49 protein-coding genes and 1 pseudogene (1 of these 50 running past the window's edge) are annotated in these 57671 nt (G+C 43.7%); 19 read left to right on the plus strand and 31 right to left on the minus strand.

What is annotated here, in order from left to right; genetic code table 11:
* Positions 1 to 256 precede the first annotated feature (256 nt).
* Positions 257 to 1951, minus strand: a complete 1695-nt coding sequence (locus BJP37_RS11780; RefSeq protein WP_075898969.1) for a beta strand repeat-containing protein — start codon at positions 1949 to 1951, stop codon at positions 257 to 259.
* Between the two features lie 1363 nt (positions 1952 to 3314).
* Here BJP37_RS11780 and BJP37_RS11785 point away from each other — a divergent pair.
* A complete protein-coding gene (locus BJP37_RS11785) occupies positions 3315 to 4325 on the plus strand; it encodes a sulfotransferase family protein (protein WP_075898971.1) in 1011 nt (336 codons plus the stop codon).
* Between the two features lie 10 nt (positions 4326 to 4335).
* Positions 4336 to 5574 (plus strand): chromate efflux transporter, encoded by a 1239-nt coding sequence (gene chrA, locus BJP37_RS11790; protein ID WP_075898973.1) that lies wholly within the window; start codon positions 4336 to 4338, stop codon positions 5572 to 5574.
* Positions 5575 to 5874: 300 nt separating this feature from the next.
* On the opposite strand, the gene BJP37_RS11795 is transcribed toward chrA, so the two are convergent.
* On the minus strand, positions 5875 to 6921 hold the full coding sequence (locus BJP37_RS11795) for a phosphate/phosphite/phosphonate ABC transporter substrate-binding protein (protein WP_075898975.1): 1047 nt from the start codon (positions 6919 to 6921) through the stop codon (positions 5875 to 5877).
* Between the two features lie 485 nt (positions 6922 to 7406).
* Here BJP37_RS11795 and BJP37_RS11800 point away from each other — a divergent pair, with 485 nt between their 5' ends.
* The 4 genes from BJP37_RS11800 to BJP37_RS42415 all read left to right on the plus strand — a co-directional run bounded on the left by BJP37_RS11800 (position 7407) and on the right by BJP37_RS42415 (position 16092).
* On the plus strand, positions 7407 to 10853 hold the full coding sequence (locus BJP37_RS11800; protein ID WP_075898977.1) for a GAF domain-containing protein: 3447 nt from the start codon (positions 7407 to 7409) through the stop codon (positions 10851 to 10853).
* 553 nt (positions 10854 to 11406) lie between these two features.
* A complete protein-coding gene (locus tag BJP37_RS11805; protein WP_075898979.1) occupies positions 11407 to 14952 on the plus strand; it encodes a WD40 domain-containing protein in 3546 nt (1181 codons plus the stop codon).
* Between the two features lie 101 nt (positions 14953 to 15053).
* Positions 15054 to 15461 (plus strand): RpnC/YadD family protein, encoded by a 408-nt coding sequence (locus BJP37_RS42410; protein WP_229415278.1) that lies wholly within the window; start codon positions 15054 to 15056, stop codon positions 15459 to 15461.
* Between the two features lie 61 nt (positions 15462 to 15522).
* Positions 15523 to 16092, plus strand: coding sequence for a hypothetical protein (locus BJP37_RS42415; RefSeq protein ID WP_229415279.1), 570 nt, complete (start codon positions 15523 to 15525; stop codon positions 16090 to 16092).
* 155 nt (positions 16093 to 16247) lie between these two features.
* Here the strand turns inward: BJP37_RS42415 and BJP37_RS11815 are convergent, their stop codons facing one another.
* The 8 genes from BJP37_RS11815 to BJP37_RS11845 form a co-directional block, all read right to left on the minus strand.
* Complete coding sequence (locus BJP37_RS11815; protein WP_075898981.1) at positions 16248 to 16979, minus strand: DUF1822 family protein; 732 nt, start codon at positions 16977 to 16979, stop codon at positions 16248 to 16250.
* A 353-nt stretch (positions 16980 to 17332) separates the two neighbouring features.
* The gene (locus BJP37_RS11820; protein WP_075898983.1) at positions 17333 to 18160 is read right to left on the minus strand and encodes a TlyA family RNA methyltransferase; all 828 of its coding nucleotides are present in this window, start codon (positions 18158 to 18160) and stop codon (positions 17333 to 17335) included.
* Positions 18161 to 18240: 80 nt separating this feature from the next.
* The gene (locus BJP37_RS39025; protein ID WP_158069543.1) at positions 18241 to 18378 is read right to left on the minus strand and encodes a hypothetical protein; all 138 of its coding nucleotides are present in this window, start codon (positions 18376 to 18378) and stop codon (positions 18241 to 18243) included.
* A 402-nt stretch (positions 18379 to 18780) separates the two neighbouring features.
* Positions 18781 to 20295, minus strand: a complete 1515-nt coding sequence (locus BJP37_RS11825) for a YcjF family protein (protein WP_330359426.1) — start codon at positions 20293 to 20295, stop codon at positions 18781 to 18783.
* Positions 20296 to 20380: 85 nt separating this feature from the next.
* Positions 20381 to 22591, minus strand: coding sequence for a beta-propeller domain-containing protein (locus BJP37_RS11830; protein WP_075898987.1), 2211 nt, complete (start codon positions 22589 to 22591; stop codon positions 20381 to 20383).
* Positions 22588 to 23673: a P-loop domain-containing protein gene (locus tag BJP37_RS11835; RefSeq protein WP_075898989.1), complete on the minus strand. Its 1086-nt coding sequence runs from the start codon at positions 23671 to 23673 to the stop codon at positions 22588 to 22590. Before BJP37_RS11835 ends, BJP37_RS11830 begins: the two co-directional genes overlap by 4 nt.
* A gap of 62 nt (positions 23674 to 23735) precedes the next feature.
* Positions 23736 to 24803 carry a metallophosphoesterase family protein gene (locus BJP37_RS11840; RefSeq protein ID WP_081431148.1) on the minus strand — a complete coding sequence of 356 codons (1068 nt, stop codon included), beginning with the start codon at positions 24801 to 24803 and terminating at the stop codon, positions 23736 to 23738.
* The gene (locus BJP37_RS11845; RefSeq protein WP_075898993.1) at positions 24796 to 26490 is read right to left on the minus strand and encodes a DUF4062 domain-containing protein; all 1695 of its coding nucleotides are present in this window, start codon (positions 26488 to 26490) and stop codon (positions 24796 to 24798) included. The genes BJP37_RS11840 and BJP37_RS11845 overlap by 8 nt, the downstream gene beginning before the upstream one ends.
* Positions 26491 to 26550: 60 nt before the next feature.
* Here BJP37_RS11845 and BJP37_RS43495 point away from each other — a divergent pair, with 60 nt between their 5' ends.
* Positions 26551 to 26679: a hypothetical protein gene (locus BJP37_RS43495; RefSeq protein ID WP_269086990.1), complete on the plus strand. Its 129-nt coding sequence runs from the start codon at positions 26551 to 26553 to the stop codon at positions 26677 to 26679.
* Between the two features lie 446 nt (positions 26680 to 27125).
* Here BJP37_RS43495 and BJP37_RS39030 read toward each other — a convergent pair whose 3' ends face one another.
* The 5 genes from BJP37_RS39030 to yqeK form a co-directional block, all read right to left on the minus strand.
* The gene (locus tag BJP37_RS39030; RefSeq protein ID WP_158069544.1) at positions 27126 to 27419 is read right to left on the minus strand and encodes a hypothetical protein; all 294 of its coding nucleotides are present in this window, start codon (positions 27417 to 27419) and stop codon (positions 27126 to 27128) included.
* A gap of 61 nt (positions 27420 to 27480) precedes the next feature.
* Positions 27481 to 28434, minus strand: coding sequence for an asparaginase (locus BJP37_RS11850; RefSeq protein ID WP_075898995.1), 954 nt, complete (start codon positions 28432 to 28434; stop codon positions 27481 to 27483).
* Positions 28435 to 28479: 45 nt separating this feature from the next.
* Positions 28480 to 28989, minus strand: coding sequence for a CGLD27 family protein (locus tag BJP37_RS11855; RefSeq protein WP_070396636.1), 510 nt, complete (start codon positions 28987 to 28989; stop codon positions 28480 to 28482).
* A gap of 22 nt (positions 28990 to 29011) precedes the next feature.
* Positions 29012 to 29419 (minus strand): ribosome silencing factor, encoded by a 408-nt coding sequence (gene rsfS / locus BJP37_RS11860; RefSeq protein WP_070392641.1) that lies wholly within the window; start codon positions 29417 to 29419, stop codon positions 29012 to 29014.
* Positions 29420 to 29587: 168 nt separating this feature from the next.
* Positions 29588 to 30199 (minus strand): bis(5'-nucleosyl)-tetraphosphatase (symmetrical) YqeK, encoded by a 612-nt coding sequence (gene yqeK / locus BJP37_RS11865; RefSeq protein WP_070392642.1) that lies wholly within the window; start codon positions 30197 to 30199, stop codon positions 29588 to 29590.
* A 257-nt stretch (positions 30200 to 30456) separates the two neighbouring features.
* Between yqeK and BJP37_RS36295 the strand changes: the two genes are divergently transcribed.
* Entirely contained in the window at positions 30457 to 30642 is a 186-nt protein-coding gene (locus BJP37_RS36295) for a hypothetical protein (RefSeq protein WP_143727574.1), read from the plus strand.
* Between the two features lie 10 nt (positions 30643 to 30652).
* On the opposite strand, the gene ald is transcribed toward BJP37_RS36295, so the two are convergent.
* Positions 30653 to 31744 (minus strand): alanine dehydrogenase, encoded by a 1092-nt coding sequence (gene ald / locus BJP37_RS11875; RefSeq protein WP_075898999.1) that lies wholly within the window; start codon positions 31742 to 31744, stop codon positions 30653 to 30655.
* Positions 31745 to 31847: 103 nt separating this feature from the next.
* On the opposite strand from ald, the gene BJP37_RS40955 reads away from it, so the two are divergent.
* The 5 genes from BJP37_RS40955 (at position 31848) to BJP37_RS11895 (ending at position 34777) form a co-directional block, all read left to right on the plus strand.
* Positions 31848 to 32018 (plus strand): CAB/ELIP/HLIP family chlorophyll-binding protein, encoded by a 171-nt coding sequence (locus BJP37_RS40955; protein ID WP_168166507.1) that lies wholly within the window; start codon positions 31848 to 31850, stop codon positions 32016 to 32018.
* Between the two features lie 287 nt (positions 32019 to 32305).
* Positions 32306 to 32614, plus strand: a complete 309-nt coding sequence (locus BJP37_RS11880) for a hypothetical protein (protein ID WP_071107779.1) — start codon at positions 32306 to 32308, stop codon at positions 32612 to 32614.
* Between the two features lie 74 nt (positions 32615 to 32688).
* Positions 32689 to 33174 carry a heavy metal-responsive transcriptional regulator gene (locus BJP37_RS11885; protein WP_075899001.1) on the plus strand — a complete coding sequence of 162 codons (486 nt, stop codon included), beginning with the start codon at positions 32689 to 32691 and terminating at the stop codon, positions 33172 to 33174.
* Positions 33171 to 34241, plus strand: a complete 1071-nt coding sequence (locus BJP37_RS11890; protein WP_075899003.1) for a WD40 repeat domain-containing protein — start codon at positions 33171 to 33173, stop codon at positions 34239 to 34241. The genes BJP37_RS11885 and BJP37_RS11890 overlap by 4 nt, the downstream gene beginning before the upstream one ends.
* Before the next feature lie 113 nt (positions 34242 to 34354).
* On the plus strand, positions 34355 to 34777 hold the full coding sequence (locus BJP37_RS11895; protein WP_075899005.1) for a ribonuclease HI family protein: 423 nt from the start codon (positions 34355 to 34357) through the stop codon (positions 34775 to 34777).
* A 169-nt stretch (positions 34778 to 34946) separates the two neighbouring features.
* On the opposite strand, the gene BJP37_RS11905 is transcribed toward BJP37_RS11895, so the two are convergent.
* From BJP37_RS11905 to BJP37_RS36300, 8 genes and pseudogenes are all read right to left on the minus strand, one after another.
* On the minus strand, positions 34947 to 35210 hold the full coding sequence (locus BJP37_RS11905; protein ID WP_075899009.1) for a hypothetical protein: 264 nt from the start codon (positions 35208 to 35210) through the stop codon (positions 34947 to 34949).
* A gap of 89 nt (positions 35211 to 35299) precedes the next feature.
* The gene (locus BJP37_RS11910; RefSeq protein ID WP_075899011.1) at positions 35300 to 35548 is read right to left on the minus strand and encodes a hypothetical protein; all 249 of its coding nucleotides are present in this window, start codon (positions 35546 to 35548) and stop codon (positions 35300 to 35302) included.
* A gap of 331 nt (positions 35549 to 35879) precedes the next feature.
* The gene (locus tag BJP37_RS11915) at positions 35880 to 36620 is read right to left on the minus strand and encodes a sulfite exporter TauE/SafE family protein (protein ID WP_075899013.1); all 741 of its coding nucleotides are present in this window, start codon (positions 36618 to 36620) and stop codon (positions 35880 to 35882) included.
* 514 nt (positions 36621 to 37134) lie between these two features.
* A complete protein-coding gene (locus BJP37_RS11920; protein WP_075899015.1) occupies positions 37135 to 37608 on the minus strand; it encodes a cupin domain-containing protein in 474 nt (157 codons plus the stop codon).
* A gap of 296 nt (positions 37609 to 37904) precedes the next feature.
* The gene (locus BJP37_RS44955; RefSeq protein ID WP_075899017.1) at positions 37905 to 38384 is read right to left on the minus strand and encodes a transposase; all 480 of its coding nucleotides are present in this window, start codon (positions 38382 to 38384) and stop codon (positions 37905 to 37907) included.
* Positions 38344 to 38685, minus strand: coding sequence for an IS5 family transposase (locus BJP37_RS44960; RefSeq protein ID WP_438941497.1), 342 nt, complete (start codon positions 38683 to 38685; stop codon positions 38344 to 38346). Before BJP37_RS44960 ends, BJP37_RS44955 begins: the two co-directional genes overlap by 41 nt.
* Positions 38686 to 38961: 276 nt before the next feature.
* Positions 38962 to 39779: pseudogene (locus BJP37_RS11935) on the minus strand (IS5 family transposase).
* 226 nt (positions 39780 to 40005) lie between these two features.
* A complete protein-coding gene (locus BJP37_RS36300) occupies positions 40006 to 40230 on the minus strand; it encodes a hypothetical protein (RefSeq protein WP_143727575.1) in 225 nt (74 codons plus the stop codon).
* Between the two features lie 194 nt (positions 40231 to 40424).
* Between BJP37_RS36300 and BJP37_RS11940 the strand changes: the two genes are divergently transcribed.
* The 3 genes from BJP37_RS11940 to BJP37_RS11950 all read left to right on the plus strand — a co-directional run bounded on the left by BJP37_RS11940 (position 40425) and on the right by BJP37_RS11950 (position 43731).
* Complete coding sequence (locus tag BJP37_RS11940) at positions 40425 to 41936, plus strand: DUF1800 domain-containing protein (RefSeq protein WP_143727576.1); 1512 nt, start codon at positions 40425 to 40427, stop codon at positions 41934 to 41936.
* Between the two features lie 423 nt (positions 41937 to 42359).
* Positions 42360 to 42533: a hypothetical protein gene (locus BJP37_RS39035; RefSeq protein ID WP_158069545.1), complete on the plus strand. Its 174-nt coding sequence runs from the start codon at positions 42360 to 42362 to the stop codon at positions 42531 to 42533.
* On the plus strand, positions 42502 to 43731 hold the full coding sequence (locus tag BJP37_RS11950) for a DUF1501 domain-containing protein (RefSeq protein WP_075899019.1): 1230 nt from the start codon (positions 42502 to 42504) through the stop codon (positions 43729 to 43731). The genes BJP37_RS39035 and BJP37_RS11950 overlap by 32 nt, the downstream gene beginning before the upstream one ends.
* Here the strand turns inward: BJP37_RS11950 and BJP37_RS34355 are convergent.
* From BJP37_RS34355 to BJP37_RS11960, 4 genes are all read right to left on the minus strand, one after another.
* Positions 43678 to 44031, minus strand: a complete 354-nt coding sequence (locus tag BJP37_RS34355; protein WP_143727578.1) for a hypothetical protein — start codon at positions 44029 to 44031, stop codon at positions 43678 to 43680. The genes BJP37_RS11950 and BJP37_RS34355 overlap by 54 nt on opposite strands.
* Positions 44032 to 44069: 38 nt before the next feature.
* A complete protein-coding gene (locus tag BJP37_RS34360; protein ID WP_081431149.1) occupies positions 44070 to 46724 on the minus strand; it encodes a WD40 repeat domain-containing protein in 2655 nt (884 codons plus the stop codon).
* Positions 46725 to 46871: 147 nt separating this feature from the next.
* Positions 46872 to 48860: an ATP-binding protein gene (locus tag BJP37_RS34365; protein WP_081431150.1), complete on the minus strand. Its 1989-nt coding sequence runs from the start codon at positions 48858 to 48860 to the stop codon at positions 46872 to 46874.
* A 295-nt stretch (positions 48861 to 49155) separates the two neighbouring features.
* Entirely contained in the window at positions 49156 to 50454 is a 1299-nt protein-coding gene (locus BJP37_RS11960; RefSeq protein WP_075899021.1) for a P-loop NTPase fold protein, read from the minus strand.
* A 409-nt stretch (positions 50455 to 50863) separates the two neighbouring features.
* On the opposite strand from BJP37_RS11960, the gene BJP37_RS11965 reads away from it, so the two are divergent.
* Together BJP37_RS11965 and BJP37_RS11970 are read left to right on the plus strand one after the other, a co-directional pair.
* Positions 50864 to 51889, plus strand: a complete 1026-nt coding sequence (locus tag BJP37_RS11965) for a FliH/SctL family protein (RefSeq protein ID WP_075899023.1) — start codon at positions 50864 to 50866, stop codon at positions 51887 to 51889.
* A 165-nt stretch (positions 51890 to 52054) separates the two neighbouring features.
* On the plus strand, positions 52055 to 52282 hold the full coding sequence (locus BJP37_RS11970) for a hypothetical protein (RefSeq protein ID WP_070392656.1): 228 nt from the start codon (positions 52055 to 52057) through the stop codon (positions 52280 to 52282).
* A gap of 64 nt (positions 52283 to 52346) precedes the next feature.
* On the opposite strand, the gene BJP37_RS11975 is transcribed toward BJP37_RS11970, so the two are convergent.
* Positions 52347 to 52985: a restriction endonuclease subunit R gene (locus BJP37_RS11975; RefSeq protein WP_075899025.1), complete on the minus strand. Its 639-nt coding sequence runs from the start codon at positions 52983 to 52985 to the stop codon at positions 52347 to 52349.
* Between the two features lie 179 nt (positions 52986 to 53164).
* Positions 53165 to 54769 (minus strand): GldG family protein, encoded by a 1605-nt coding sequence (locus tag BJP37_RS11980; RefSeq protein WP_198954013.1) that lies wholly within the window; start codon positions 54767 to 54769, stop codon positions 53165 to 53167.
* Between the two features lie 810 nt (positions 54770 to 55579).
* Between BJP37_RS11980 and BJP37_RS11990 the strand changes: the two genes are divergently transcribed.
* On the plus strand, positions 55580 to 57496 hold the full coding sequence (locus BJP37_RS11990) for a serine/threonine-protein kinase (RefSeq protein WP_075899029.1): 1917 nt from the start codon (positions 55580 to 55582) through the stop codon (positions 57494 to 57496).
* On the opposite strand, the gene BJP37_RS11995 is transcribed toward BJP37_RS11990, so the two are convergent.
* A protein-coding gene (locus BJP37_RS11995; protein WP_075899031.1) for a pyridoxamine 5'-phosphate oxidase family protein crosses the window boundary here: on the minus strand, positions 57489 to 57671 show its 3' end. Its footprint extends 738 nt past the window's final position; 183 of the gene's 921 nt are visible here — the last part of the coding sequence; its start codon lies off the right edge, out of view; its stop codon occupies positions 57489 to 57491. The genes BJP37_RS11990 and BJP37_RS11995 overlap by 8 nt on opposite strands.

Here is a 57671-nt window from a genome sequence, read left to right on the forward strand (position 1 = left end):
CCTGCTCCCTGCTCCCGTCTTGATGCAGTCGCTCATGGGGGAAACCCCCAAGACCGCGCTGCATCGCTGCTCCCTGCTCCCTACTCCCTAGGAATTTATACCTCACCCAATTGAAAACTGCTATATGGTTTTTATGTAAGCATTGAGCTTAGAAAAAAAATGCGATCGCTAATCTAACTAGCGATCGCTGACAGTTTTGGGTAAGAACGTTTTAAGTAAGAACTAATCGGAACAGTCTTGGGATTAAACTAATGTGTTACACAAATACATCAAGTGCCTGCTCAGCAGCGTCGAGATTGCCGAATACAGTCAGATTATCCTCGCCGCCAAGGATGGCTACTACGGCTTCTTGACCACTAACTGTTTCGCGACCGAAACTAATATTACCCAAGAACTCATCAGCGAAATCAAAGGCATCACCGGCCTCAAAGTCAGTGATTTGGTCAAAGTCCTGGAGACCGTCTTGGAAGATTTCACTGCCGAAGGCGAAGATGTCTGCACCTGAATTGCCAGTTAACAAGTCATTGCCAACGCCTCCGTTCAACACATCATTAGCGCTACCACCAATCAGAGTATCATTGCCCTCATTACCGAAAACAGTACCGTTAACAGTGCCTGCGATACCATCATAGGTATCATTACCAGCACTGAGTAGAACATCGCCGTTGATAGTACCTTGGTTAACAATAGTTACGTCACCCTCAGCACCCTGAACATCAATACCGACCTGAGGGCTGCCTGCAACAACACCACCGTTGATAGTGCCCCTGTTAATGATGTCGCCGTTGAGTTCGACTCCGTCCTCAATCAGTACTGCCGCATCAGTTTCTGAGGTTAAGGTGCCTTCATTGACAATATCACCATTGAAGACTGAGAGGTCAGTATTAGTACCTTGTCTGAGGCGAACAGCAGTTGCTCGGTTGTTACCCACCGGCACACCACGTCCGATCACCGTACCTCGATTAATCACGCTACCTGTGACATCAGCACCGAGTTGTAGAGAAATGGCATCTCCATCATTGCCTTCACCGACATCGATCAGACCACTACTTTCGTTGACAATCGAGTAGGAAAGCGCACTCTGGTCAGTGTAAACGACACCATCCCGGGGACTGGCAGAGGTGAGAATCTCACCGAAGTTTTGAAGGCTAATATCTTGACCACCGATATTTACGGCACGACTAGCACTAGTGATAGTACCAAAATTCTGCAGCGCCCCAGAAGAGGTACCGCCATTGGCAAAGCTAACGCCGTTGAAAGCACCATCAATCGTACCGTTATTAACGATTGTACCGTTGAGTTCGACTCCCGACTCAATCAGGACACCACTGTCAGTTTCTGAGATCAACGTGCCTTCATTGACAATATCACCATTGAAGACTGAGACATCCGCTCCTCCGATGTCAGTACCCTGTCTGAGGCGAATCGCAGTAGCTTGGTTATTACCCACCGGCACACCACGTCCGATCACCGTACCTTGATTAACCACACTGCCTGTGACATCAGCACCGAGTTGTAGAGAAATGGCATCTCCATCATTGCCCTCACCGACATCAATAACAGCATCAGGACCGTTGAAAATATCATAGGATGTAGCAGTCTGGTCAGCGTAAACGACACCATCCCGAGGACTTGCAGAGGAGATAATCTCGGCTAAGTTATCAACTCTGATGTTCTGACCACCGATGTTGACGGGACGACTATCACTAGTAATCAAGCCTTGGTTGGTTAATGTACCAGAAGAAACACCACCATTAACGAAGTTGACACCGTTGAAGCTACCATCAATTGTCCCTGTTTCTGCGTTAAAGATGCTAGCATTAGTGCCGGTGATATCAACAGCACTACCATCAACATCCAATGTACCGAATACGGTTAAAGAATCCCCTACTCCGGGTAGTACTACGGGCTCGGTTAGAGTTTCTCCAGTGGGAATAAAAGTGTTTGACATCAAAGTTCCTCCGAATGCAAGTGAATTATGTTGAGACTGGAAGTAAACACTGGTCTACCGGCAATAGACCAGTGTAGTGTGTGTAACCTCAGGCAAACATTGACCCTTAGGCAAAAACCATCGGTTTTAACAGGGCATTAGCGCTGTTGTCTAGTCGCTAAGGTGTCTATATTTCTACAATGGCATTCGGATCAGAGCCTAATGTCTCAGTTTTTGTCTCAGTTTTTTAGCTCAGTTATTTTAACTAGGCTTAGTTGTATAATTTTTTTCATACTTAGCCCAGGGTGAGCTTAGATTTTTCTCAGACTAATCTCAGGTTGAACCATCAACCGATGAAATTAATTCTATTGAGAGGCGCTATATAGCATAAGTTGGCATAATAGTTGTCTCAGTTTTTGTCTCAGTTGTCTCAGTTTTGCTTTTTTTCTCAGTTTGGCTTCAGTTTTGTTTCATTGATACAGATTTTTTGAAGTCGGGAGTCGGGAGTCGGGAGTCGGGAGTCGGGAGTCGGGAGATGGGGAGATGAAATTGATGTTTAGCGGTGTGAGCGCTAAGCATTGGTATGACACAGGACTTACCCACTCAGATATATAAAATGTCTGTAACCCTCTGTTCCCTGTTCCCTGTTCCCTGTTCCCTGTTCCCTGTTCCCTGTTCCCTATAGCTAAAACCCTTGATTGTTGGTTTAACTGCCTAAAATGTCAATCATTTAACCTATCTACTTTAGTGATAGTGCTTAATTTTCGGCTGTTATCCCGGATCGGGTAATCAGTTAACGAAGGTGTGATCTGGTTTATAGGGTTTATAAATCAGATGTAAACATAGGAGGTCTTTTTTTATTCTCCAATAAAACTCCGGATATCTTGCCCCTCTTGCCTTTTGCCTCTTAGCTTTTGCTTTTTCCGGCAATAATTTTGTTTACAAACCAGATATAAACGCGCTTATCAGTTGTTAAACAATTTGTAAGCATATGCGCTACGCGCAGGCTACGCCAACAGCCGTCAGCTTATTTTATTCAAAAGCTGTTCAGTGTAGCTTGGCCACAGGCCTTGGCCAAAGGCCACGCTACGCGAATGGCTGAGAGCTCAGAGCTGAGAGCTGAATGCTGAGAGCTGAGAGCTGAATGCTGAGAGCTCTCAGCTGATAGCTGATAGCTGAGAGCTGATAGCTAATAACTGATAGCTTAATGCTTACGGTTAGTTAGCTAAACACCGCTCCACTCACAGCTAGGGAGAGTTGGTTTGGTGAAGACCAAGCTTTTATTGTGCTGCATTGCAACCACAACGTTTTCTGATGGCTGCTTCTACTTAATCGGTGATCAAGGTCAGCAATTGGAATTCAGTGATGAGGATAGCTCAAAGTTATGTCTATTTTTATGATCGGCACCCAACGCTCAGGCTCTAATTTATTGCGCCTGATGTTGAATCAGATCGGTGATCTCGCTGCTCCCCACTCCCCTCACATATTGCAGCGGATGATGCCATTACTACCTACCTATGGGGATTTGAGTCAAACGGACACCTTTACCCTATTAGTCAATGATGTGTGTCGTTTAGTGGAACTCAATCCCGTCCCTTGGGAGGGTGTGCATTTAGATACAAAGGACGTTATTTCCCTTTGCCGAGAGCGGTCTTTGGTGGCGATATTTGCCTCTGTTTACGATATTATGGCACAAACTTGGGGAGCACAGCAATGGTGTTGCAAAAGTTTAGCCAACGTTTACTACCTGCCAGAGATTACCGCCTACTTGGAAAACGCTAAATTTATCTATTTGTACCGGGATGGTCGAGATGTAGCGCTTTCTTTTAAGAAGGCAGTGGTTGGGGAAAAGCACTTCTACCATATTGCTCAAGAATGGGCAAAAGCCCAGCGTTTAGCACTCCAGATGCGCTCTCGCCTAAGTCCGGAGAGGTTTTTCAGTATCAGTTATGAAACCCTAATCAGCTCTCCTGAGACGACTCTGCAGGATCTGTGTAATTTCCTAGGGGTGCAGTATACTCCTGAGATGCTAGATTTCCATCAATCCCAGGAAGCCTCGAATGCTGCAACGTCTAGCTCCCTATGGAGTAATGTCACCCAACCTGTAATTAAACAAAACACTAAGAAGTTTCTCCAGGAAGCTACGGATGAGGAAATCCTGATTTTTGAATTGGTGGCCGGAGATGTACTTGATGCTCTTGGTTACGAACGGGTTGGGATTCTTAAAGGTAAAGAAATCAAATTCAGCAGCACTGCGATCGCTAAATTTAATGCGATTAACCAAAGCTTAAAAGCAGAGGCACGCCAAAAAATGGATCCTGAGGACTTAAAGCGACGAGATCGCCAAGCCACTCTGCTCAAAGAGATTAAAGCACGTCAGACCGTAGTGGCTTAAAGAACTGACTATGTTAAAAAAACTGCATGTAAACTCGGAAAATTCCGAGTCGGTATCCCTTTGGTTTCTCTTCTGGAACTTTTTCAAGATCGGTAGTACAGCCTTTGGCGGTTTCATGGCTCTGATTTCCGTGGTGGAGAATCGGATGGTGCGGCGGCACAAGCTCCTCACCCATGAAGATATGCTAGACGGCATTTCCTTAGCCACTGTTTTACCTGGTCCAGTTGCTGCTAACGTAGTAGCCTATGTGGGCTATCGCTTGGGGAGGACTAATGGCGCTGTAGTCAGTGCCATTGGTGTGTTGCTCCCTTCTTTTATCCTGGTAATTGGTTTAACGATTGCTTATCTCCAGGCCGGGGAAATTCCAGCACTTCAAAAAGCCTTTGCGGGATTTATTCCTGCAGTGGCGGCAATTATCTTGAGTGCCGCCAGACGCATGAGCAAAAAAGCGATCAAAGGCTGGCGGGAACTAGTGATTGCTTTAATAGCGGCAGTCCTACTCAAGGTAGTAGGAGGATTCTACATTACTGTGCTAGTCGTGGTGGGTTCTGGATTGCTAGGATGGCTTTGGTTAGGTGACACTAAGCACTCGGGACAGGAGAATTCCCAAGCTCAACCGATTCAGGAGTCAATTCAGGGGATTTCCTGGCTGAAGCTGTCAGTCACCTTGCTCATCCTGCTGAGTTTTCCCTTGCTTTCTATGATTCCCCTACCCTTTTTGGGGGAAACCAGCCTCGCGAAACTATTCGTGACATTTTCCGGCATGAGCCTAATGCTATTTGGTGGAGGCTACGTGTTCATTCCTCTGATTCAAGAAGTGGTGGTGAATACTTACGGTTGGGTGACTCAGACAGAATTTGCTAATGCGATCGCAATCGGACAAATTACTCCTGGACCAATTCTGATCAGCGCTGCCTTCATCGGTTATGTGGTGAAAGGAATTTCCGGAGCAATAGTAGCAACAGTAGGCATTTTCTTACCACCAGGACTGCTGATGGTAACCTGTTCCCACTTATTGAAACATATCAAAGAATCTACAGTGATTCAGGCGGCGCTCAAAGGAATTCGTCCTGCCGTCATTGGCATGATCATTACCGCTGCTATTGTAGTAGCTAGGAGTGCTGAATTTCATCTTGGCAGCCTGGTGATCTTTGCCGCAGCCTTAGTTGCCCTGTGGCGGTTCCGGGTGAAGGTGCTGTTGATTATCCCGATTGCCGGAATTTTAGGCTTAGTACTTTACTCAATCTAGAATGGGTTGCTATAGCAAAGGGAACAGGGAGCAGGGAGCAGGGACTTCGGAGCAGGGAGTAGGGAGTAGGGAGTAGGGAACAGGGAACAAACATTCTCTCAATTGATTTAGGATTGCTATAATATAGAGTTTTAAAACAAGTTGTAAAGTTATAGATTGTCGAAAAAGGCAAGAGGCAAGAGGGGCAAGAGCTCCAGAGTTTTATAGGAAAATAAAAAAAAGACCTTCTCGGTTTACATCTCAAATACAAATGCTATAGCAATCCGTGTAGGAATGGTGAGAATTTTTGTTCCCTACTCCCTACTCCCTACTCCCTGTTGCCTGTTGCCTGTTCCCAGAATTCCTAAACGGATCCCTATTAGCATCCCAACTTTTTAGCCTCAAGGTTTCAATCAGTTTATCCAGGGAGCCATAATCCTCTGCCGGTAAAAATTTTTCTATCTTAGCTGCTGCCAGGGCTGGATGATTTGCTGGGATATTCAGAAGCGCGTCGGTCACTGCTGCGACTAATTGGGGGTCAGTAGCCTTAACCGCAGCAATCGGCCACTCGGGATAGAGCTCGGTGGTATGAGTATAGAAGAATTCGTCCTTAACCGACTCTAGGATTCTTAGCTGTTCCAGGTTTTCCAGCAAGCCTTGGTTGAGCATCTTTTCTAATTGACCTGTACGGATAAACCCAACATCAATTTTGCCGTTGACTACGTCAAGCACAATCTTGTCTTGTGATTTGTTTTCCACAAAACTGCTGAAGTCCAGGAACGGGTCAATACCATTTTGAAGCAGATGATAGATTTGAAAAGTGCAGCCAGCCGCCGCCGTTTGAAAAGCCACGCAGGCTGCCTTCTTACCCTGCAGATCCTTCAGCTTGTAGATATTGCTATCGCTTCTGACGATGATCAGACCACCAAATTTTGTACCCACCTGAGGTCGAGAGTGGGTAAGTAGAAATTCCGTATCGTAGAGCCGACGGATTTGCACAGCTGCCAGAGGATTGTTGGTGGTAAAGTGCAAATTACCTTGGGCTACTTCAATGAATTGACTTTCTTGGGTAACAGGTACTAAGGAGAAAGGGCGATTAATCACTCCAGAGAGGTAGTTTAGGAGTGGCTGATACCGTTGTTTGACAGAATCCACGCTATCAATGGTAAGCACACCCACCCGGACAGTATTGTCCGAAACTGGTTGATGGGAAGTATAAACGGGTATCACTGATGGGTTTGCAGACTGTTTCTTCTCGCAGGCGGTAAGCCCTAGGATAAGAGCAATCGATACACCAGTCAACAAATGAACTATTAGATGAATTATTTTTTGTTGATAACTTATTGAGTTGACTAGATTTTTAACCATCAAAACCAATTAAAATCTTCAAAAATAATAATCATAAAAATAATTGAAACTAGATCTTATTTTTTCTTTGGCAAGAGTTATTTCAATTGATGGATACTTTGATAAAGTTTCGATGAAGTTTTCGATGAAGTTTTAGACATACCCTAGCCAGCCTTAGTGTTTACTGTGAACAGTTACGAGTATACACAAGACTCCCGAAAAACTATACCTGTAGAGTTAGCCATGACTAGATCACTACTACCCCTAGCATATATTCAGTAAATTGGCGTAACTCTTAAGGCCCAAAATTCAGTTAATTTACTGAGATAACTTCCTAGATAAATATGGTTAGATTAAAAACTGGAGTCAATCTCAAAATTATAAATAGGTTGTGAATGATTACGTGGCCAAGATTCTTGGAATTCCAATAGTTTTGGGTTTCTGGATGTTCACAAATCGTTTATAAACGCTATAGCTATCGTTCTAGGAAAAATAGTCACGGTCATATGCATTTTTCAAAAGACTTACCTTGGGAATTACCTGTTACACCTCAAGAGATAACCCAATATCGACAACGGCAATCCAGTGAACTCACCGATCGCAACAATTCCCAACCACAAAAAAGTAATGATCTGCGCACTCAATTATTGAAGACCATTCTCCCAGCGGTTTTAACCCCTCTAGGTCTGGCTGGACTATTAAGCTATAGTGCTATTTCCCGCAGCTCTCAACAACAAGCTGAGCAACTATTAGAGGGTGACACCCTAGTTGCTGGCAGAGTTTTCTATATATTTTTGGAAGAAGCAAAAAGAATACCTGCTACATTGGCTGCTAGCCCTCTAGTAGTTGAAGCAGCTAGCACTGCCGCCAAAGTTTCTCAAGTTAAAAACCTTTCCAAATTACCCTACTATGAGGTTGAAGATTCTTTCTCCGCTACCCGGTTGCTCCAGCCGAATCAAGCTCTCAATTATTACTTACGTAAAACTACAGCAATTCATGAGTTTACAGAGATATCTTTCACCGAAAAGCATGGGTTTAACGTAGCTTACAACACTCCTACTCCTGACTTTGTTCAACGGGATGAATCCTGGTGGCAAGTGGCCAAAAAATATCCCAGTCAGCAGGTGATTAAGACGAAATTTGATGACACTGACAATAGGTTCGTGATTGAGTTCAGCAAAGCGATCACAGACCCAGCAACTGATGAATTCCTAGGGGTTGTTAGAGGAGTTTTGCCTGCCTCGGTTTTCAGCACCATATTTAAAAACCTGCTGAAGGATTTGGAAATTGGGGATTCTCAATCTATGCAGCTACTAGCCCTGAATAAAGACGACACTGTGGCTGTTGTTGATACCATCTACCAAGGGAAGAGTAAAGACCAGCCACAGAAACTGCTCGGGGCAAAGGATCAAGTAGTTGTACAGAACGTAAAAATTTTGCTCGAAGCTGTTAAAACTGGGCAAACAGTGCAGCAGAAGGGACTGACCATAAAGTCAGCTAATTCAGAACTTTTCCCAAACTTAAAGCTGGCCACCTTTGATCATAATAGCAGGCACTATATATTGGTTGCAGTTCCTGATAGCAATTGGACTGTGGCCGTCTCGATCAAACTTAGTGAACTCAGAGCAGCGGGTAGAAAAGCGGCAATAGGCTTTGCTAGTGTGTTCGTGCTACTGGGCATTATTATTACCTTGGTAGTGAGAGCTTTATCCGATCAGTTAGCAAAACCCTTGGGTCAGTTGGCTAATACTGCTAAGGCGGTGATTGCAGGCAACCTGAACGTTCAGGCGGAGCTTGTTGGTGCTACCGAGACGCAGCTATTGGCTCAAGTCTTTAATAACCTGGTGACACGGGTCAAAGGTCGATTACAGGAGCAAGAACAAGAAACTGAACAGGCGCGGACACTAGCGCTAGTCAGCAACCAGCTTCAGCAATCCTTAAACTTCGACAATATCCTACAAACTTCCGTTTATGGGGTACACCTTGCCCTCAAGACAGACCGTGTGTTTATCTATCGCTTTAATCCTGACTTCAAAAGCGGGATAATTGCAGCGGAGGTCGTAGATTCTGGTATGGTTGAAGCCCTAGGGCAAACTATTTATGAACCAATCACGACCGGGGAAATTAGACAGTTTAAGTTGGAGAAGCTTGTGAGTGTCGAGAACCTTCAACAAGCTACTCTAACTGGTGCTCCTGGCCAGTTCCTTGAACGCCTTGGTGTCGTAGCCAGCCTAGTTGCCCCAATTATAGTTGGGGGTGAACTTTTCGGCTTGTTGTATGCGAATGATTGCTCAAAACCCCACCCTTGGCAGGAGTCAGAACGTCAGTTAATGCAGCAGTTAACTAGACAAATCGGTGATGCCCTCACCCAAGCCCTGCTCCTGGAACAGCAGCAAGCCACGGTGGACATTTCCCAAACGTTAAATGAGATTACCGCTAGCATGCTTAAATCCCTAGAACGGGAAAAGATTTTCCCAGCTACGGTGGTGGGAATTAAAAGAGCGCTCTCGTGCGATCGCACAATCATTTACCTCCTCGAACAGAATCATAAAGGCTCAATGGTTGGCCTTTCAGTAACTCTGGATGGCTCTGTTACCCCAGAAACACAGAAGGAAGAGTTGGATTTTGCCCTAGAGGATCTTGATCACTACCAGTCACGTCAGGTTCTAGCCATTGATAATCTTGAGGGTGAGTTGACCCACTACCAGCAGTCCCAAGTCGAGAGGCTTGGCCAAACCTCTCTATTGCGTGGAGCTAAAGCCAGTTTAGTAGCACCGATTTTGGTGGCAGGTAACTTGATTGGCTTTCTGGCTGCCCATCAATGTTCACAGCCAAGAGCTTGGCAGGAAACGGAGATTAACCTTTTGACTCAGGTGGCGATTCAATTCAGCTTTGCTCTAAAGCAGGCTAATCTGCTCGAAAAGACGGAAAGAATTTCTCAAGAGCAAAGACAGGAAAAAGAAGCACTCCAGAAGCAACTGCTGGTACTGCTTGAAAATTTGCAAGGGGCAGCACAAGGAGATCTGACAGTGCGCTCTGACGTGACTTTGGATGAAATTGGGAAAGTTGCTGATGGTTTTAACACCATTATTGAGAGTTTGCAAACTATCGTAACCCAGGTCAACAACTCAGCGGTTGAAGTCAATACCTTACTGGAAAACAAGGAGGTGGTAGTCGGTCAACTAGCAGAAGATGCTCTTAAGCAAGCTTCAGAAACCACTCGCACCCTGCATTCAGTGGAGCAAATCACCGATTCGATTCAAGCAGTGGCTGAGCATGCTGATCAGGCGGCGAGGGTAGTTGATGGAGTTACAACCACTGTTGAAGCTAGCAGCACTGCTATTAACCTAACTCAGGAGAGTATCCTGGAATTGCGAGACACGATTGGGGAAACCACGTCAAGAGTGAAGCAGCTAGGTAAATTTTCCGAAAAGATTGCTAAGGTGGTTGCCTTGAGCAACATGCTCAAAGTCCAAACCAATGTTTTGACTATTAACACTGAGATTGAGGCTGCGCGGTCTGGTGGGATTCAGGGTTTTGTCGTGATTGCCAAAGAAGTGAATCAGCTTACCAACCAATTGATCAAAGCTACCCAGGAAATTCACAAGATAGTAGATGATATCGAGCTAGAAACGTCTCAATTAGTCAAGGTAATGGAACAGAGCACTGCTGTGGTGGAGAAGGGGACAAGTCGAGTTGAGGAAGCTAAGCAGAATATGAAACAGCTGAGGTCGGCTTCGTGCCAGATCGAGCAGCTAGTGACAGCCATTTCCCAAGGGAGTCTTTCCCAAACCGAAACCACTCAGAGCGTCGCTATGTTGATCAAAGAGATGGCCCAATTCTCCGAACGTACCGTTGATTCCTCTAGACAAATTTCAAGTTCCTTAACCTCAACTGTAGCCGTAGCTCAGGAATTGCAGGAGTCAGTTAGTGGTTTTAAATATTTTTCATAACACCAGCTGTCAGCCGTCAGCTGTCAGCCGTCAGCTGTCAGCGGTTGGCCGTAGGCCACGCTACTGATCGTGCCGTGAGCTTCTTTTACTCACAAGCACGATGAGTAGCCTAAGCTATGGGCATAAACTATTCCCTTAGCGTGGCCTCAGACCTTGAGCACTTCAAGTAGCGTGGGCGTAGCTTGTTAGCTGATAGCTGATAACTGATAGCTGACGGCTGAATGCTTACACGCAAACAGCTTTGTGGCACAGCCTTTGACGCTGTGACTTAACTCAAATTAAACTAATACTTACCTCTTTTATTATTAACGCTTTCCTCCTTAACCGTGCCCATAAGCTGATAGCTGATAGCTGATAGCTGAATAGTCAAATTAAATTATATTAACTGTGTTCAAAAAACTTAAAGTTCTTCAAACCCTTGCTATTCAATGATCCGAAGTTACCTGTGCCCTTGTTTAAGGTTATTATGTCAATTGTCTCAGATTGACTTCATGGTACTCTCAGATTTTGGCATAACAATTGGCGTGGATAGTGAGCAGAACCAGATTTCGCTATGAAGAATTCAGTGCGAGCTTCTGAATTAGGACTAAAATTGGTTGACCGGGCTAGACGCCTGAAAAGATGGAACAAAACCGCAGAAGCTTGGTGTAGCAGTGCCTTAACCTCTAGGGCAACCTTAAACCGATTTTGGGCAAGACAACCGATTCGCTCTGACACCTTTATCGCCATTTGTGATGCTGTAGGGGTTGATTGGGAAAAGGTTGTTGAGCCAGATAAGATTAAGGCAGATCAAATCAATAACGGCAAGAGTCCCACTGTGGCTCAAATTAAACGTGTTGATTGGGGACAAGCACCAAAGCTAAGAGATTTCTACGGTCGTACTGAGGAACTGAACACCCTACAGCAATGGATTCTTAAGGACAAGTGCCGCCTGGTGACACTTCTAGGGATGGGGGGAATTGGTAAAACCTCTGTGGCTGTGACTTTAGCCCATCTTCTGGAAGATAAATTTGAGTTTGTGATTTGGCGCACTCTACGCAATGCCCCTCCCCTAGAAGAACTCCTGGCAGACCTGATTCAATTTCTGTCTGGACAGCAGGAAACCAATTTACCCTGCTCTGTGGATGGCAAAATTCTGCGATTGATTCGCTATTTACAAGGGGGGCGTTGCTTGCTAGTTCTAGATAATGTGGAGTCGATTCTGCAAAGTGGCGATCGCACCGGTAGTTATCGAGAAGGATATGCTGAATACGGTGAGCTGCTCAGAAGTATTGGTGAAACCGCCCACCACAGCTGTCTATTACTGACCTCTCGGGAGCCACCCCAGGAATTGACTATCCTGGAGGGGGAAAACTTACCGATTCGCTGCTTCTCACTCAAAGGGTTATCAGACACCGATGGGCAGGAAATCCTGAAGGAAAAAGGAAATTTTGCTGGGGATGACACCCAGTGGCTGACCGTGATTGAGCACTATGCTGGAAATCCTCTAGCCTTAAAAATGGTGGCTTGTCTGGTCAGAGACTTTTTTTATGGCAATATTGCTCAGTTCCTGAATTTTTTAAAGCAAGGCTCATTCATTTTTGATGATATTCGGGATTTGCTAGACCGGCAGTTTCAGCGCCTGAGTGCTACACAACAAGAGCTGATGTACTGGCTAGCTATTAATCGCGAACCGGTTTTTTTTAAAGAGTTGGAACAGGACGTTTTCTGCCACCGATGCGCTCCTGACATTTTACAGTCTCTAGGGTCTCTACAACGGCGCTCATTGATTGAGAAAACCTCGGCTGGGTTTACCCAACAACCTGTAGTGATGGAATACATGGTTAATCGATTAATTGAGCAGATTCCTGAGGAAGTTACTAGTAAAAATTTTGCTCTGTTGCGCAGTCACGCATTAGTCAAAGCCACTGCCCCTGAGTATATTCGGGATAGTCAAGTCTCTCTGATTCTCGAACCGATTATTGAAAGATTACTCGCTCGTTTTGGTTGCACAAAACAGCTCAGCAATCACTTGCTGGAAATTATATCAATGCTGCGCTCCCCAACTCCCACGGTTAAAAAAATAACTCAAGATACGGCATATATCTGTGGTAATATAATTAATATACTGCGCCAATTACAGGTAGATTTAAGCAGCTATGACTTTTCTAATCTAACAGTTTGGCAAGCTAACCTAGAGGGGATTAAATTACACAATGTCAATTTCGCTGATGCTGACTTAACCAGCTCAGTATTTACGGAAACCTTAGGAAATATTTTATCAGCAGCATTCAGCCCAGATGGTAAACTATTAGCAACCTGTGATACAGATTGGAAGGTTCGCCTGTGGGAAGTACCAAGCGGTAAACTAGTTTTGCTCTGTGAGGGTCATACCAATTTGGTACGGGACCTTGCTTTTAGCCATGATGGTAAAATCTTAGCCAGTTGCAGTGCGGATCACACCGTTAAGTTTTGGGATGTCAGTGATGGTAAGTGCTTAAGGACTTGTACCGGACATAGTAATGAGGTCTGTTCAGTCGCTTTTAGTCCAGATGGTCAGACCCTAGTTACTAGCAGTGGCGACCACACCTTGAAAGTCTGGGATATCAAAACTGCAGAATGTCTCAAAACTTGCACCGGACATAGCAGTTGGGTTAGATCCGTTGCCTTTAGTCCAGATGGTAAGACTATAGCCAGTAGCAGTGACGACCACACGGTGAAATTCTGGGATAGTGGCACTGGTGAATGCCTGAACACTGGCACCGGTCATAGGGATTGCGTGGGGTCAGTGGCATTCAGCTGTGACGGGAAAATCTTAGCCAGTGGCAGTGGTGACCACACTGTAAAGTTTTGGGAGGTAAGCACAGGTCGCTGCTTAAGAACTTACACTGGACATAGTAGTGGTGTCTACTCAGTGGCCTTTAGTCCAGATGGGAAAACCCTGGCTAGTGGCGGTGGCGACCACATCGTTAGGCTGTGGGATACTAGCACCAATGAATGTTTGAAAACCTTGCATGGACACAGCAATCAAGTATTTTCAGTAGCCTTTAGTCCTTATGGAAACACCCTGGTTTGTGTGAGTTTAGACCAAAAGGTGAAGCTATGGGATTATCAAACCGGTCAATGCTTGAAAACTTGGTATGGACATACGGATTGGGCAATGCCGATCGCGTTTAGTAGTGACGGTCACACCCTGGCTAGTGGCAGTAACGACTACACAGTGAGAGTATGGGATTATGGTACTGGTAGCTGCATCAGAACCTTGCCCGGACATACTGACTTTGTCTATTCAGTGGCATTCAGTAGTGACAGGAAAACCTTAGCCAGTGGCAGTACAGACAATACGATTAGGCTGTGGGATGTCAGCACAGGTCGCTGCATGAGAACACTCCATGGCCATACTGATTGGGTATTTTCAGTGGCATTCAGTAGTGACGGGAAAACCTTAGCCAGTGGCAGTGCCGACCACACGGTGAAGCTGTGGGATGTCAGCACAGGTCACTGCATCAGAACGTTTCAAGAACATACTGATAGACTGTGTTCAGTGGCATTCAGTAATGACGGGAAAACCTTAGCCAGTGGCAGTGCCGACCACACGGTAAGGTTATGGAATTGTGAGACCGGAAGCTGTGTAGGAATTTTGCGCGGACATAGTAATCGAGTCCACTCCGTCGCCTTTAGTCCCAATGGTCAGCTTTTGGCTAGTGGGAGTACAGACCACACAGTGAAGCTGTGGGATATTCGTGAGAGTAAGTGCTGCAAAACCTTGATGGGACATACCAATTGGGTATTGTCAGTTGCTTTCAGTCCCGATGGGAAAACCCTAAGCAGTGGCAGTGCTGACAAAACGGTCAGACTTTGGGATGTTTCCACAGGGGAGTGCCGTGACATTTGCACTGGACATAGCCATCTGGTCTCTTCAGTCGCCTTCAGTGTGGATGGTCAAATTATGGCGAGTGGGTCTCAAGACCAAACGGTAAGACTAAAGGATGTAGAAACGGGGGAGTGTTTGAAAATCCTGAGAACTCCTAGACTCTATGAAGCCATGAATATTACTGGAGTTAGAGGGTTAACTGAGGCACAGAAAGCAACTCTGAAAACCTTGGGAGCGATAGGATGAATTTAGAATGTAGAATTTAGAATGTAGAATTTAGAATTGGATTTTTTTTCATTCTTAATTCTTAATTCTTAATTCTTAATTCTTAATTTATTCCATGAATAATGACCAATCAACGTGCAGACTACGATAATCCATGGAAAGAGGCAATTTCCTTATATTTCCAACCCTTTATGGCATTTTTATTCCCCGAAATTGAGGAAAATATTGACTGGGATAAAGGCTATGAATTTCTGGACAAGGAATTCCAACAAATAGCGCGGGATGGGGAAATTAGCACTAGAGAAGCAGACAAATTAGTTAAGGTTTGGCGCAGGGATGGCCAGGAAACCTGGGTATTAATTCATGTGGAAGTCCAAAGTCAATACGAATCCGTGTTTGCTGAGAGGATTTATGTGTACAACTACCGCATTTTTGACAAATATCGGCGTCAAGTAGTCAGTGTATTGATGCAGTCGCTCATGGGGGAAACCCCCAAGACCGCGCTGCATCGCTTTAGCTGTTTTAGCTGATGAAAGCAAATCCTGGCGACCGAATAAATACAGTTACACGATTTGGGGGTGTGAGGTGTTGTTGCGCTTCCCGATTGTTAAACTGCTGGATTATTCGTCCCAGGTGTTGGAGGAAAGTAACAATCCTTTCGCGGTAATTGTGGCAGCTCATCGGGCTAATCAGCAAACTAAACAAGATGTTCAGCAACGATATCAGATTAAATTACAAGTTGCAAAACGTTTGTATCAACGGGGCTATGGCAGGCAAGATATCCTAGAGTTATTCCGGTTAATTGATTGGCTAATTAGTTTACCCGATAGCTGGCAAACCGGCTTTACAGAAGAAATTAGACGTTACGAAGAGGAGAGTAGTATGCGTTACGTTACTAGTTTTGAACGCCTTGCTCGTCAAGAGGGGATTGAAATCGGCCTTTTGGAAAAGGGTCGAGAATGGCTCCTGGAAGTACTTCGGATTCGTTTTGAAGATGTGCCTAGGGAGTTGGTGGAAACAATCAACCAAATTAAGGAGGACTCGATGTTGACAATGTTGCACAGACAGGCAATTACCATTGCTTCTGTAGAGGAGTTTATGGTTGTGGTTAATCAGCAGCTAGCTTCTGGTGAACAAAGTTCTGAGGAAAGTGGGACATGAAAATTTCCTAAATTATTGGGATGGTGAATGAAGAATGAAGAATTAATAATTTAGAATTTAGAATTGGATTTTTTTTCATTTTTCATTTTTCATTCTTCATTCTTCATTCTTCATTCTTCATTCTTCATTCTTCATTCTTCATTCTTTGTAAGCAATCAGATTAAGAAATTTTCTGTAATACTGATATCATTCCAAACCAACTTAATGCTAAAATATTCTCCTGCTTCGCCACTCACTTGCAACTTAAGATTTTCTGTCTCTCTGGCTTGGACTTGAATCACCACAATTCCTTCTTCATCTAGCACCATAATTTGTAAACCTTTGGGGAGAAGGTCTTGACCACCAGCGGGATACAGGTCAATGGATAGATTCATTTTGGGTGATTCTGTCCGATGTAGCTCCACTAATAAAGCTACTTGCTGATCACCCCAGCCGATCTCAGTACCGAGTAGCTTACCTCTTTTAACTCCTGCTGTAGTATGGAATTTGGTACTAGCTTCTTGATGCAGTCGCTCATGGGGGTTTCCCCCAAGACCGCGCTGCATCGCTTGGTGAAAGGAGTCACTTCTAAAACTGAAATTTCGCTCTGGGTATTGCTCTAAGATAGTCTCCACGTTGTCCCAACCCGGATCAAAACAATCCTCTAACCACCGCTTTAGTTGTACCACTCTTTCACTAGATGTTTCACTCGGTTTTAGTCGCTGTGGTGGGCTGGGGTCTAATTTAAAACTGTCTAATCTAAAACTATCCTTAGGAAATAGGGAAGGAGAAATGGGAAATGGGGAATGGGGCGCAGTATACCCTGCATCCCCTTGCCTTCCGGAACCTCTGCGAATAACGGGAACTGCTTGGTGGGTTTGTCCTGCTGGAATAATGGTGTGTAACATTAATAAGTTACTCCAATACACTCTGCAATTGTCATCATAATGGCCAGACAATCGCAAAATATCTCAGTTTTTGTCTCAGTTGTCTCAGTTTTGAATTATAGAAATTCTACGACTTTTGAGGTACAAATGTCTGGGTTTTAGGGAGCAGGGAGCAGGGAGCAGGGAGCAGGGAGCAGATAAGAGTCAATAGGCAATAGGCATGCTAGCAATAGGTGAAAAATATTGTGTACCTGATAGCTATGAGAAACGCTATAAGAATGTAGAATTGGGAATTCTGCTTTAACCCTTAACCATTCTTCATTCTAAATTCTTCATTCTAAATTCTTCATTCTAAATTCTTCATTCTTCATTCTTCATTCTAAATTCTTAATTTTGCTGGTAATCTCTCTAATTGCTGCTAAATCGGGATAGGATAATACACTATCCATGGCTAGCCAAAGTAAGTACTCGATATTTCCGGCGGGGCCAGTAATGGGGGAGGATATTAATCCTTTGTACTGCCAACCTAGCTGTTTGGCGGATTCTAGAACGTTTGCGATCGCATCCGCACGGTGATTGGGGTCCCTGACTACTCCCTTTTTCCCGACACGGTCACGACCAACTTCAAACTGAGGCTTGACTAGCAACACTACCTCACGGGGAGGGGATAGCAGTTGCCACAGAGCAGGAATAATTTTGGTTAAGGAAATAAAGGAGACATCCACTACGCCTAAATCAGCATAGACTTGATTCTGATTCGGGACTGGTGAAACACCGTACAAGTCGGCTGGCTGAAGATAGCGTAAGTTGGTACGTTCTTTCAACACCACTCGCTGGTCATTGCGCAGACTCCAGGCAACTTGTCCATATCCCACATCAACACCATAAACCTGTTTTGCTCCAGCTTTTAGCAAGCAGTCGGTGAACCCACCGGTGGAAATGCCACCATCTAGGCAAATGCGTCCGTTTACTGAAATCCTAAATACCTCCAAGGCTTTGGCAAGTTTTTGCCCTCCTCTGGATACAAAAGGGGGTTTCTCTTTGACCTGAATCTGAGCGGTGGTCTTAATTTCAGTTCCTGGCTTATCTAATATTTGTCCATCTACCATGACTTCACCGGCACGAATCAGCACCTGAGCTCGCTGTCGGGATTCACACAGGTTAAGGTCTACTAATAATTTGTCGAGTCGTTGTTTAACCAATGGGATTGGAAGGTTAGAAGGTTTAAGGTTTAAGGTTGAAGGTTGAAGGTTTGAAGGTTGAAGGTTAGGAGGTTAGGAGGTTAGGAGGTTAGGAGGTTGAAGGTTGTTCGCGTAGCGTGGCCAAAGGCCAAGGTTAGTGCGTAGGGTGCGTTAGGGAGGGGCTCGTCCTGATTTTCCACCTCGTAGTCAGTGTTGAGATAGCCCGTCCCGTAACGCACCGCCAGTTTTGGAATAGTCCGCCTCGTAACGCACCACCCAAGGGCTCGCCCTGATTTTCCAGCTCTTTCTCAGTGTTGAGACAGCCCGTCCCGTAACGCACCACCGGGTCAAACAGCACAAATGAGATGCACCCGAAGGTTGTTTGCTTAGAAGGTTGTTTGGTGGTTTGGTTTAAGGTTGTTTGGTGGTTTGGTTTAAGGTTGTTTGGTGGTTTGGTTTAAGGTTGTTTGGTGGTTTGGTTTAAGGTTGAAGGTTGTTTGGTTGTTTGCTTAGAAGGTTGTTTGGTGGTTTGGTTTAAGGTTTAACTTAGATATTGCACCAGTACAAAAAAACTTAATAACGGAAAGCGCACCTTTAAATTCTCTCATTTGCGTATCGGCGCACGCAACGGAAGGTTTATGTTAAGCTGACAGCTGACCGCTGACGGCTGAAGGCTTACTTAGCAAGGGCTGGGGTTGTGATGATTTTGGGATGAGATGGGCTACTGCTTGCTTGACAAAACCTTGCATGAATGCTGCCCGTTGATTTTGCTGGAATACCTGTTTGAGTTTCTGGGTGAGTTGCTCGGGATTGAACTGTTGCGGGTTAGGACTAGTTTCGGTTTGCTCTTGTTCTTGGAAATACTCAATCAAACTTAGTCCTGCTAATCGGGTTAGATAAGCAGCACTCACGCCCTGTACTGCTCCACCAGCGACATAGGTCAAGGCATGGCTTTTGAGCATATTGCCAATGGCTTGAGTGGAAAGCTCTACTAAGCCTAGTTTTACCATTAAACTACCTAGGGTTTTAGCGGCTTCCTGAGCTTGAGAGAGAGAGAATTTTTGCTGATAAATGTCCCCGAGTTCTGTGACTAATTGGGCGCTAATGGCTGCTGTTGCCAGTAAATCAAGGGCTGGCACTGGGTTAGCAAAAGCGGCAGCTGCTGCAATCCACTGATACTGTTCAATAATTGGTAAAGCGCGATCGCGTCTGAGGTGATTCAATTCTTGCTTGGCTTGAGCTTGTACCCTGGTCATGGCTCTGATGGTACTTGCCCACACTAGCTGTTGCTGTTCTTGGGTCAGGATTTGAGTTAAGCGGTCATTGAGCAAGGTCAGGTCAGGGGTTTGGGGTTCCAACCACTCTTTGACCGAAGCATCTGGCTGATGTTGACGCACTTTCACCGGAGCTGGGTTAGATGCGATCGCTACTACATCTTCTGGGTCTAATCGTCCTACCACTCGCTGCCGTAAGGTTTGCAAAACCGTAGCCCGTTGTGTAGATAAATACTGGTCTTGCTTATTGAGTACTAGGATGGAGCGCTGGTGGGGAGCACTCAATTGCTGCAAGGCTTGTAACTCGCTGTCGGTCAAATCACCAGCGGTGACAAATAAGACTAAATCGGAGCCCAGGGCGATGTCCATAGCGGTGGTTTCTGCTTCCATACCACTATCCTTGACGGTAAACAAGCCTGGTGTTTCTTCGAACTGCACAGACAGGTCAGGCCATGGTTGAGAGTTACTATAGATGGTTTCGAGAGCTTTAATCAAAGCGGTTTTCCCAACACCCTTATCCCCAGTCACTGCTATTGTAATCTCCTTGCGGTCTAGCTCAGTCTTGAGCTGGGCAACTTGCTCTCGCAGTCTAGCACTGGCATCCTGTGCCTCGGGTTCTTGATCGAGCTGAGTAATGATAGTTTCGGTGAATGCGATGGTGTTTTCCACGGCTGCCAGGTCTACTGGGGTTGATGGGGGCAAAGATTCCTGGTTTTGTGACCTCCGCTGCTGCAGAAACCAGAATCCAGTCCCAAATGCGATCGCTCCCCAAAAGGTATACTCACCCAGTTCCATCACTGAGTCGTAGGCACTCTGGGCTAGCCATAAACCAAAAGATAGAACGATTCCCCCAACTAAGATCGGTCGCCGCAACTTAACCACTATTTAATCCTCCACTATCGGAATTTTGCCCATAATTATTGCTATGTATCTACCATATCAAGTTGGTCTTGGGTCATTAGCTAAATTACTCATCTTTAACCCCCTCTAAACGAAGAAAATGCAATCTTCCTGATGCTTCCCCTGCTACAATTGTCACTCCATCAGGTGTAACAGCACAGCAGAGCAAAACACTTTCGCCTATGAAATCAGCAATAACTGCCCCACTTTCCAAATCCCAAACCTTGAGAGTATTATCATTAGAAACAGAGACAGCACGCCGTCCATCTGGAGTTAGTGCTACTGCATTAATCCACTCCCTATGACCAATTAGAGTTTTAAGCTCTTTGCCAGTAGCTAAATCCCACAGCTTAAGTTTGGCATCTTCTCCTCCAGATAATGCCCTTTGCCCATCGGGAGTTACTGCTACTGCCAAAACTCTATCAATATGGCCCTGCTGACTATAAACTTGGTAATTTTTACTTAAATCCCACAGTTTCAGCGAACCGTCTTCACAACCTAAGAAAGACCATTGCCCATCCTTGGTTATGGCAACTGTTTGCACTGAATTAGTCTGAATACTCAGAGCAGGTTGTAAGGTTCCCTGCTCCAAATTCCAAACTTTCAGGATAGACTCAGAAACAGAAACAGAAACAACTTTTTGTCCCCTTTCTGCCACAGCTATCGCTGTTACCGTACTGGTATGACCACTTAAACTAAAACTTACAGTGCGGTCGGTCAAATCCCATAATTTGAGCGTACCATCTCCAAATCCTGAGATAGCCCACTGCCCATCTGCTGTAATTGCTACGGCAGTTACCTCACTGGTATTGCCTGTTAAGGTATGTTCTAAATTACCACTAGCTAAGTCCCACAGTTTGAGGTTAAAGTCTTGGGAGCCGGAAATAACAAAACTTCCATTGGTTGTCACAGCGACGGAATTAACTTGCTTGGTATGACCAGTAAGAGTATTTTGTTCATCACCCTTACTCAAGTCCCACATCTTAATAGTGCCATCTAAGGAACCAGAGATGGCCATCCTGCCACTGGGAAGAGTTGCGATCGCTGTTACCCAATTTGTGCGAGTGTTTATAGTCTTAACTTCTGTAGCACTTTCTAAATCCCATACCTTCAGAGTGCCATCTGCTGAACCAGAGATTGCTTCCTTACCATCTGCGGTTACAGCTACAGCATTAACCCAACTTTGATGACCAGTCAAGGTAAGCAATTCTGCGCCACTTCTTAAATCCCATAATTTGAGAGTGCCATCTGCTGAGCCGGAAATTGCTTCCTTGCCATTTGCGGTTACAGCTACAGCGTTAACCCAACCTTGATGACCTGTTAGAGTATTTAGTTCTTCACCACTTTTTAAGTCCCATAATTTGAGAGTGCCATCTGCTGAGCCAGAGATTGCCTTCTTGCCATCTGGTGTTACTGCCACTGCCTTGACCATATTTTTATGACCAATCAGGGTCAGTAGTTCTATACCAATTTCTAAATCCCATAATTTGAGAGTGCCATCTGCTGAGCCAGAAATGGCACGTTTCCAATCTGGTATTACTGCTACAGCGTTAACTTGCTTACTATGACCATTTAATGTAACTAGTTCAGTACCTCTTCTTAAGTCCCATAATTCGAGCGTACTACCCCGCGAACCAAAGACAGCATATTGCCCATCTGGAGTTACCGCTATGGTATTGACCCAACCTTGATGACTAGTCAGGGTCAGTAGTTCTATACCACTTCCTAAGTCCCATAACTTGACCGTACCATCACTTGAACCACAGAGAGCATGTCGCCCATCTGGAGTTACTGCTATTGCCCAAATTTCGTCTTGATGACCACTTAGAGTCCGCACTAACGAGCCACCTGGTGGTGTTAGGCTAGGTGTTAAGGGTCGCAGCCAAGAAGTAGTATCCTGAGATTTAGCCTGCTTGAGCATTGACTGAATATCTGGTTGAGGGAAGGTCAATAAACGTCCCAATAACTGCCCGGATAGTTGACTTTTGTATTTCTCTAGTACATGTGCTGATAAACGAATTGCGCTTTGAATTAATTTGAGACTTTCAACTTGCGACTCAGGAAGCGATAGGTTTTTATATAGGGCAATATCGTAATCTTTTATCAGTTGCTCTGGTGCTAAATAAAAAATTTTGGCTTCCATGAAATCAAAGTTGGTGAGCAAAAAGTGCAATTTTTCTGCCCTAGCTGCCTTAGCCAGATGAGTTGGTAGACTTCCTAAAGTAGCTCGCCTCTGGTCAGCAGGCATTTCTGCTAATCTTGTGGCTAGATTCCTCATTTATAAACAGCCTCCCCTCTTGCTATCCTAACTTCATCTTTACTGTTAAGAAAATCTCTGAAGCTATTGTGATATATGGTGTAGCATTGTTGCTTGTTGAAGTGCTGTTTCTGTAAAAACTGCTTCCATTCTTTAATAATTTCTAGGACTATCCACACATCCACAGCAGCTAATTGAGCTATTAAGCTGCATGAAACTGGCTGGTTAACACTGGCTAAGATACTGACAATTTGTATTTTGTCTTGTGGTTGTGGCTTGGCATTCAGTCCCATAAGCTCCCAGTGTTTTTCATAGTAATCTTCTAAGCCTTGAGGTAAGCTTTCTAAGCTAAAGTCCTGTCGGTCTCTCTGCTCAATATCCCTTAATACATAACATAAATACATAAAGTTATATTCGCTTTTGAAAGATAACTGCTCAATAAATTCTTCTACTGTTAGCTCCTGAGCAGTAATCCAGTTCCTTATCAGTTTACTTTCAGCAACCCGATTATTAATATAAGTTTTCACATCTTTCAAACTCTGGTCGCGGTATGCCATTAAATCAAAAGACTGCCAAGGAGTCATTGGGTCAAGCTCCAACAGCAGTTTCACCTTACGCCGCCCCAGGATGAAAAAGACTTTTTCAGGCAAATGCTTTGGCAAGTAAAGGATATTATCTCCACTAGCTTGGCTACTTATATCCACTTCGTCTAAAGCATCAACAGCAATAACAACCGGTTCAGAATTTACAGAACGATCACTAGCTTGCTGTAGAAGTGATCTGAGGAAATAATTATTTTGAGTCGCATTGGGGGGCAAACTTTGATTCAGTTCGTAGCGTTGAATCAATTCCAGGCAAATATTTTCTAAGAATTCCTTGGCTTTGTTAACACCACCAGAGCGCAAATTGAAATAGGCAATACATCCGGTATTTTGGGCATACTTAGCGATAATGGCACTCTTCCCAACACCAGGATCTGCTTCAATCGTAAAATATCCCTTGGAATTGTTGGCTAAAAATTCATTAATTGCATAAAAAACATATTCCCTTCCAACAAATCCTTTAGTTTTATCCGTAATTACAGAACCAAAGTACCGTGTCAATTTGAGTGCCTGCTTGCCTTCTTGTTGTTTAGTTTCACCTGATGAAACTAGAGGGAAATTTCCTAGATGGTTTTTTTTTGCAAATTAATCTCATAGTAAGCCTCTCGACTTCTAGAATTTTTTTTATGCCAGACATACCAACCTGTCCAAGCTCCTCCGTCCTTACGTAAACATCGCGTGTGGACTCGGATTTTACTATGGTCTGGCTTTACTTCTAAAAGGTTATAGAAACGAGGTTTTGATTCAGGACGGGCTTTGGTTCGAGCACCAAAGGAACCTGCTCCAGCCACATATATTTTTCGAGTTGGATGTAAATAGCCAATAATGTCTGTGCGCTCTTCATGGATATGTCCGTGGAGGCACAATTGAAAATCAGCTTTTTGCAAACGTTCCAGAAAAGCATCCTTGGCTATTTTTTCGTTTCCAGTTATGGGATGATGCCAAACTGCAATGCGCAAAATGCTGCCTGCTTCCTTAGAAAAATGTTCTTCTCGTTTTGCTTGTTGTATCTGTCGATTAGCTACTTTTAACCCTTGCGTCAATGCTTCTTGGCGAATGTTTGATCGCTCTCGAAAGTATTCATCAATTTCGGAGCAAGAGTTCATGGCTAAGAATTGAATTCTTGTGTCAGGAAACAGAAATGGGAGGCACTGCTGCTTAAATTCCAGGGGATATTCTTTACCTAGAAGTGGTTGATAAAAGCATTCCGAAAAATTCTTAAAACGTTGGGGATATCGCTCTTCAACTCGGAGCAAGAAACCATCGCCTTGCTCCACATAAGTTCCTTCTTGTAATTTGTTTGGCTCGACCAAACGCTTTTTCTTCCATTCATATACCTCTTCATCCCAGCTTAAATCGTGATTACCAGGAACAATAATGCAACGCTCTGCTGTTAAATCAAACCGTTCCATTAAGCCGGAGATTAACTGTCTCGCCTGCTCAAATTCTTGAGGCGTAGCTCGGTTAGTCAAGTCTCCAGAAACAACTAGATAGTCTAGCTGCTCTAACCCCAAACCATCTTCCGAGTCAAGGATATCGGTAATAAGCGGCTCTCTCATTGACTCTGGGTCAGAATCAGACCGCATATGCAAGTCACTCAAATGAAGAATACACACATTTGAATCATTCATCCCCAAACAAACCCTCCCACAGGTGATCGGCAATCATACGATTAATATCCTCAATATCTACGCTAGCCGCTTGCACAATATCTTTACGATGGAGAAAATCCTGGAAACTGGCATGATAAATACTGTAGCAAGTTTGTTTATCTATAGGCTGTTCGTGCAAAAACTGCTCCCATTCATCAATCACATCCTGCACCGTCAATTGCTCCTCGTTAGCATATTCAGAGATAAGGCGGAGGGAAACAGGCTGATGCGTTTCGCCCAGGACGTAAACAATTTTCAGTTTAGTACGAGGTAAAGGCTTAGCAGTCATTCCCATACGTACCCAGTGGTTTTCGTAGTAACCTTGTAAACCTGTAGGCAAACTCTCAAGACTCAAGTCATGGTATAACCCCTTTTCAATTTGTGGCAAGACGTAGCGCAGGTACATGAAATTGTTTTCACTTTTGGCTAGTAGCTGCTCAGTAAATTCCTCAGTTGTTAGCTCTCGTTCCTTAATCCAAAGCAGCAACTTTTTCCGCCTAGTAGCCCTGCGAATATATTCCTCTACATCTTGCAGACTTTCGTCAAAATACTCCATCAGATTAAACAACTTCTGGGGAGTATGAACCACAAAAGGTAAAGTTACTCGTCGCCGCGTTAGAAGGAAATAAACTCCATCAGGTAGATAGGGAGGGAGATAGAGGATATTAGCACCAGCATCTTGACTAGCTAAATCTACTTCATCCAAAGCATCAACAGCAATTACCACTTTCTCCTCTCCCTCAAGCGTACTACTAACTTCGTTGAGCAAATGTCCTAGAAAATTGCCATCTCGTGTCGCATCCGGTGGCAAAGATTTGTAGGAGAGATTGTAGCGTTCAATAAGCTGGGTGCAAATATTTTCCAGGAATTGGGAAGTGCGATTCTTACTTAGGGATCGCACGTTGAAATGGACTAGGCAATCGTTTTGTTGAACATACTTGGCTAAAATAGCACTTTTCCCTACTCCAGGGTCAGCTTCAATCGTGAAATAACCATTAGACTCAGTGGAAAAGAAGTTATCAATAGCCTCAAAAACAAATTCCCTTCCTACAAAATCTTTAACTTTGTCATTAATTATGCTCTGAGTATTGCTCTGGAAAGGATTCAGATTAGTTTTTTTTTGAGTGTCTTCTGTTTTCTCCCACCTACTTAACCACAAGGATAAACCTTGACGAAACCTATTGCGAAAATCTATAGGCTTTTTGTAATCATGAGTCAGCGCCTTACTTTGAACTTTTTTCTTAAAAGCTAGTACCTTCATTCGCTGTTCCAGTTCCGACTCGCTGTTGAGGCTAGCTGCTGCCTCTCGAAAATAAAACCAGATATCAGGCTTACCATCTTGCTCAAAAGCTGCAACTGCTCGTTCGTATTCTTCGACAGTTCCAGACTCGGCACGGGGTGTGGGAGTGCCCAAACGATTCCACATAATGCCCACAAATAGCTCATACCCTTCCATATTGCCAATCTGAGAGTTAAGAGCAGCTTGCCCAGCCTGACCAAAACTCGGATAAGCATTCTTTTCCGAACGTACTACTTCTAACCTAACACCTTTACTCAGAGCAGTAGTACGGTTAATTTCCTCAACTACTTCTTCTAAATACTTCCGCTCCCTACTCACATCGCTAGGGGAAGCGAGGAAGATTTTTAGTAGTTCTACTTGGGGCATTGTTTATTAGTTTAGGGATATAAATACTATGGTAATCGAGCCAGTAGTGAGTAAGATTAGATGGCTAAGCTGGAATGGGCATCTTGCCAGTTAAAATTCCCGGGCGGGCAGGATGCCCACTCTACTGGTATTGATCCGGCAGGCAGGATGCCCACTCTACTGCTATTCATTCTTTTCCCGATTCCCTAAAATCACAAAACCCTGCAAAGACATAACCTTGCAGGGCTTCATGATATTCTATTTGGTGGCGGGAGGCGGATTTGAACCACCGACCTTCGGGTTATGCGTACCAACTACAACTTTCGTTGCCTGGATCTTCCAGTTTGTGGTCTGGACTGTCCCTTCACCCTCGCCTTATACGTTAGGGTGCCTGCCTAACCAGTCTCTACACCTTCTCCTTTTGGGAGCTTGGCTCGGGATTACCTCGCTACAGGCTTCCCCGAATTTGACAGGTAAACACACGGAGATTTATCTTCGTGCCGCCCATGCTCAAGCTCGCTATTAAGCGTCTAGCTAACTTGATTGTTGAGCCCGACGAGCTACCAGGCTGCTCTATCCCGCGTCGTCTTTTTTACTATAACACCTATTTTCGAAAAGTGGCAAGGGGAAATGGGAAATTTCTGAAATTAATTCTATCAGCGCTCTGGGAGTAGGGTGTGGGGTGTGGGGTGTGGGGTGTAGGGAGTCGGGAGTCGGGAATCGGGAATCGGGAATCGGGAATTGGGAATCGGGAATCGGGAGTAGGGTGTGGGGTGTAGGGTGTGGAGTGATTGGAAAACTTTTTTGGAACTAAGGCAATCATTTCTGGATGTATGTATATAGCTACTCCATACTCCCAGTGCCCGAGCTCCACACTCCCTGACAGGGGAATGATAATTTTCAAGGGCAATAATGGTACATGTTCTAATACCCCACACCCCATACCCCACACCCTACACCCTATTCCTATACCCCACACCCTACACCCTATTCCCCACACCCTATTCCCAACTAAGGCATAGATAATTCCCCAACCACTTCTAAACGCTTGTATTTACTGAGGTTAATAAACATCGACTCCAAGGTGTCTGCCACGGAAGGAGTAATCCAAGCCATTTGCTTAAGTAGGGCAATGGCTGCAGCATACTTAGGTGATTTGCCTCCATCGAGGACTTTAATGGCTAGACCCATATTCTGCCCAACGCGACCGATACATTGAACCCCTTGTGCTCCCGATTTACTGACCAGTTCCCCTTCGGATAATCGCATCAGTTCTGTATCAAATCCCCCATCCCCGGACACCATCTGGGGATGACTGATCATGGCGCGGACAATACGCTCCATGGCCAGATTATTACCAGAAGAGAGCAGAGCGTACAATAATGCCATTTGCCGTAGTTGCAAAAAATAAGTCGGAGCGCCACAGTCGTCGTGAGCAAGAATTAACTCTTGCTTCGGCATCTGTAGCAGCTCCGCTACTTGGCTTAAGATTAACATTTGCACGGGATGATTATACTCCAAATAGCTCTTGATTAGCCACTGCCTTTGTTGACAAACAGCCAACATTCCAGCATGTTTACCGGAACAGTTATGTTGCAGTGAACTTTCCTTGCCTGGGGGAATGGGACACTGTAGTGCTGATGGGTCAACATCACAGCGCCAAAGAATATTAAAGACCTGCCTTACCTGCTCCATCGTGCTGTGATGGGAACCACACATAATAGCCAAGTCTCGGTCGGTGAGATTGTAACGCTCAATGGAACCTGTGGTAGTCACCGCTAACGCTTGGAAAGGTTTGAGTGCAGAGCGAATGAATGTTGAGGTTTCTGGGTTACCTGCAACATATAACATCCGCCCCCGGTCATCACACACAACCGCTTGAGCTGAATGAACTGATTCGATAATGCCTTCCCGTAGTAAACGGACTTCTAAGGCTCGTGTTTTAGTACGTTTTCCCCTGGTCATGGATTAGACTTAAAGCTACCCTATAGCTTAGTTGGAGCAATCGAGCTAGGTGGCTGATAACACACGCCAAATGATGTTGCCACCAATCACGACTATAATCAAAAATCCGAACGTCCAGTGTAAACGTCGCAAAATTGGTTGGAGTTCATAAGAAACAATTAAGCGATCGCGAGCCAAAATTTCTGGAGTTTTTGTCCAGGTTTGACCGTCATACCAGCCTGACTCCTCGTAGACTATGGTTTCTCTGATCAAGCGATCGCGTACATAGAACCAACCTAGGTATAGCCGCAGCAAACTTAAAATCAAGAAGATACTTGCTCCTGCCCCGCCACAGAGCAGAAACTTGATTATCGCTTTTTGCGGTGGAAAACTGACTGCTGCTATCGGCCCTGAAACCAGCCAGCTCAACCCCCAAACCCAAGTCAGCTTGATCACATAATTTGGTAGTTTCAGCCTTACCCAGTTAAAAAACCAAGATTCTTTTAGTTCTTGGTATTCATTTATGGGTTGCTGCTCTTCTGGAACAGGACATACATAAACGGGAGATTTCATGATTATTCTTTTGTGAGTGCTGCAATTAGGATGCCTGAAACTCAATCTGCTCCGCATGGCCCCAGAATGCTTCGAGATTATAGAATTTCCGTTCTTCAGGCAGCAAGATATGGACAATCACGTCACCGTAATCTTGAAGTATCCAGATTCCCTCTGCTTTTCCTGCTGTTCGCACAGGTAAACGGTTCCATGCCTCTTCTACTTGCTGTTCAATCGACTGAGAGATTGCCCTGACCTGTACCCTAGAAAACCCGGTTACAATTACAAAGTAATCTGTGATGTACGATACCTCTGAGACCGACAAAATCACAATATCTGCACCCTTGCGGTCATCTGCTGCTTGAGCAACGGTTAATGCTAACCCATAGCTAGCATCCTGGTGTTCGGTATCAGGGGTTACTAAGGTGGAGGGCTTATTATTTTGATCTCTCATTAAGCGTTTAATTCCTCGCTTTACAAAACAATCTGTTCTAATAGTAATTAAGTTTTCTTGTGCTTAATCACTTGCTGTACAATTCTTTTCATTTCTTTTCTTTGCTTCTTCATTTGACACTCACACTGCTGTTGACGAAACATTCCTGAAAGATAGGAACGGGGGACTTTAGGCATTTACACAATCTGTCTTACTCTCTCTTTTAGCTGTTGTCTTCCTGGACATCTGTTGAGCCCAGTTTCGAGTCAATATCATACGTTGGTGAATGGGACGAGGACTCTCTAGCAGGAATTTTAAAGAGTAGTCACAGGCTAACCAAACAGTTTTGTATAGATCTTGCTTAGAGAGATTTCGTAAGGCAAGTAAATCCGGTGTATCACCACGACCTGGCTCAATAGTATCAGCAATAAACACCACACAACTGAGGGGGGTCATACCCTCACGCCCTAACGTATGGAGAGCGATCGCTTCCAATACTGCTTCATCTTTGACTCCAAACTGCTCTTGGGCAACAATAGCACTGACATCTGCATGCAATAAGTGAGGCGCGGCTTCACAGACTGGATCGACTTCTATGCCGTTATCTCTAGCCATTTGCAACAAGCGCTCAGGCTTAAAGCATTTGGCTAGGTCGTGCAACAACCCTGCTTGACCTGCCTGCTGAGCATTGAGATGATGAAGCTCAGCGAGTTCAACAGACATCTGTTCAACCCGCAATATATGCTGTAGCCGAGAAGACGGTACATTATCTGCTAACCAGGTCAACACCTGATCACGCATCACCTTAAAAAGCTCCTAAGACATGTAATTGGTAACACTCGCTAATTCTTTTTTTAAGAAAATCTTAACATTTTTGCTTGATATAGCGGATAATACCTGATATGTCTATTAAAACATTTTCTCAAGACTTTAGCAAGAAAAAGTTATGGCAAAGGGAGTCGGGAGTCGGGAGTCGGGAGTCGGGAGTCGGGAATCGGGAGTCGGGAACTTTAGAAGAAAAATTCTCACAATTCCTGCAGGTATTACTATATAGGGGAATGAGTTACACAGGATTTTTTCCCTGTTTCCTGTTATCCGTTATCCGTTATCTGTTATCCGTTATCCGTTATCTGTTATCTGTTATCTGTTCCCTGTTCCCTGTTCCCTATTCCCTGTTCCCTAAAACCCAATTTGTAGGTTACTTAATTGAAAATTGCTATAGCAATCATTTAGGATTGCTATAGAAAAAAAACCTTAGCCATCAGCTAAATCGGGAAACACTTCTCGGACTGCTGGATGAACCAACTGGTGATTCTGGACATTAACGCCCTTGGCTAAAGCGGGATTATTTTCCAGAGCGCTCAACCCCTGATTGGCCAGACTGAGTACGTAGGGGAAAGTACTATTGTTTAGAGCCACAGCTGATGTGCAGGGAACAGCTCCAGGCATATTAGGCACCCCATAGTGAACCACACCCTCCTCGATATAAATGGGATTGGTATGGGATGTAGGTCGTAATGTTTCAATACAGCCTCCCTGATCCACAGCAACATCTACAATCACTGAGCCATTAACCATTTTTTTGACTAGAGAGCGGGGTACTAAAATGGGAGCACGACGACCAGGAACTAACACTGCCCCAATCAACAGGTCAGCATCAGTAACAGCCGCTTCAATATCTGCTGAATTGCTGTAGAGGAGTTCCACTCTTGACCCAAAGATGGTTTCTAAATGAATCAAGCGTTGAACATTAATATCAAAAATCTGTACTCTCGCTCCCATCCCCACAGCTATTTTCGCCGCTTCTGTACCGACAACTCCGCCACCAAGAATTACCACCTTACCTGGTCTGACTCCGGGAATACCCCCCAACAGCACCCCTCTTCCCCCCTGCTGACGCTCCAGAAATCTGGCTCCAAATTGTACGGAAAGACGACCAGCAATGATGCTCATTGGGGTTAGCAGCGGTAGGCTGTGGTCTGGGAGTTCTACGGTTTCATATGCGATCGCATTCACCCCCGATTGCAGCAACTGCTCGGTTAAAGCACGGTCAGCAGCTAAGTGTAGATAAGTAAACAACAGCTGTCCTTTTTGAAGCAAGGTATACTCTGGCGCTAGGGGTTCTTTGACTTTGACTACCAGTTCCCGATTCCAAGCCTCAGCCGCGTCTAAGACAATTTTGGCTCCCTGACGCTGATAGTCCTCATCGGTAAAGCCAGCACCAGTGCCAGCATTAGTTTCAACGAAAACTGTATGACCCGCTTCTTGTAAAACCCTGACACTACTGGGGGTTAATCCCACACGAAATTCTTGATCTTTCGTTTCTTTGGGAACACCGATTTCCATGCTTTTACCTCTTTGGCTTACTGGTGCTGTATCTAAATGTGATCTAAATGTTAAAATTAGTGAAGTTAAGTAACTCCACTATAGCTTGGCAACTTTTCTCACTATGACGCAACCCCAACCCTCTAAAGTCCCTCAACTCCAGTCACCTAAGTTTGGGTTTAATGATTACGCAGAACGCTTGAATGGTAGAGCTGCCATGATTGGTTTTATTTTGACTCTGGCAATTGAATACTTTACTGGTCAAGACTTATTAACCTGGTTAGGCTTACAGTAGAACTAGTCCCAGAGTCGGTCAGTGGGAGAGTCGGTCAGTAGGAGAGTCGCTTAAGCTACTGACCTGCTCCTGTAAGCCCTTTCAAGAATAAGCGTTGCCATAGTTCCCAGGATTGGCAAAATTGATCTTGAACTTCCCGGTTGCTCTGGGGATGTCGAAGAATTATATATATCAGATATATCTCAGTAACAGTGAAGTCTCCCAACTAAGTGAGTGCTCTAGTTGGGCACTTTTGACCTATTCTGTTACAAAAGAAGTAAGTGAAATAGAGTAAGTAGTAAGCCGTGATAAATGCTTTATGGCATCGAGTCTTGAAGTCAGCTTACCGTAAAGAGCCAATCTCAGGCTTCATCGTGATTATCGGAGCGGTGGATGCTGTCATTGGTGGTGTCGGCGGACGCTGGTCATTATTCAGTTTTGGACTGATGATGGTAGCAATAGCAGTAGCAGTCCGTTGGTGGCAAAGCCAAAGTCAGCAAACTGAACTGGCTGAGCAACCTGTGGAGCGGTATCTTCCCCCCAGTTCTTCCCGTCCACCATTACCGATGTTGAGTGCTGTCAAGCGTCAACAACCTCGACGTCAACCACCTCGATAGGTTCAGGCTGTTCTAATATCAAACTGTTCATCCCTAAGGCAATAGGGGAAACAGAGGGGAGAGGATAGTTATTAGTGGTAAGTTACCAATTACCAATTACCAATGATCTTGTCACCAATTCATCAGAGGAATGGCTCAAAATTGGTCAGGTAGCTACTCATAGCGGGTTGCCCGTGAAGACCATTCGCTATTACGAAGAAATTGGTCTGCTTGTGCCAGTCACAACCCGCTCCCCTTCTGGCTATCGCCTGTTTACGAGGCAGGTGTTGAATCGACTGGCTTTTATAAAACGTGCCCAATCCCTAGGACTTAGCCTTAGTGAGATTCAAGACATCCTCAAAATTCATGATTTTGGTGAGTTACCTTGTGCAGCGGTGAAGCAGCATCTACTGCTCAAAATTGAGGCAATTACCGAACAAATAGAAGCATTGGAACTACTGAAGTCCGAGTTGTTGGGTATAATTTCCGGTTGGCAAGAACATCCCCCTGACGCGGTGAAAAGTAAGACGATTTGCCCTAACCTTGGCCAAAAGGCCACGCTACGCGAACAAGCAGAATGAGAAAAACACCGTTGGCGATATTGGGAACTGTGGTCGGGATCATGACAGTGGTCACCAGTAGCACCTATGCTAGGGAACCAAGACTGGGGCTAATGGTTGCAGCTATGCCGGAAATGGCTTCATACCAGGCTCAATCTTGGAGAACTCCTCAATTGGTGCGTACCATTGAAGCCCATTCTACCGCTGTGGATGCTCTGTCATTTAGTCCTAGTGGGCGAGTGCTACTCAGTGGGGGAAGCAGGAGTGATGCCCATCTAAAATTATGGTGGCTGAAAAACGGTCGTGAAATTGATAGCCTGCGAGTACACCAAACCTCAGTGGCAGACCTGGCGTTTAGTGCTGATGGGAAAATTCTGGCTAGTGTCGGGGAGGATGGTGGGGTCAATTTGTGGCGATGGAATCAGGAAGACTACACAGGAGACTATACCCGTACTTTTCTAGGGCATAGAAGCAATTTGCTTTCCCTAGCTATCACCTCAGATAGTAAAGTGTTAGTGACTGGGGGATTGGATGGTATTCGGGTGTGGGACCTCAGAAACCAACGTCCCCTTTACACTCTGGCAAATTTTGATCATCCAACCTATTCCCTAGCACTTCATCCCAAGGCCGAAACCTTGGTCAGTGGACTCAAAAATGGCACGATTAAAATTTGGAATCTGAACACCGGACAACCGCTTTACGTTATTCGAGCTCATCAAGGTATCACTAGTGCTCTAGCTTTTACCCCTAATGGTAGAACCCTAGTCAGCAGTGGTTATGACGGTAAGATTAAGGTCTGGGATACCCGGACTTGGCAGCTTAAGTATACCTTGGCCAAACATACTGGAAAGATTCGTGCGATCGCAATTAATCCAGTTAATGGCACAATCCTCGCTAGTGCTAGTCGTGATGGGGTTCGGTTGTGGAACTTGAACACTGGTCAGCAGATTGCTTGGTTGACTGGACATCAAGATTGGGTACAATCCGTTGCCTTTAGTCGGGATGGACGTTTTCTGGCTACTGGGGGATTTGATCGGACGATAAACATTTGGCAGGCTAATACAACAGAGGTAGCATTTACTCAGTAAGGGACTTGCTTGTAAAAAAAATACCAATTACAGTAGGGTGGGCAAACTTCCATTATCTAGAATACTCAAAATAACTAAACTAGTTTTGCCCACCTTACAAGCTAAACAATATCATGACAGATAAATCGAATAATCTTGCTATTATTCATTTCGATGGTGTCAGCAAAAAACGCACTAATCAATCGGCATGTGCTGCTATAATTCAGTATCAGGGTGAAGTTTATCCAGTCTCTCAATACTTAGGATTTACTACTCAGAACCAAAGTGAGTATATGGGAATAATCCTTGGACTACAGAAGACTCTAAAGCTGGGAGCCAAACAAGCCAAAATCTATGGGGATTGCGAACTAGTAATTAACCAGCTCCATGGGGATTATATGATTAAAAACAACAATTTAGTTACCTTTAACACCCGAGCCAAAACCCTTCTTGATAAACTGGATTTCTACGAATTAATCTGGATTAACAAAACCCAAAACCTTGAAGCTGACCAGTTAGCTAATGACTGTATCGATTTAGAAAAGTCCCAGAAGTAAAGAATGCGTGGGGTTTGCAGTAATATCAATAGGAAAGGGAATAGGGAATAGGGAATAGGGAATAGGGAGTAGGGAGTAGGGAGTAGGGAGTAGGGAGTAGGGAGTAGGCAAGAGGAATCCCCCCTCTCCCCACACTCTTGGCTCTTGCCTTTCCCTGGGAAATGGAATATCAGTTGTCTTTTGATGCCTGCTCCTCTTGCAACAGTTGCTCTTTGGAATCTCCCCAGTAGGCAGCGTAAGTCCAAACTTCCTCGTTATCGTTTTCTTTGGATTCTACTGACCATCGATAAATAGCTGATTTCGGCTCAACCCCAATTTCTATAAGCTTGGCCCCCATATAGTACTCCATCTGGTTTTTGGTCATGTACTTGACCCCAGTAGGCTCATTCTTCTTTACGGTTTTGGACATGAAAGCCTTAGTATGTTTTGCCATTTTGTTTCTGTTTTGGACTTGAATATATAGAATTGCTGATGTCTTGCATCCGTTCTTGACTAATCTCTAGCAAGACTTAGACACAATTCTTAATATTCTAATGCTTGAAGGGAAAACACAGTTAGGTAAAGTACCCCACTTCCGGTATCTTCTGCCTGAGCAACGGCTGAGCATCTAGTGATGGGTAGGGCATGATCGTTGCCAGACTTTGCTGCTGCTGCACCATGCGAACGCGCCCCGCGTGACCATTCGCGTAGCGTGGCCTTTTGGCCAAGGTCAATCGCAAATGGGATCGCATTAGTATCAAAAAAATGATGAAGGTCAGCAGTTGTATCCAAACCAGTCTACCAAAGGTACTGCCAACGGCAATTGTGGCTTATCATCCAGTGGCCATATCCCTCAGTGTTTAGGAACTAATCAACTGCAATTCTGATCACGAGTGAGGTGCACAGGATTTTTTTTCACTCCCCGCTCCTCGTGCGGTGAAACCAATATTACTAAAACTCTTCCTCCTACTCCCTACTCCCTACTCCCGCACAAGCCTGGAATTTTTAGGTCACCCAATTGATAACTGTGATAATCTAATGTATCTGGGAAAGTTGAACTTTTTCGGCAATATTACCTTTCCCAGAATTAAGGTATATGGTTTAAATACTAAACAGCTTAAACCTACCAAATCATTAACAACTGCCTTTGTTCCCAGAGAAGAAAAATACCACTAAAAATTACAAAAGCAATTACTAGATTACGGAATAATTGGGGACTCATTTTTTCTAAAACTAAATTCCCTATAAAATTACCAGGAAAAGCAGCTATTCCAATTATTATTCCATATCCCAGATAATTCAAAGTTAAAGTACCAAAAATTGCATAAGCGATCAATTTAACAATATGAACCACCATCCGGTTAACTGCTTGAGTCGCCAATAATTCCTCTTTTTGCAAACCATAATTAAGGTAAAAAGGTGCAAGTAATGGTCCCATACTGCCAATAATACCTGACAAAAAGGAATAAACAAAACCTGCTGGTAGAAAATACCATGCACGAACACTAAACGATTGATTTTTATTTTTAAAAATTAAATTTATCCCAGAGATAACTAGAAATAATCCTACTAAAAAACTCAGCCATCTCACGGGAATTTGCGTTAACAAAAAAGCCCCTAAGCAAGCGCCAATGATAGCACCAGGTAGCTCCCAACAAATTACTGTCCAGTTAATTTTTTGTCGATAAGCAACAGCACGTTGGGCATTACCAATAATTGCTCCAGTTGTAATAGTTGGTGGGATCGCTAAAGTTCCTAAAAAGAAACCAACTATTGGCATTAAAAGAAATGAACTACCTCCACCCGCTAGGGTACTGACAAACCATCCGATAATACTTGCTAATGTTAACCACAAATAGGACATATTTTTTTAATTAAAAATTAACAATCAATAATAGCTTTATTAGATTAAGTTTGTGCTATGATCATCTGTTTAACTTCGCGATTGGCCGTAGGCCACGCTAAAAGCGATTGCAACTTTGATCTCACCTGTAACCAACTAACTATATTTGTACCCATTTCACGTTATAGTTTACCATTTTGAATCATTCATAAGGTCTTTGAGTGTTAACTGAAAAAAATCTGATAACTGTTAACTTTTTTATAATTATAAGCTCCAGTTTCCCTCTTCCACATTTTATGCCTTCACTAAATGATCTCATTTTGTACAGGTAATTAGGGTAACTTATAGTTTTCTAATGCTTAGTTTTTGATTTTAGATTTATCACTCTCAACTAAATACTCCCAACTAAATAAATTTCTCTAGAACCTTAAGGAAATGTAAATTTTAGTAGGTTCTAGAGAAATAATTACCAACAATAATTAATCAACAGTACTTATAACAGTACTTAGATTTTTGTGGCTATTTCAATCACTAACTATTCATAATATAGCCCTTCTATTGGCACCCCGTCTTCATGTTTGTTTGCCTTTGATTTTCCTGGTAGAGATTCACCCTCAACACCAATACGATTAACTGGTAGTTTATCTTTTTCTGCGCCTACTCTCAACAAGACTAGAGGTTCATCTCCACAACTTTGAAACTTGTAAAAAGTACCCCTGGGAAGTAATATACCTTGATTCCTGCTGAAAGTTCCAACTTCACCATCTTTTCCAAAAAACTTAGCTTGTCCTGCTAAAACGATAAAAGTATGATCCTCTCCGGGATGACTGTGTAAAACATTTTCACCCCCTTGAGCATAACATTTAATTCTGACGCTCATTAAATCAGTTTTGGCGAGGGTATAGTCACTCCGTCCTTTGCTCAAAAGTTTAGTTTTGAGTTGAAACACTTGAGGTTCTGGAGTTTGATTAGAAGATTTTTCTGTCAAGTCTTGATTGGCAACAACCATAGAGATTTTTTTGCAGACTAAACTACTCTAAATTAATTCTAGGGGTGACATGAGCACTGAAAAGCTTACTCTGTGAAGTTTTGATGCCAATGACCTCAGGCAAGATACACTCGGAAATTGACCCTCGATTCATGTTCTGGAAGTTCAAACCCTGATAACTACATTCAATGTCAGCCGAAAACACCATATATATTTTTGTGACTGATCGGCTGAAATTATTACTTAGTAAGGATTTTAGCTTCCATGCCGCCCCCTAATAGAATAAATATTATCATAAAGTTATCTAGGGTGTGTCATCAATTAAGCCAGATGATGGCAGCAGCGAGGTGGATCGCACCTAAGAAATTGCGAGCTGTTTTATCGTACCGTGTCGCAATTGCCCTGTATTGCTTGAGTTTTTGGAAGAGATTTTCGTGATTGTTGCCGCCACTTGTACATGTCTTTATCGTATTCCCGTGCGTTGAGTGCGGTTGCTTTTGGGAGGAATGACAGCCTTGCAATTGGCCTCTTTGAGGCGCTAAGCGCACACGTTGTTCTGCATCATAGGCTTTATCAGCAAGTAGCGCACCAATCTCATCAATGGAATCCAACAAGACGTCAGCGCCTTGTAAATCGTGGGCAAGGCCTGGAGTTAGATGAAATCCTGTGGGATTGCCCAAGGCATCGCTTGTAGCATGAATCTTGGTTGATAGTGCCCCAATGCTTAGGCCTATGGCTTGGGTAATGCAGGTATCATCAGGTTTTTTTTTCGCACCAGCGCACTCGTTGATGGGCACGCACAATGGTTGCATCAATGGCGGCATATTCGTTGTCAGCCTCTTCGGCTAAAACATCGAAAACCTTCTTCCAAACGCCTTTTTCAGACCAACGGGTATGCCGGGTATGAATGACGCGAAAATCCCCAAAACGCTCCGGTAAATCCCGCCAGGGAATTCCGGCACGATAGCGATATAAAACGGCTTCAACAAATAATCGATTGTCAATGGCCGTAGCACCAGGGTCGCCCTCTTTACCAGGTAAGAGGTGCTCGAGCCTTTCCCACTGGTCATCTCGCCAGCCATAACGTTTCATAATCATTTATGCCCACCTATTGTGATTGCAGGATTTACACGAATATCCTATCAAGCTACTTCTGTCAAACATATTGATTGATGACACGCCCTAATATTAGATAAAAAAAAAATTAAGTTTAGTTAAAAAAAAGTATTAAAGCAACAATAAAATATAATAGTTAATCCACCAGGGTAAGGGGAATTATTCCCCTTACCCTGGATACAGAACACGGATTGTATTGAGAGATACCGAATAGGAAAGATATCATGGCGGCTAAGAGGATGTCTGAAAAGTGATTGACTACGCTAAACGTCTAAGCATAATCCGAATCATGGCAACTCGAATCATGGTTTCAGAAGTTGCTGGTAGAACTTCATAATCTTTGCGCTCGACGACGACACCAGTTGAACCATCCGAAAGTCCGTTCCACAACCCAACGTCTTGGTAAGACCTCAAAACCTTTGACAGTATCTGAGCGCATAACAGTTTCTAAAATCCAACCATAGACATCCATAACCCACCTCATCAAGCTTTCACCTCGATAACCACCATCAACCCAAATTTTAATTAAACGGTGAAATCGCTCTGGTGCTGCATTGAGTTGGTCGAACAATAATTTGGCTCCTTCTCGCTCTGGTAAAGAAGCTGCGGTGACGGCTACAACCATTAATAGCCCCAGGGTATCCACCACAATATGACGCTTACGACCTTTAACCTGTTTAGCGCCATCATAGCCTACTTCCAGATGAATCATCGTTGCTGTTTCTACTGATTGGCTATCTAAAACTGCTGCACTCGGACGCTTGTTGGTGGTCTTCGATTGGCCGTAGGCCACGCTTCGCGAACACCCGTACCCATTTTCGCAACTGTTCGTGAATTCGTTCCCAATCACCATTGATACGCCATTGCCGAAAGTAATGATAAACTGTCTGACCTTTGGGAAAATCGTGAGGTAACAATGACCAAGCACATCCTGCTACCAAGACATAAAAGATGGCATTCACTACCGAGCGCATATCTACGCTTCTTGGACGACCTCCTGGTTTCGCTGGTGGAATTAGTTTTTCGAGCAATTGCCATTGTTCATCGGTTAAATCAGTACGATATGATTGATTCATTAACTTTACTCTCGTTATCTGTCGAAAATCGCTATTGACAGCTTATCTTGACGAGAGTTTTTTCTTTTAGCAGTCTGTGAAGCCTCAAACTTTGGCGATATAGCTTTGCCCGTGGGAGGAGGCGATCGCTATTATTTTGACTTTTCAGACATCCTCTAAGGGAATGATAAAAAATAAAATTTAACTATTTAGGAGGAGTAGCCAAAAATTTAAAAGTATAAAGTTATCAATGACTCCGATAAAACAGGAGGGTAAGCTCATCTATTTTGGTATACATCGTAACTAAAAAAACTAGGTAAACCAAATTATAGCAATTCTCATACCTATAAGAATGGCTAGATCTGTAGTTTTTAATGGCATGATCGTTGCCAGACTTTGCTACTGCTGCACCATGGGTTCGCGTAGCGTGACCATTCGCGTAGCGTGGCCTTTTGGCCAAGGTCAATCGCATTTCCCTATCGCTACGCCTAAGGTCGCTGATTCACTGGTCATCTACTGAGAGGTAGTTGTCTAGCCCTGTCCACTATCTAGCGGATACCATTAGTATGAAAAAAGGACTTACCTACTGAGATAGATAAAATCTCTGTTCCCTATTCCCTATTCCCTATTGTCTGTTCCCTGTTGAGGAAGTAATCAACTAATCCAATGTATCTGGGAAAATTGAACCTTAAGCCTGTCTACTGGCTCTTAGGGCTAATCTTGGCAGTCATCCTCCTCTGGGCACTACCCAAGCCTTGGCACGCTGCCAGTTTATCCACTGACCCGAAAGTATTGCATGTCCTCAATCGCGTTAGTTTTGGCCCTCGCCCTGGGGACATCGAACGGGTGAAATCCATGGGAGTTGATGCTTATATTCAGTCCCAGCTTTCCCCAAAATCTATTCCTGAACCGCCACAACTGAGGAAACAACTCAAGAATTTGGATACCCTGGAACTTAATCCAGTGGAGCTATGGAAAGGCTATGCACCACCACAAGGTAAAAAGAAACGGCAGCTGACTCAGCAACAACGGAAGCAGGCTCAAAAGCGATCGCAAATACCTAGGCAGCAGGGATTAGAAGCCCGTTTAATCAGAGCGATCGCTAGCCCTCAACAGCTTCAGGAAGTAATGGTAGACTTCTGGTTCAACCACTTCAATGTTTTTGATAGCAAGGGATTGAATCGGATCTGGGTTAGTTCCTTTGAACAAGATGCCATTAGACCCCATGCCCTTGGTCGTTTTCGGGATTTGTTAGGTGCTACAGCTCACCATCCCGCCATGCTCGTCTATTTAGACAACCACCAAAACACTGCACCAGGAAGTCCAGGAGCTCGTGGTCGATACAAAGGTCTGAATGAAAACTATGCTCGGGAACTGATGGAACTCCACACCCTAGGAGTAGATGGTGGCTACACCCAAGAGGATGTAATTACCTTAGCGCGGATCTTGACTGGCTGGACTACTGACCGTGAAGGTAAGTACGGTGACGGTCAGGGATTTTATTTCCACCCTAAGCGCCATGATTACAGTGATAAAGTTTTCCTGGGTCAATCGATTCCAGGTAGCGGCAGCCTAGAGGGAGAGCAAGCCCTAGACCTCCTAGCTCGTCATCCCTCCACCGCCCATTACATTAGCTATAAATTAGCCCAGTACTTTGTAGCTGATCAGCCACCAGCAAAGCTAGTAGACACTCTAGCCCAACGCTTTTTGAATACCGATGGGGATATTCGTAAGGTTCTCGAAACCCTATTTCAAAGCCCTGAATTTTGGGACACTCAGTATTACAACCGTAAATTTAAATCCCCCTATCACTACATCATCTCAGCAGTGCGAGCTACAGGCAGTAAAAAGCCCAAATGGAAAACCCTCTCTGGTATTATCCGTCAGCTAGGAATGCCCATCTACGGCTGTCCAACTCCCAATGGTTACAAAAACACTGAGAAGGCTTGGCTCAGTCCAGATGGGATGATTCGCCGGGTCAGCTTTGCCACCGCATTAGCCAATGGTAATTTCGAGCAGCGTCAACCTAAAGAAAAGCGTAAACCTGTGGATGCTGTCCAACTCAGGAAAACCCTAGCCGATCACTTTTCTGACCAAACCAAAGAAGTGATCGACCGTAGTCCAGCTAAGCTACAATCCGCCTTGATTTTGGGGAGTCCAGAAATGATGTATCGGTAGTATCTTAGGGAACAGGGAACAGGGAACAGGGAACAGGGAGTAGGGAGTAGGGAGTAGGGAGTAGGGAGTAGGCAAAAGGCAAAAGGCAAAAGGCAAAAGGCAAAAGGCAAAAGGCAAAAGAAACAATATAGCGGTTTTTAGTCTAATCAGGTACAAAAAAATTTTACCTCTTCCCTATTATGACTTTAATGTTAAATTACTGCTCAATACTCCCTAAAAATTGTACCTTACTAGCTACAAAAACGATATACACCTCATAAGTCTGAGAAACGCTATCCTTTTTGAAGGATGACTGATAAATTATGACTGATAAATTATGATTTTTTAGTTGTAAATTGCCATTTAAAAATTTTAATTTTAAATCAATTTTTAATTCAAAATTGGCGATTGTTATAAAATAAATTTATAGCGGTTTTCATAGCTATGATAACCACAGTATTTTTATCCTATTACCTGCTCCCTATTCCCTGTTCTCTATTCCCTGTTCCCAGATCCGCTGTTCCCTATTCCCTATTCCCTGTTCCCTACTCCCTGCTCCCTGTTCCCTATGCTATAAACACAACAAATGAAAAGACGGAAATTATTACAACAAGCTAGCCTTCTAACTGCTGGGGGACTTATCTCTATGGGCAGTTGGGTAGCCAGAGGATTAGCAAATACAGCAACTACTAATCACCGTAAGCGACTGATTGTTATTTTCCTGCGGGGTGGGATAGATGGACTGAATGTAGTTGTGCCATACCAAGAGGCTGATTACTACCAAGCGCGACCGAGAATTGCGATTCCTCGCACCGGGGAAAAAGGGGGAGTCTTGGATTTAGATGGTTACTTTGGCTTACATCCAGCTCTAGCTGATCTGATGCCTCTTTGGAAACAGAAAAGTTTAGCCTTTGTTCACGCCAGTGGTTCACCAGACTCCACTCGCTCCCATTTCGATGCTCAGGATTACATGGAAAGTGGCACCCCAGGCATTAAGAGTACAGATGATGGCTGGATGAATCGACTATTAGGGACGATTCCCAAGGAAATACCAACTCAAGCGGTGAATATGGGCACAACAACCCCACGGATTCTATCCGGTCAGATGCCAGTGGCTAATTTACCGATGGGGAGAAATTATAATCACAAGCTGCCTGTAGACCGTCCCCAAATTGATGCTGCGTTTGATCAACTCTATCGTGGTAATGATGCGATTAATCGGGCTTATCAGGAAGGAAGTGAGGCACGGAAGATACTGCTGGCTGAGCTAAAGGAAGAAATGATGGCAGCTAACCGGGGAGCACCACCTTCCTCTAAATTTGTTGGTGATAGCCGCAAATTAGCCAAGCTGATGGTGGGGGATGCTAAGACCCAACTGGCATTTTTGGCCTTAGGTGGCTGGGATACCCATGTTAACCAGGGCGGTAGTCAAGGACAGCTGGCTCGAAAACTTAAGCCTATTGGACAAGGGTTGGCTACTCTAGTCAAAGCCTTAGAACCGATTTATGCGGATACTGTGATTGTGGTGATGTCAGAATTTGGTCGTACCCTGGCAGAGAATGGTAACAAGGGTACTGACCATGGACACGGCAATGTGATGTGGGTCTTGGGTGGAGGCGTTCGCGGTGGTAAGGTCTATGGAGAATGGCCCGGTTTAGCGGAATCCCAGTTGTATGAAAAACGGGACTTAGCAGTTACTACGGATTTTCGTGAGGTGCTGATGCCTGTGCTCAGGGAACATATGGAGATTGGAGACTCGAATTTAGCCCAAATCTTTCCTGGTTTTAGGTCTAATCAGAGTTTGGGGCTTTTGTAGGGAAATAGAAGTGTCGGGGGAGGGGAGTGCGATCACGTTTGGCCAAAAGGCCAAACGCGATCGCATTTTCTCGACCATGAGGCTCAGAGGTTCGTTCACGAGGCTCAGAGGTTCGTTCACGAGGCTCAGAGGTTCGTTCACGAGGCTCAGAGGTTCGTTCACGAGGCTCAGAGGTTCGTTCACGAGGCTCAGAGGTTCGTTCACGAGGTTCAGAGGTTCGTCCACGAGGCTCAGAGGTTTATGCGATCGCTTTTTAGGATTAATCACACTGGTACCAGTGCGTTCGCGAAGCGTGACCATTCGCGTAGCGTGGCCTTTTGGCCAAGGTCAATCGCTTTTTAGTTGATGCCTTCACAAAGAGTGCGATCGCGTTCACTGACATTCCGGTTATACCTTAGATAATCCCCAGCCCAATCGCAACCACGTCGCAGTAGCTCATCTAGACTACTTAGAGCTAGATCGATATTCCACAAGATTACAGTTTTATCCTGACTAGCAGTAGCAAGAGTCTTGCCGTCAGGGCTGAAGCTAACACTGTTGATGGCAGCACCACTACTCTGGAGGGTTTGGAGTAGTTTACCGTCTCTATACCAGAGTTTAACTGTTCCGTCACTACTACCACTGGCAAGTATGGTGATACTGTTGGGTTTGAAACTGACGCTATTGACTGGACCACTATGTCCCTTGAGAGTTGCCAGTTCATGACCTTGCAAATTCCAGAGTTTAATAGTTTTGTCCAGACTGGCAGTGGCAAGGGTCTGACCGTCAGAGCTAAAGCTGAGGCTAATCACCGCAGCACTATGCCCCTTGATAGTTTTAGGTTTTTCACCTCTCAAATTCCAGAGTTGTACGGTTCCATCCTTACTAGCAGTAGCGAGGATTTTGCCATTAGGGCTGAACTTGACACTGTAAACATCATCTTCATGCCCCTGGAGAGTGCGCATTTCTTCTCCCGTCTCTAAATTCCAGAGTTTTACGGTTCCATCCTTACTAGCAGCAGCAAGAGTTTTTCCATCAGGGCTAAAACTAAAACTATTAAACCACTCCTTACCACTTCGCAAGCTTACTATTAGTTGACCCGTTACCAAATCCCAGAGCCGAACATTTCCATCCAAACCAGCACTGGCAAGTGATTTCCCATTAGGGCTGAAACTAAGACTTGTGACTGCACCTTGATGTCCTACCAAGGTCATGAGTAGTCTACCGTCTCGTCTCCAAAGCTTAACAGTTCCATCGAAGCTAGCAGTGGCAATTGTGCGACCATCGGGACTAAAGCTGACGCTATCAACCGCAGCCTTATGCCCAAATAGGGTTTGGGTTTTGAGATCATACTCCTCAACGCTCCAGAGTCTGACGGTCAAGTCTCTGCTGGCGGTGGCTAAAATTTTGCCATCGGGACTAAAGCTCATAATTGCAATCCCTCTCTTATGACCCCGCAAGATTTGGAGTTCCTGACCGTCCCGACTCCATATTTCAACAGTTCCGTCTAAACTGCCAGTGGCAATTGTCTGACCATCAAGACTGAAGCTAACGCTGTTGATTGTGGCACCAGAACTCTGGAAAGTAAGAATTTCCTTTCCTTGAAGATTCCAAAGTCTAACAGCTCCATCCAGACTAGCAGTGGCAAGGGTCTGACCATCAGGGCTAAAACTGATACTTGTAACATCAGCTTTATGCCCCTTAAAGGTTTGCCCAATTCGGTTGCCTTGTTTGTCCCACAATCTTACTATTCCGTTGCTACTACCACTGGCAATCACCTTACCGTCAGGACTGAAACTGAGACTCGTAATACTAGCGTTCTGTATTGCAAAGGGTTGCCCAATTCGGTTGCCTTGTTTGTCCCACAATCTTACTATTCCGCCGCGACTACCACTGACAATCACCTGACCGTCCCGGCTGAAACCGATACTTGTAACCTCAGTTTCATGCCCCTGGAGGGTGTGTCGTAATTGACCGTCTATACTCCAAAGTTTGACGGTGCCATCAGCACTGCCAGTGGCAAGGATTTCACCATCAGGACTAACACTGACGCTATTGACTGTATCTGTATGCCCTGGGAGAACGGTTAGTATTTCATCATCTCCCCTCCAAAGTTTGACCGTACTATCAGCAATGCTAGTGGCAAGGATTTCACCATCAGGACTGAAAGTGATGCTATTAACCCAACTGTCATAACCTTCCAAACGATTGCGCTCTCTGACTCCATAAAGGGCTTGCTGTAATGCAGCTAAAGTCTGAGTGCGGGTATTGGTTCCTACTGCGATTGCTGACTTAAGTTGTGTTCCTGCCTTTAAAGCTAATATGAGTGGATCAAGTGACTCCCTATGTCTGTTAAATAGGGCTTCTGAGGATTGAGCAAGAGCAAGAGTCTTTAGTATTTTAACTTGTCTCGCAAATAGTAGTCCGGTCAATAGTATTAATACTACCATACTAATCATTTTTTTGACAACTGATGCTCTAAATCGGCTTTTTAAAAACGCCTCTTCTAGTCTTAATTTACTTCGTTCCGCATCTTTTCTTGCTAGTCTCTCCTGTTCCAATTCAGTGATTATTAAAGCTCCTGTCGATTGACGAATAATAGGAACAAGATAGTCGTGTACTAATTGATAGTGCGCAGTCGAAAATTCTGGCAAAAGTAAAACCAATCCTGAGTTTACGAAGATCTCTAATATTAAATCTAGGTTTTCTGTCTCTCCTACTCCTAGATCCAATAAACCCGATCCTAACTCTGCCCTAGACTTGAGTGGTCGAGTGTTATTTTTATCTGTTAGGAGGTATAAAACTAGTCTGGCGTCACTTTCATTCCAATAACCACAGTCTTTAACAACTCCAGCTAAAAATCGCTCCAATAGCTTCTGTTTAGAACCGATTTTTTCATACTCAACCAGTTTATAAATTTTATCTTCTTGCAATTGTAATCCCACAATCTGTAACTCAATGGGACGAACTTCACCCAGCTCTACCGCTAAATCATTAACAAGTTTATTAATCAAAGCAGTTTCTAAATAAAACTGAGGTTTATTTGTTAGTTTTTTTATAAAGTTAACACTATCTTTTATAGAAAAATTTTCTAAATAATAAAGAATATCTTGGCTTAATATGTAATTGATAGTATCTATTTTGTGTGAACGTTGAAATTTTCATAGATAGTGTAGATAGTCTTCCCTTAATGACAAAAGAACTTGAGTATAAGGAATATCGTCAATTGCTGTTTTTAATAATCTCAATAAAAGATTACGTTCGACTCTATCTGGGAGATCCGAAAATAATTCTTCAAACTGATCAAAAATTAAAACTGTTAGTAAGTTTCGGTCACCATTTTCTTGCAACTGTTGCAAGATGCTAGTTACTGAATCTGCTTCAACAGAAAGACTAAGCCCTCTTGCTTTTAGTGAATTAACCAATAACTCGCCCAACTGCCTAACCCAGTCAGTATAGACTCCTATGGCAATTGGCAATACATCTCGTTGACCAATAGCTCTTTGCTTGAGAATTGGAACTAATCCTGCATAGATTAAGGAACTTTTACCAACTCCAGATGGTCCATGAATAACAGTTAATTTACAATTAGTATTGCCAATTCTTTCCACCAAATTATTGATATCTCGTTGTCTGCCAGAAGCGATGATTTCGTCTGCAACCATTTCAGGCTGCTCAAGGTCTGGAAGTTGAGACTTAGTTCTCCTTCGTTTTGGCTCTAATCTCCCTGTACCAATAAAGGCTCGCAAGCCAAACTGTTGCTCAATGGATATTCGTTCTTGTTTAACTCTAAAAGCAGCTATATAGTCACCCTTTTCAAGGTATAATTCTCGCCAGCTTGCCAAAATCCTAATATAAAGCTCTGGAGCATAATGGGGTTTAGTTGCTGCTTTAGCTCTTTCGAAATACTTGATACTGTCTTGATACTTACAAAGACCTTTCTCTGCTATTGCTAATAAGAGCAAATACCAAGCTTTATCAAAAGATTGCATCCGATCTAATTTTGCTTTCTGCTCCGATGAAGTGACTGTTGATTCAGCCGACAAACTAGTTTTCAGGATGGAGAGTGCTTGGTCTGCTAATGCCTTAGCTTCAGTCCAAGCTAATTTATCTAAAGCGACCTCGGCTAGAAAACCATAATCTTTCGCTAACTCAATTGACTTACCATTGGCACTATGGAGTGTTAGAGACCTTTGGGCTAAGGTTTCCAAGTCTTGCCATCGTTGTAAGCGTTGCAAGACTCTGGCAAATTGAGTAATAAATCGGTTAGCTAAATCCTGATCAGATATCTGAGCTAAACTATCAATACATTGCTCAAATAATTTTTTTCCTTCAGTTGTTCCATCATAAGCACACAAGCCGATATGAAATAAAACCATCCCTTGCCAATCCCAGTAGGTTAGTTTTTGCCATATACCTAAGCTTTTATGAAAGTAACGTAAGGATTGTTCAAACTGTTTTTTAGCATAGTAATTGCGACCTATCATGAAGTAAAAACTAGCGTCTAACTCTGGCTCTATTTCCTGGTTATGATGGTGTAAATCTTGCCAAGCTGACTCAAATTCTGATAGATCATCTATCCCCCGATTCAGCTCATACAAAAATTTGTCAGGATCAGAGTCTGGAAAGGTAGCCAAGATATCCTTAGCTTTTTGAGAGAGAGTATAGATTAATTCATAAGATAAGGAATCAGGAGGGGTTTGAAACTCCCTAGTTGTGCCCCAACTCTCCAAATCAGGAGCAACCCGAACCAATTTGGTTTGAACCTGATCATTAATCCACAGCACTAGGGGGAAATGGAAATTTTTCCGAAACTCTTCCCGCACTTGGTTAGTAGCAGCCAGCAAGCTATCAATATCATCAACAGCCTCTAAGCCAAAGACCATCACAGCCCCTGGCTGCTGATTTCCTAATTCCTGCCGAATCTTTCTATACAGTCTGCTATCAGACTTTTTCAGCACAACCTCGCGGATTTGAACAGGACAGGTTTCTCGGAGCCCCTCAGTCATTTGCTGCTGTACATAGGTATAGTTACAGTGTGCAAAAATCAGTGAAAATTGCCCCTGAGAAGCTTCAATTGCCCAAGCCAATCTTTGCAACGCACGCTCGTTGTAGGCAGCAACCTCTTTGGCTCGATCGGAGATACTCATATATAGCAAAGGGAACAGCGGATCTGGGAACAGGTGCGTAGGGTGCGTTAGGGGCGGGCTTGCTATCATGTTCAACCTCAAGACCCTGGTTGAGACAGCCCGCCCCGTAACGCACCACCCAAGGGCGAGCCCTTATTTTTCGCTTCGTAGCCAGCGTTGGGATAGTCCGTCCGAAAATTGTAACAGGCAAGATGCCCGTTCCACCCACCGGTTCAAACAGCAAAAATGAGATGCACCGGATTAGTTTGCCCACCGGACTTTAATTGGTATTTTTTTTACACGCAAGTCCCTAACATCAAACTAGTTCTTTCGCTTCTGCCAAAATCGGATTAACATCAAACCAAGGTTCATCTTGATCATAATACTCATAAACAAAGCGACTGCGGATTAAAATTTGATATCCATCATCTCTAGTCACTTTCTTGTCCTTAGCTACTTTACCCAGTAAGTCCCACTCATCATCAGTGATCGCTAACACAAGTTTATGACGCTGAGCCTTAATCATACGTTCTAGAACATGGCGGGAAAGGGGTAGTTTTCCTTCCTCCATGATCCATTCACGGAGAAACCGAAGCAAATTCCGCACATGACCGCCACTAGCACCACATAAACGGTCTAAGGTTTCAGGACTGTCAAAAATTGCTGTAATTTTAGTCAGACGCTGGTTTGGCTCTAAATCTGGGAATGCTCTTGCTAGCACCATCTGTCGCAGCAGTGCCATTCCTTCTTCATGTTTACTACCGTTGCGTAAATGCACAGGTACCATTGGCAGGACTTTGGGGTCCGTCATAAACCGTTCAGTCACCATCCCAAAGTCATTGGAAAACCGCAGTGACAGTGGAATAGTGTAAACCACGTGACAGCCCAGTCCCCGCAACTGTGCCCCTCGATCCGCAAACAAATATTCTGGCTGAAGACGACCAAAAGGCTTTTGAATAGAATCTACTCGGTCAAGATTATCAACAATAACTACTAGTCCCTTTTTGCCGGTCTGTTTCAATTTCTTGATAGCAGGCTCCAGCACTTCTTGATTAATTGCCTCAATAAGTCCATTTGTTCGAGGCTCTAGATATCCTCTCAACTTATCCCGCTGCTTAGGGCTAGCTTTCCCTTGACTGGTAATGGTGGCAATGCATACAGAGAATTTTACATCCGATAGCTCTATCGGTGTTGTTAAGATATCTTTGACTTCACCGAATAACCTCTGAAAGTACCCTGGTTGAAGGCTAATGCCAGCACTTTCCAGACTTTCACTGACTCGACGGGCGATCGCCAGTAAAATATCGCTAATATCAACATCGCTCATTTCCAAGTCTTGATCGGACTCGAAGTAAACCACATGAAATCCTGACCGTTCTAAATCCAGCTTTAACCTGAGCAACTCCGTAGACTTGCCGCAGCCAATATGCCCAGTAAACAGTTCACAAGTAGGCTGATTAGGTGAAAAGATAGCAATTTTTTTTCTAAGTTTTTCAATAATCTGACCACCGCGTACTGAAGAGAAATCAATGTAATACTTGCGATCCTCTTCATTGTCCACCGCTAAGGTTTTACTGGGGTTGGTAGCTCGGTAAAACGTTTGTAAATCGGTCATTTTTATATTGGTAGAGTTTTTTACCTATTCTGTACCAAGCTGCGGTTGGAACATAGAACGGTTCATCCGAGCTGGCTTTATGCACCCACTCTATTTTAGATCATTTTCGGTTGAACATTTATAAATACTAGATCATAGGGAACAGGGAACAGGGAATAGGGAAGAGTAGGAAAGAAATCCGATGAGTTTTTGGGATGATGCTAAATAAGTATTAATTTTAAGGGTCAGTTTTTAAAAACTGAATACAGTTTTTTTGAGTAAAAAAATAACTAATTATCAGCTATAATAATTATGAGTTACAGATAATTTTCTCCTACTCCCTACTCCCTACTCCCTACTCCCTACTCCCTATTCCCTATTCCCTACTCCCTACTCCCTACTCCCTTTCCTATAGTCTTTAGAGTGCTCCATGACCAGAAACGTCCATGACCAATTTGCCAAACAATGTCTTAAAGAACTCCTCGACCCCCTGGGGAAAGTAGAAACCAGCTGGAAAGTGCCTGGGGAAGTTCAAGAAATTGATGTTTACTTTTTGCCATCTCAGCCACTAACCACCAATGGACAAAGCCTGGGATTACTCGGAAAACTGGCCACAACTCCTGCCATATTTGAACCGTTCCGCAACCCAGTCAGTAAATTTGAAGTGCTCACTTGTATCGGTAAACTGATTCAGGTTCATGGTCAAGTTTTCCGTCAGGCTAAGCGAACTAATGCCCAAGTTAGGGTGATAGAACTGCCTCGTTTATGGATTCTCTCCCCAACCGCTTCCGAAGAGTTTTTAGAAAGCTTCAATTTCCAAGCAGATCTAGTTAATTATCCCAGGGGGATGTACTTTCTGGGGAAATCCTTGTATACGGCCATTGTGGCGATTCACCAACTACCAGTGACCCCGGAAACCTTATGGTTGAGAATTCTTGGTAGAGGTAGAGTGCAACAGCAAGCGATTGAAGAGTTGAAATCCCTACCGAACGGGAGTCAGCACAAAGACAATATCCTAGAATTAGTATATGACATGCTCGCCATCTTAGAGGCACGTATCAAACAAAATCAAAACCTTGAGGAAGATGACCGGGAGTTAATCATGCAATTATCTCAGATATATCAACAACGACTGGAATTGGCTACCGAGCTTGGCAGACAAGAGGGAATAGTGCAAGGTAAACAAGAAGGAATAGTGCAAGGTAAACAAGAAGGACTAGTCGAGGGCAAACAAGAAGGACTAGTCGAGGGCAAACAAGAAGGACTAGTCCAAGGTAGGCAAAACGAACGTCGTAGTATGGTCACCTACTTATTGCGTAGCCGTTTTGGTGAACTAGACCAGGAACTGCTGGCAATCATTGAGCCATTGATGGCACTCTCTCCAGAAGAATTTACCCCCCTACTATTACAATTGTCTCGACTAGAATTATTGACTCGATTTGGAGAGCAAACATAGTCGCGCTTGGGTCTTGGCAAGAGGCAAGAGGCAAGAGGCAAGAGGCAAGAAAATAGATAGGAATTTTGGCTAATGGCAATAACGGTCACCCTTGTCTTGAGTCAGCGCGGCACTGCATCGCTTTTTCTAATTCATTCGGAAATGCTATTTTAATTTTAAAACGTCATGTCAACAAAGTATCGCAGCGTAGTTTATGCTTGGAAGGGAAGAGGCTGGACTCAAGAAATTAAATGGCTTCGTATAGAAGGTGAAGAACGTCCTGAATGGAAGGACCAACTGTGGGTAAATTTCTTAACCCACATGGCTCAAGAGAAATGGGAACTTGTTTCAACAGCACCCCTAGGAGGTGGTGAAGGTTCAGTTTATGGAATTGTTGCCTACTTTCGGCAGTAAAATTGGGTTGAACAGACTAAAAAATCCCAGTTTAACTAAAAACTATAGCCGTTTAAGTTGAGAGTTAATCTAGAAGCGCTATAGCTTTAATAACTTGTAGTAATTTAATCGATGACTCCGATTCCATCAGGTTTAATACTGGCATCAACTGATAAATCGGAGGATTGCCAGCTTGGATATAAATAAACTGATAAATGTATCCGTTAGTCGATAGTCCCCAAACTGAGTCTTGATGGTCTAAACTCTTATAGGCATAGGTCAGTAATTGAGGTAACCCAACGGATACGTCAGCACTACTGTTTTTAGTTTCGATAACTAAGACCCAAAACGATACTTTATCTACTGTCTGTTGAGCTTTGTTAATTGCTAGAATATCTAGTCTACCAGTAATTTTGGTATCCTGGTCTTGAATATCAATATCAGAAATCCCTTCTTCCAAGGAAATCTTTATTGGAGAGCGATAGAAGCCAGCTAATCGCAGTAAGGGAAAAACAGTTAGGGCTTTTACCAGTCCTTCAGATACTTTACCCGCGATCAAGTAATTATCAAAATCAGTCCGAATTTGTTCCAACTCCCGTTGCTCAAATTCAGTGATAGTGTCTAGGGATAACCGGGAAGTTAATGAACTATTGTATTGCCGTTGAAAGCCAAAGGTATGATGCACATCTTCTAGAGATAGGTGACTAGCTTGTAGAATTATCATAGGTTTATAGGATTATGATAGGTTGATAGGGATCCGTGTAGGAATTCTAAAAATTCTTGATCCCATATTCCCAGGGCGTGCCCTTGACCCGTAATTCAATTCGCCACGGGTCGCACCGCTCCCTACTCCCTACTCCCTACTCCCTACTCCCTTTCCTATAGTTATATCAGTTACCAATGCTAACGGCGTTGCCACCACACCAACCCAGCTGTGGTAAACCCAACTAAGGGCATAAGTAACAGGGCAGTCCAACCCAGTAACTCAGCCTGGATTGCTGTTAGGTTAATCCGTCGATTGTTTTGTTCTTTAGGGCGGATAGATAGGACTTGATCATCTTGCTTGCTTAACCAGCTAATGGTGTTGAGAAAAACATCACCATTTAATTGCTGATCAAACCAACCATTGGTAGCAAAATTAGAGTTACCATAGACTACCAAACGAGCTGACGAGGTCTTTTTATTACCATCCTCTTTAGGAGTAGCTTGATCAATCCCTTCGGCTTTGCGGCTTAATGCTACACCTAAGATTAACGGACCAGGGCGATCGCGTTCTGGATTCAATTCCAGTGGCTGCTGTTTAGGATTGCTCTCAGCCCAAGTTCTGTCATTGGTAATCAGCAGAGGAGTCTCCTGGATACCATCTACTGGGGTAATTAAGAGCGATCGCGCCCAAGGATAAAAGGAAAATCCGTCGGCAAATTCCCTGGTAATGGGATGATTCCCGTAGCTGGTCACCATGGGAGTTGCTGCACCAAGCACTAAGGAACGTTCTGGAGCAGACGGGTCAATCACTAACCTACTGTCTAGCTTAATTCCCCAGTCTTTGAGAAAGCTATCCAATTTAGGATTAGTATCAGGGTCGAGCATCAATAGTAAGCTACCACCCTTGGATAGATAGTTACGTAACCCTTTGACTTCTTTTTCTAATAATGGTCGCATCGGACCTGCACTAACTACGATTGATGCATCGGCTGGAACCTCTGAGCGTTCAGCTAGGTTAAGGGGTTGAACCGTAAAATTTTTATCCTCTAGAACACGTACTGCCTCAGATAATCCCCCTTCTACTTCTGCTAAGGATTTTTCTCCGTGACCTTGCAGGAAGTAAACCCTAAGCGAAATTTCCCGAGTCAAGGTTTCGATACCACTAGTAAGACTAGCTTCTGACAGAGGTTGGGTATCATTAACAGCTTGCAATAATTGTTGCTTGTCTTTATATTGTAGATAAACCTCTCCGATAGACTGAACACCAAATTTCTGAGCTAGTGCTGGTTTTAGCTGAGGGTCAACAAACTGAAATTCAAAGTTTGACCCATACCGACGAAAGTTCTCTAACAACTCTCGGTCATCTGGATTAGGTTGTGGGTTAAAGATCCAAACCTTAAGGGGCTGTCGTAAATTTTGCACCACTTGCTGGGACTGGGGTGACAGAGTATATAACTGATTTTCTGTTAAATCGATGCGTTGGGTATAGCGCACCCCTATAAAGTTAATCAGCCCCAAAATCACTAACATAGCTACCGTAGAAATAATAGCATTGGTTCCGACTTGGGTAGAACGGCTTTGCCAAAATTTCGGGGCCAACCGGGCTAAAAATACTAGCCCCACAAGACTAATGACAATACCAGCAATCAGTAATCCTAATGCGTCTGGAGACCATTTTTCAGTCATAATCCTGACAGTGATTCCCGCCATGGTCAGTAGTGGCCCGAGCCAGAAAAGGTAAAGGAGATACTTCTTGGTTTTGCTTGTCTTCATCTCAAACCTCACGGCAGCTGCAACTATCATTACTGATTGTAAGCATTCAGCTTAACCTGCTAGGTATTACCCATTAGGCTTAGGCGTTAGGCTAATGGGGGTTTGACAGGGTAATCCTGGGTTCCCGTAGCGGCTCTTTGAGAGCATCCCTTTGAGAGCATCCCATCGAACTTCACCGGCTAATCCTGGGTTCCCGTAGCGGCTCTTTAAGAGCATCCCATGGAAATTAAGACGGTAGTAATGTGATCCCGTAGCGGCTCTTTGAGAGCATCCCATGGAACTTAAGAGGGTAATCATAGAACATCTATAGAGTGGAAAAATAAAATAACTAATTTTCATCAGTCATAATTATTTAGCTATCAAATAATTATTTAGCTATCAGGTATCAGCACTCAGCACTCAGTAATCAGCACTCAGTATCGGGAGCCCTGTAGGAATTGTGATAATTTTTGATGCCATATTCCTTACTCCCTGTTCCCTATTCCCTATTCCCTTTGCTATAGTCATTCCACACATCCAGCCACATAGTTGGGTGAATAAATTTGTGAATAAATTGGTGGATAAGTTTACACTATTTTTATCCATAAAAAGATTATCCTTCATAGTTTTTTTGTAAACTTTGTATAAAGGCTTTGGTTGAATATAAAGTTTGTATAAACTTCCTGGGGGCCACAAGTGATCCACAATACTTACCAGCTCTAGCTTTCAGGTCACTATCAACCCAAACTCTACATAGACTTGGGCTTTCAATTACTTAAAACTCAATCCGTTATTCTTTTGTTGAAGTTGGAGTAATATAAAGCGTATACATTTTGTAACTGATGCACAAACCTACATTCGATGAGTGAATTTCCTGATTTTTATAACTATGGCTACCAAGTCAAAAAACAATTAGGTCACAACTATCACAGTGGTCGAGTAACTTATCAAGCCATCCATCTTAAAACTAAGCAAAAAGTTGTAATCAAGCTGTTTCAATTTGCTCAATATAACAGTAGCTGGCATGGTTACCAATCCATTGAAAGTGAGATTAAGGTACTAAAACAGTTACACCATCCTAGGATTCCTCGCTATCTTGACTCCTTTGCTCCTGAGGGTGGTGTTTGTTTGGTACAGGAGTACAAAAACGCTCAACCTTTGTCTGCATACCCAAGCTTTACACCAGAGCAAATCCAGCAAATTGCCGTTCAAATGCTCGAAATTTTGGATTATATACAACATTTTTATAATCCGATAATTCACCGAGACATTAAACCCGAAAATGTTTTGTTAGATTACAAAATGCGGGTTTACTTAATTGATTTTGGGTTAGCAAAACTTGCCTATGGTTCAATTAATGGAAGTACTACGATGGCTGGGACAGCTGGATTTATGCCACCAGAACAATTATATAATCACACCCTCAATAAAGCATCAGATATTTATAGTTTAGGAGTGACACTTGTTTGTTTGGTTACCGGAATTAAAACGGCAGAAATTAGTAATTTAATTGATTTAAGCAATCATCGTATAAAATTCAAGCATTTAGCTTCAGGTTATAGCAAAGAATTTCTTAACTACCTAGACAAAATGGTAGAACCGGACCCTAAAAAGCGTCTTACCAATCTAGAACGTATTTTTAAATCGGTTCCATCACCAGAGCCAATTCAAAGAAAACTACTAGCAGAGTTTAGCAATAAACTCAAAGTAAATAACCTGAATAAACGACTAAAGTATGCTATAGTTACTGTAATCAGTTTAGGATTAGGTGTTACCTATGGATTAAACCAAGTTGAGCAACTATTAGTAAGTAAAATCCAACAGCACTTGAGCGATGGAGACTATGAAAAATGTATTAACTTAGCTCAAGATGTTCCAGATTTTTTGAGCATCAATGAAAAATCGATATGCCTCTTAAATGACTGTTCTGTCGCACAACTAAATAAAGCAACTAAACTAGTAGACAATCCCCAACTTATCTATAAAGCAATTACTGAAGCTAAAAAAATACCGACTGAGAGTAATAGTTACCAAGAAGCACAAACGTTAATTACTCAATGGAAAAAATGGCAAAGTGATCAAAATTTAATTCAAAAAGCTCAACAAGACCTAAAGAAACATAAATGGCAACAAGCCAAAGCAATGGCAGCACAGGTTAACGCTGAACGTTTCCAGCAGCAAGCAATCCAAATTATTAATGCTGCTGAAACCAAACTAAAAGCTGCTGAATTAGAAAGACTAGCTGCTGAATTAGAAATACAAGGAGAAAACCTGATCCTCAAGGCAAATCACTATGCTAATCAGCGACAGTATAGTCAAGCAATATCCATCGCCAAACGGATTCATAACGCTACGCCATCTTATCAAGAAGCACAACGATTAATTGCTGAATGGAAAAGCCAAATTCCTCAAGTTTTTAGAAATTATTGGTCATCCCCACAAGTTAATGGCGCTCGCTTCGTCGTCGATAAAATAGAAAAGTGGAAAAATGGCCAATTAAAAATTTATTTTAAAGCTTATAATTACACTAATAAAGATAGCCGATTTTCCGATTTTATCGCCGTTGATAATTTAGGAAATAATTATAGAGGTTATTCAGGCTCTAGTTGGGATGGAACAGTGATGCCTTCTAGGATACCAACTAAAGGTTCTATCACCTTAAAACAACCACTAGATCCTAATGCCTCAGTGATTACACTTAGTTTTCGACGTGTTTATACTTATAATCCACTAATTAGACTAATCACTCTCAAAACAAAAGGAATAAGAGTTAAGTAGTAAGACTCTCCTTCTTAACAGCAGGATTAGCGGGAGAATACTCTCCAAAGCGCCAGCGTATAGGGCTAGCATTAGTTGTCTCTAAGACCTGGTCAATATGAAACTCCACTAACCGTTGTGCTCCTGGAACGGTAGTGAATCGTGACTGATCCCAAATCACCTCAGCTATTCCTGT

This window comes from Moorena bouillonii PNG, from assembly GCF_001942495.1.
GTDB lineage: Bacteria > Cyanobacteriota > Cyanobacteriia > Cyanobacteriales > Coleofasciculaceae > Moorena > Moorena bouillonii.

Coding starts and splice junctions, on each gene's coding strand:
- BJP37_RS11780 (WP_075898969.1), bottom strand. CDS start 1,951: ATGTCAAACACTTTTATTCCCACTGGAGAAACTCTAACCGAGCCCGTA.
- BJP37_RS11785 (WP_075898971.1), top strand. CDS start 3,315: ATGTCTATTTTTATGATCGGCACCCAACGCTCAGGCTCTAATTTATTG.
- chrA (WP_075898973.1), top strand. CDS start 4,336: ATGTTAAAAAAACTGCATGTAAACTCGGAAAATTCCGAGTCGGTATCC.
- BJP37_RS11795 (WP_075898975.1), bottom strand. CDS start 6,921: ATGGTTAAAAATCTAGTCAACTCAATAAGTTATCAACAAAAAATAATT.
- BJP37_RS11800 (WP_075898977.1), top strand. CDS start 7,407: ATGCATTTTTCAAAAGACTTACCTTGGGAATTACCTGTTACACCTCAA.
- BJP37_RS11805 (WP_075898979.1), top strand. CDS start 11,407: ATGAAGAATTCAGTGCGAGCTTCTGAATTAGGACTAAAATTGGTTGAC.
- BJP37_RS42410 (WP_229415278.1), top strand. CDS start 15,054: ATGACCAATCAACGTGCAGACTACGATAATCCATGGAAAGAGGCAATT.
- BJP37_RS11815 (WP_075898981.1), bottom strand. CDS start 16,979: ATGTTACACACCATTATTCCAGCAGGACAAACCCACCAAGCAGTTCCC.
- BJP37_RS11830 (WP_075898987.1), bottom strand. CDS start 22,591: ATGAGGAATCTAGCCACAAGATTAGCAGAAATGCCTGCTGACCAGAGG.
- BJP37_RS11840 (WP_081431148.1), bottom strand. CDS start 24,803: ATGAATGATTCAAATGTGTGTATTCTTCATTTGAGTGACTTGCATATG.
- BJP37_RS11845 (WP_075898993.1), bottom strand. CDS start 26,490: ATGCCCCAAGTAGAACTACTAAAAATCTTCCTCGCTTCCCCTAGCGAT.
- BJP37_RS43495 (WP_269086990.1), top strand. CDS start 26,551: ATGGCTAAGCTGGAATGGGCATCTTGCCAGTTAAAATTCCCGGGCGGG.
- BJP37_RS11850 (WP_075898995.1), bottom strand. CDS start 28,434: ATGACCAGGGGAAAACGTACTAAAACACGAGCCTTAGAAGTCCGTTTA.
- rsfS (WP_070392641.1), bottom strand. CDS start 29,419: ATGAGAGATCAAAATAATAAGCCCTCCACCTTAGTAACCCCTGATACC.
- yqeK (WP_070392642.1), bottom strand. CDS start 30,199: ATGCGTGATCAGGTGTTGACCTGGTTAGCAGATAATGTACCGTCTTCT.
- BJP37_RS36295 (WP_143727574.1), top strand. CDS start 30,457: ATGAGTTACACAGGATTTTTTCCCTGTTTCCTGTTATCCGTTATCCGT.
- ald (WP_075898999.1), bottom strand. CDS start 31,744: ATGGAAATCGGTGTTCCCAAAGAAACGAAAGATCAAGAATTTCGTGTG.
- BJP37_RS40955 (WP_168166507.1), top strand. CDS start 31,848: ATGACGCAACCCCAACCCTCTAAAGTCCCTCAACTCCAGTCACCTAAG.
- BJP37_RS11890 (WP_075899003.1), top strand. CDS start 33,171: ATGAGAAAAACACCGTTGGCGATATTGGGAACTGTGGTCGGGATCATG.
- BJP37_RS11895 (WP_075899005.1), top strand. CDS start 34,355: ATGACAGATAAATCGAATAATCTTGCTATTATTCATTTCGATGGTGTC.
- BJP37_RS11905 (WP_075899009.1), bottom strand. CDS start 35,210: ATGGCAAAACATACTAAGGCTTTCATGTCCAAAACCGTAAAGAAGAAT.
- BJP37_RS11915 (WP_075899013.1), bottom strand. CDS start 36,620: ATGTCCTATTTGTGGTTAACATTAGCAAGTATTATCGGATGGTTTGTC.
- BJP37_RS11920 (WP_075899015.1), bottom strand. CDS start 37,608: ATGGTTGTTGCCAATCAAGACTTGACAGAAAAATCTTCTAATCAAACT.
- BJP37_RS44960 (WP_438941497.1), bottom strand. CDS start 38,685: ATGATTATGAAACGTTATGGCTGGCGAGATGACCAGTGGGAAAGGCTC.
- BJP37_RS36300 (WP_143727575.1), bottom strand. CDS start 40,230: ATGCGATTGACCTTGGCCAAAAGGCCACGCTACGCGAATGGTCACGCT.
- BJP37_RS11940 (WP_143727576.1), top strand. CDS start 40,425: ATGTATCTGGGAAAATTGAACCTTAAGCCTGTCTACTGGCTCTTAGGG.
- BJP37_RS39035 (WP_158069545.1), top strand. CDS start 42,360: ATGATAACCACAGTATTTTTATCCTATTACCTGCTCCCTATTCCCTGT.
- BJP37_RS11950 (WP_075899019.1), top strand. CDS start 42,502: ATGAAAAGACGGAAATTATTACAACAAGCTAGCCTTCTAACTGCTGGG.
- BJP37_RS34355 (WP_143727578.1), bottom strand. CDS start 44,031: ATGGTCACGCTTCGCGAACGCACTGGTACCAGTGTGATTAATCCTAAA.
- BJP37_RS34365 (WP_081431150.1), bottom strand. CDS start 48,860: ATGAGTATCTCCGATCGAGCCAAAGAGGTTGCTGCCTACAACGAGCGT.
- BJP37_RS11960 (WP_075899021.1), bottom strand. CDS start 50,454: ATGACCGATTTACAAACGTTTTACCGAGCTACCAACCCCAGTAAAACC.
- BJP37_RS11965 (WP_075899023.1), top strand. CDS start 50,864: ATGACCAGAAACGTCCATGACCAATTTGCCAAACAATGTCTTAAAGAA.
- BJP37_RS11970 (WP_070392656.1), top strand. CDS start 52,055: ATGTCAACAAAGTATCGCAGCGTAGTTTATGCTTGGAAGGGAAGAGGC.
- BJP37_RS11975 (WP_075899025.1), bottom strand. CDS start 52,985: ATGATAATTCTACAAGCTAGTCACCTATCTCTAGAAGATGTGCATCAT.
- BJP37_RS11980 (WP_198954013.1), bottom strand. CDS start 54,769: ATGATAGTTGCAGCTGCCGTGAGGTTTGAGATGAAGACAAGCAAAACC.
- BJP37_RS11990 (WP_075899029.1), top strand. CDS start 55,580: ATGAGTGAATTTCCTGATTTTTATAACTATGGCTACCAAGTCAAAAAA.